The sequence below is a fragment of the Rhodococcus sp. IEGM 1366 genome (assembly GCF_033142425.1).
In the GTDB taxonomy this organism is placed as follows: domain Bacteria; phylum Actinomycetota; class Actinomycetes; order Mycobacteriales; family Mycobacteriaceae; genus Rhodococcus_F; species Rhodococcus_F globerula.
On sequence record NZ_JAWLRZ010000008.1, the window covers coordinates 57,509 to 115,179 of the forward strand.

The 57,671-nt window shown below is 57.4% G+C and carries 49 protein-coding genes, 1 tRNA gene and 2 pseudogenes (2 of these 52 running past the window's edge); 30 read left to right on the forward strand and 22 right to left on the reverse strand.

Annotated features, from left to right (window positions below):
• A protein-coding gene (locus R4P64_RS23905; RefSeq protein WP_317822937.1) for a glycosyl hydrolase family 28-related protein crosses the window boundary here: on the forward strand, window positions 1-663 show its 3' portion. 954 nt of this gene lie to the left of the window's left edge; the window shows 663 of its 1,617 coding nt (coding positions 955-1,617); the start codon falls outside the window, past its left edge; it ends in the stop codon at window positions 661-663.
• 26 nt (window positions 664-689) lie between these two features.
• On the opposite strand, the gene R4P64_RS23910 is transcribed toward R4P64_RS23905, so the two are convergent.
• Window positions 690-2,165, reverse strand: coding sequence for an AAA family ATPase (locus R4P64_RS23910; protein WP_317822938.1), 1,476 nt, complete (start codon window positions 2,163-2,165; stop codon window positions 690-692).
• Complete coding sequence (locus R4P64_RS23915; protein WP_143547514.1) at window positions 2,158-3,297, reverse strand: hypothetical protein; 1,140 nt, start codon at window positions 3,295-3,297, stop codon at window positions 2,158-2,160. The genes R4P64_RS23910 and R4P64_RS23915 overlap by 8 nt, the downstream gene beginning before the upstream one ends.
• A 584-nt stretch (window positions 3,298-3,881) precedes the next feature.
• On the opposite strand from R4P64_RS23915, the gene R4P64_RS23920 reads away from it, so the two are divergent.
• Window positions 3,882-5,051: a hypothetical protein gene (locus tag R4P64_RS23920; protein ID WP_317822940.1), complete on the forward strand. Its 1,170-nt coding sequence runs from the start codon at window positions 3,882-3,884 to the stop codon at window positions 5,049-5,051.
• Between the two features lie 15 nt (window positions 5,052-5,066).
• Here the strand turns inward: R4P64_RS23920 and R4P64_RS23925 are convergent, their stop codons facing one another.
• The 3 genes from R4P64_RS23925 to R4P64_RS23935 all read right to left on the reverse strand — a co-directional run bounded on the left by R4P64_RS23925 (window position 5,067) and on the right by R4P64_RS23935 (window position 7,892).
• Window positions 5,067-6,563: a sugar transferase gene (locus R4P64_RS23925; RefSeq protein WP_317822942.1), complete on the reverse strand. Its 1,497-nt coding sequence runs from the start codon at window positions 6,561-6,563 to the stop codon at window positions 5,067-5,069.
• Between the two features lie 155 nt (window positions 6,564-6,718).
• Complete coding sequence (locus tag R4P64_RS23930; protein ID WP_072782266.1) at window positions 6,719-7,411, reverse strand: GAF domain-containing protein; 693 nt, start codon at window positions 7,409-7,411, stop codon at window positions 6,719-6,721.
• A 407-nt stretch (window positions 7,412-7,818) separates the two neighbouring features.
• Window positions 7,819-7,892 (reverse strand) — tRNA-Gly (locus tag R4P64_RS23935).
• A gap of 210 nt (window positions 7,893-8,102) precedes the next feature.
• Here R4P64_RS23935 and dcd point away from each other — a divergent pair.
• From dcd to R4P64_RS23955, 4 genes are read left to right on the forward strand one after another with little or no spacing between them, the layout of a single operon-like run.
• Window positions 8,103-8,672: a dCTP deaminase gene (gene dcd, locus R4P64_RS23940; protein WP_033235759.1), complete on the forward strand. Its 570-nt coding sequence runs from the start codon at window positions 8,103-8,105 to the stop codon at window positions 8,670-8,672.
• Window positions 8,673-8,687: 15 nt separating this feature from the next.
• On the forward strand, window positions 8,688-8,972 hold the full coding sequence (locus R4P64_RS23945) for a hypothetical protein (protein WP_095886885.1): 285 nt from the start codon (window positions 8,688-8,690) through the stop codon (window positions 8,970-8,972).
• 58 nt (window positions 8,973-9,030) lie between these two features.
• Window positions 9,031-9,213, forward strand: coding sequence for a hypothetical protein (locus R4P64_RS23950; RefSeq protein WP_033235757.1), 183 nt, complete (start codon window positions 9,031-9,033; stop codon window positions 9,211-9,213).
• Between the two features lie 6 nt (window positions 9,214-9,219).
• Complete coding sequence (locus tag R4P64_RS23955; protein ID WP_317822947.1) at window positions 9,220-10,743, forward strand: hypothetical protein; 1,524 nt, start codon at window positions 9,220-9,222, stop codon at window positions 10,741-10,743.
• 3 nt (window positions 10,744-10,746) lie between these two features.
• Here the strand turns inward: R4P64_RS23955 and R4P64_RS23960 are convergent, their stop codons facing one another.
• Together R4P64_RS23960 and R4P64_RS23965 are read right to left on the reverse strand one after the other, a co-directional pair.
• Complete coding sequence (locus tag R4P64_RS23960; RefSeq protein WP_092802675.1) at window positions 10,747-11,499, reverse strand: IclR family transcriptional regulator; 753 nt, start codon at window positions 11,497-11,499, stop codon at window positions 10,747-10,749.
• A complete protein-coding gene (locus R4P64_RS23965) occupies window positions 11,499-13,004 on the reverse strand; it encodes an APC family permease (protein ID WP_317822949.1) in 1,506 nt (501 codons plus the stop codon). The genes R4P64_RS23960 and R4P64_RS23965 overlap by 1 nt, the downstream gene beginning before the upstream one ends.
• 237 nt (window positions 13,005-13,241) lie before the next feature.
• On the opposite strand from R4P64_RS23965, the gene R4P64_RS23970 reads away from it, so the two are divergent.
• The 4 genes from R4P64_RS23970 to R4P64_RS23985 are packed head-to-tail and all read left to right on the forward strand — an operon-like array spanning window position 13,242 to window position 16,622.
• On the forward strand, window positions 13,242-14,822 hold the full coding sequence (locus tag R4P64_RS23970; RefSeq protein WP_033235753.1) for a flavin monoamine oxidase family protein: 1,581 nt from the start codon (window positions 13,242-13,244) through the stop codon (window positions 14,820-14,822).
• Between the two features lie 35 nt (window positions 14,823-14,857).
• Complete coding sequence (locus R4P64_RS23975) at window positions 14,858-15,529, forward strand: Rid family hydrolase (RefSeq protein ID WP_045064246.1); 672 nt, start codon at window positions 14,858-14,860, stop codon at window positions 15,527-15,529.
• On the forward strand, window positions 15,529-15,723 hold the full coding sequence (gene tatA, locus R4P64_RS23980; protein ID WP_033235751.1) for a Sec-independent protein translocase subunit TatA: 195 nt from the start codon (window positions 15,529-15,531) through the stop codon (window positions 15,721-15,723). Before R4P64_RS23975 ends, tatA begins: the two co-directional genes overlap by 1 nt.
• Window positions 15,724-15,743: 20 nt before the next feature.
• Window positions 15,744-16,622, forward strand: coding sequence for a DMT family transporter (locus R4P64_RS23985; protein ID WP_172936459.1), 879 nt, complete (start codon window positions 15,744-15,746; stop codon window positions 16,620-16,622).
• A gap of 11 nt (window positions 16,623-16,633) precedes the next feature.
• Here the strand turns inward: R4P64_RS23985 and R4P64_RS23990 are convergent, their stop codons facing one another.
• The 4 genes from R4P64_RS23990 to R4P64_RS24005 are packed head-to-tail and all read right to left on the reverse strand — an operon-like array spanning window position 16,634 to window position 19,633.
• Window positions 16,634-17,251 carry a class I SAM-dependent methyltransferase gene (locus R4P64_RS23990; RefSeq protein WP_317822954.1) on the reverse strand — a complete coding sequence of 206 codons (618 nt, stop codon included), beginning with the start codon at window positions 17,249-17,251 and terminating at the stop codon, window positions 16,634-16,636.
• Complete coding sequence (locus R4P64_RS23995; protein WP_317822956.1) at window positions 17,248-18,006, reverse strand: PIG-L deacetylase family protein; 759 nt, start codon at window positions 18,004-18,006, stop codon at window positions 17,248-17,250. Before R4P64_RS23995 ends, R4P64_RS23990 begins: the two co-directional genes overlap by 4 nt.
• Window positions 18,000-18,938 (reverse strand): acyl-CoA dehydrogenase family protein, encoded by a 939-nt coding sequence (locus tag R4P64_RS24000; protein WP_317822957.1) that lies wholly within the window; start codon window positions 18,936-18,938, stop codon window positions 18,000-18,002. Before R4P64_RS24000 ends, R4P64_RS23995 begins: the two co-directional genes overlap by 7 nt.
• Window positions 18,935-19,633, reverse strand: coding sequence for a glycosyltransferase (locus tag R4P64_RS24005; protein WP_033235747.1), 699 nt, complete (start codon window positions 19,631-19,633; stop codon window positions 18,935-18,937). The genes R4P64_RS24000 and R4P64_RS24005 overlap by 4 nt, the downstream gene beginning before the upstream one ends.
• Before the next feature lie 284 nt (window positions 19,634-19,917).
• Here R4P64_RS24005 and R4P64_RS24010 point away from each other — a divergent pair.
• A pseudogene (locus R4P64_RS24010) lies at window positions 19,918-20,566 on the forward strand (HemK2/MTQ2 family protein methyltransferase).
• 90 nt (window positions 20,567-20,656) lie between these two features.
• Here the strand turns inward: R4P64_RS24010 and R4P64_RS24015 are convergent.
• The 4 genes from R4P64_RS24015 to R4P64_RS24030 all read right to left on the reverse strand — a co-directional run bounded on the left by R4P64_RS24015 (window position 20,657) and on the right by R4P64_RS24030 (window position 23,012).
• On the reverse strand, window positions 20,657-20,860 hold the full coding sequence (locus R4P64_RS24015) for a cold-shock protein (protein WP_003943666.1): 204 nt from the start codon (window positions 20,858-20,860) through the stop codon (window positions 20,657-20,659).
• Window positions 20,861-21,149: 289 nt separating this feature from the next.
• Window positions 21,150-21,626, reverse strand: coding sequence for an ATP-binding protein (locus R4P64_RS24020; protein ID WP_051730638.1), 477 nt, complete (start codon window positions 21,624-21,626; stop codon window positions 21,150-21,152).
• 159 nt (window positions 21,627-21,785) lie between these two features.
• A complete protein-coding gene (locus R4P64_RS24025; protein WP_317822961.1) occupies window positions 21,786-22,562 on the reverse strand; it encodes a GAF and ANTAR domain-containing protein in 777 nt (258 codons plus the stop codon).
• Window positions 22,563-22,709: 147 nt separating this feature from the next.
• Window positions 22,710-23,012 carry a hypothetical protein gene (locus R4P64_RS24030; protein WP_317822963.1) on the reverse strand — a complete coding sequence of 101 codons (303 nt, stop codon included), beginning with the start codon at window positions 23,010-23,012 and terminating at the stop codon, window positions 22,710-22,712.
• Between the two features lie 221 nt (window positions 23,013-23,233).
• Here R4P64_RS24030 and R4P64_RS24035 point away from each other — a divergent pair, with 221 nt between their 5' ends.
• The 5 genes and pseudogenes from R4P64_RS24035 to R4P64_RS34030 all read left to right on the forward strand — a co-directional run bounded on the left by R4P64_RS24035 (window position 23,234) and on the right by R4P64_RS34030 (window position 24,386).
• A complete protein-coding gene (locus tag R4P64_RS24035) occupies window positions 23,234-23,395 on the forward strand; it encodes a hypothetical protein (RefSeq protein WP_317822966.1) in 162 nt (53 codons plus the stop codon).
• Between the two features lie 29 nt (window positions 23,396-23,424).
• Window positions 23,425-23,583: pseudogene (locus tag R4P64_RS34025) on the forward strand (hypothetical protein); the annotation flags it as partial.
• 27 nt (window positions 23,584-23,610) lie between these two features.
• Window positions 23,611-23,880 carry a hypothetical protein gene (locus R4P64_RS24040; RefSeq protein ID WP_317822968.1) on the forward strand — a complete coding sequence of 90 codons (270 nt, stop codon included), beginning with the start codon at window positions 23,611-23,613 and terminating at the stop codon, window positions 23,878-23,880.
• A 58-nt stretch (window positions 23,881-23,938) separates the two neighbouring features.
• Window positions 23,939-24,118, forward strand: a complete 180-nt coding sequence (locus R4P64_RS24045) for a hypothetical protein (RefSeq protein WP_317822970.1) — start codon at window positions 23,939-23,941, stop codon at window positions 24,116-24,118.
• A complete protein-coding gene (locus tag R4P64_RS34030; protein ID WP_411742701.1) occupies window positions 24,069-24,386 on the forward strand; it encodes a hypothetical protein in 318 nt (105 codons plus the stop codon). The genes R4P64_RS24045 and R4P64_RS34030 overlap by 50 nt, the downstream gene beginning before the upstream one ends.
• Before the next feature lie 948 nt (window positions 24,387-25,334).
• Here the strand turns inward: R4P64_RS34030 and R4P64_RS24050 are convergent.
• Window positions 25,335-25,685, reverse strand: coding sequence for a helix-turn-helix transcriptional regulator (locus tag R4P64_RS24050; protein WP_317822972.1), 351 nt, complete (start codon window positions 25,683-25,685; stop codon window positions 25,335-25,337).
• Window positions 25,686-26,244: 559 nt separating this feature from the next.
• The gene (locus R4P64_RS24055; RefSeq protein WP_317822974.1) at window positions 26,245-27,393 is read right to left on the reverse strand and encodes an acyltransferase family protein; all 1,149 of its coding nucleotides are present in this window, start codon (window positions 27,391-27,393) and stop codon (window positions 26,245-26,247) included.
• Window positions 27,394-30,077: 2,684 nt separating this feature from the next.
• Here R4P64_RS24055 and R4P64_RS24060 point away from each other — a divergent pair.
• From R4P64_RS24060 to R4P64_RS24075, 4 genes are all read left to right on the forward strand, one after another.
• On the forward strand, window positions 30,078-32,042 hold the full coding sequence (locus R4P64_RS24060; protein WP_317822976.1) for a hypothetical protein: 1,965 nt from the start codon (window positions 30,078-30,080) through the stop codon (window positions 32,040-32,042).
• Window positions 32,039-33,775: a phospholipid carrier-dependent glycosyltransferase gene (locus R4P64_RS24065; RefSeq protein ID WP_317822978.1), complete on the forward strand. Its 1,737-nt coding sequence runs from the start codon at window positions 32,039-32,041 to the stop codon at window positions 33,773-33,775. Before R4P64_RS24060 ends, R4P64_RS24065 begins: the two co-directional genes overlap by 4 nt.
• Window positions 33,776-33,858: 83 nt before the next feature.
• The gene (locus tag R4P64_RS24070; protein ID WP_287163708.1) at window positions 33,859-34,992 is read left to right on the forward strand and encodes a cellulase family glycosylhydrolase; all 1,134 of its coding nucleotides are present in this window, start codon (window positions 33,859-33,861) and stop codon (window positions 34,990-34,992) included.
• Between the two features lie 268 nt (window positions 34,993-35,260).
• Entirely contained in the window at window positions 35,261-36,178 is a 918-nt protein-coding gene (locus R4P64_RS24075) for a UTP--glucose-1-phosphate uridylyltransferase (protein WP_317823241.1), read from the forward strand.
• Window positions 36,179-36,243: 65 nt separating this feature from the next.
• Here the strand turns inward: R4P64_RS24075 and R4P64_RS24080 are convergent, their stop codons facing one another.
• Window positions 36,244-37,698, reverse strand: coding sequence for a glycosyltransferase (locus R4P64_RS24080; RefSeq protein ID WP_317822981.1), 1,455 nt, complete (start codon window positions 37,696-37,698; stop codon window positions 36,244-36,246).
• A complete protein-coding gene (locus tag R4P64_RS24085; RefSeq protein ID WP_317822982.1) occupies window positions 37,692-39,173 on the reverse strand; it encodes a hypothetical protein in 1,482 nt (493 codons plus the stop codon). Before R4P64_RS24085 ends, R4P64_RS24080 begins: the two co-directional genes overlap by 7 nt.
• A 1,187-nt stretch (window positions 39,174-40,360) precedes the next feature.
• On the opposite strand from R4P64_RS24085, the gene R4P64_RS24090 reads away from it, so the two are divergent.
• From R4P64_RS24090 to R4P64_RS24120, 7 genes are all read left to right on the forward strand, one after another.
• The gene (locus R4P64_RS24090) at window positions 40,361-41,851 is read left to right on the forward strand and encodes a sugar transferase (protein WP_317823242.1); all 1,491 of its coding nucleotides are present in this window, start codon (window positions 40,361-40,363) and stop codon (window positions 41,849-41,851) included.
• A 141-nt stretch (window positions 41,852-41,992) separates the two neighbouring features.
• Complete coding sequence (locus R4P64_RS24095; RefSeq protein ID WP_317822983.1) at window positions 41,993-43,312, forward strand: UDP-glucose/GDP-mannose dehydrogenase family protein; 1,320 nt, start codon at window positions 41,993-41,995, stop codon at window positions 43,310-43,312.
• 445 nt (window positions 43,313-43,757) lie between these two features.
• On the forward strand, window positions 43,758-44,831 hold the full coding sequence (locus R4P64_RS24100) for a glycosyltransferase family 4 protein (RefSeq protein ID WP_317822985.1): 1,074 nt from the start codon (window positions 43,758-43,760) through the stop codon (window positions 44,829-44,831).
• Between the two features lie 312 nt (window positions 44,832-45,143).
• Window positions 45,144-46,154: an O-antigen ligase family protein gene (locus R4P64_RS24105; RefSeq protein WP_317822987.1), complete on the forward strand. Its 1,011-nt coding sequence runs from the start codon at window positions 45,144-45,146 to the stop codon at window positions 46,152-46,154.
• 1 nt (window position 46,155) lies between these two features.
• Window positions 46,156-47,319: a glycosyltransferase gene (locus R4P64_RS24110; RefSeq protein ID WP_317822989.1), complete on the forward strand. Its 1,164-nt coding sequence runs from the start codon at window positions 46,156-46,158 to the stop codon at window positions 47,317-47,319.
• A gap of 21 nt (window positions 47,320-47,340) precedes the next feature.
• Window positions 47,341-48,612, forward strand: a complete 1,272-nt coding sequence (locus tag R4P64_RS34035) for a hypothetical protein (protein WP_411742702.1) — start codon at window positions 47,341-47,343, stop codon at window positions 48,610-48,612.
• 92 nt (window positions 48,613-48,704) lie between these two features.
• Window positions 48,705-49,847 carry a hypothetical protein gene (locus tag R4P64_RS24120; RefSeq protein ID WP_317822993.1) on the forward strand — a complete coding sequence of 381 codons (1,143 nt, stop codon included), beginning with the start codon at window positions 48,705-48,707 and terminating at the stop codon, window positions 49,845-49,847.
• Between the two features lie 389 nt (window positions 49,848-50,236).
• Here R4P64_RS24120 and R4P64_RS24125 read toward each other — a convergent pair whose 3' ends face one another.
• Window positions 50,237-51,355 carry a DUF1972 domain-containing protein gene (locus R4P64_RS24125; protein ID WP_317822995.1) on the reverse strand — a complete coding sequence of 373 codons (1,119 nt, stop codon included), beginning with the start codon at window positions 51,353-51,355 and terminating at the stop codon, window positions 50,237-50,239.
• Between the two features lie 260 nt (window positions 51,356-51,615).
• Complete coding sequence (rfbB, locus tag R4P64_RS24130; RefSeq protein ID WP_317822997.1) at window positions 51,616-52,620, reverse strand: dTDP-glucose 4,6-dehydratase; 1,005 nt, start codon at window positions 52,618-52,620, stop codon at window positions 51,616-51,618.
• A 117-nt stretch (window positions 52,621-52,737) separates the two neighbouring features.
• On the opposite strand from rfbB, the gene rfbA reads away from it, so the two are divergent.
• Both rfbA and R4P64_RS24140 read left to right on the forward strand, forming a co-directional pair.
• Window positions 52,738-53,610: a glucose-1-phosphate thymidylyltransferase RfbA gene (rfbA, locus tag R4P64_RS24135; RefSeq protein WP_317822999.1), complete on the forward strand. Its 873-nt coding sequence runs from the start codon at window positions 52,738-52,740 to the stop codon at window positions 53,608-53,610.
• Window position 53,611: 1 nt separating this feature from the next.
• Window positions 53,612-54,214 carry a dTDP-4-dehydrorhamnose 3,5-epimerase family protein gene (locus tag R4P64_RS24140; RefSeq protein ID WP_317823001.1) on the forward strand — a complete coding sequence of 201 codons (603 nt, stop codon included), beginning with the start codon at window positions 53,612-53,614 and terminating at the stop codon, window positions 54,212-54,214.
• A gap of 79 nt (window positions 54,215-54,293) precedes the next feature.
• Here the strand turns inward: R4P64_RS24140 and R4P64_RS24145 are convergent, their stop codons facing one another.
• Window positions 54,294-56,144, reverse strand: a complete 1,851-nt coding sequence (locus R4P64_RS24145; RefSeq protein WP_317823003.1) for a DUF4012 domain-containing protein — start codon at window positions 56,142-56,144, stop codon at window positions 54,294-54,296.
• A 173-nt stretch (window positions 56,145-56,317) separates the two neighbouring features.
• Between R4P64_RS24145 and R4P64_RS24150 the strand changes: the two genes are divergently transcribed.
• Window positions 56,318-57,671, forward strand: the 5' end (the start) of a protein-coding gene (locus tag R4P64_RS24150; RefSeq protein WP_317823005.1) for a non-ribosomal peptide synthetase. 14,636 nt of this gene lie beyond the right edge of the window; only the first 1,354 of its 15,990 coding nucleotides appear in the window; it begins with the start codon at window positions 56,318-56,320; the stop codon falls past the right edge of the window.

Genomic DNA, 57,671 nt, shown 5'->3' on the forward strand with positions numbered 1-57,671 from the left:
GTCATGGTCGACTCGGCATCGCCGGACTCGGGCGCCGGGTGGCACTATGTGGCATCGCGCGGTGTGCAGCTGGATGGGCTCACCGTTGAGGACTCTCACACAGGGCTGCACGTACTGGCAAGACCGAACGGGTCGACTGGCGACGCTTTCAGCCGGTTCGACCTAGAGGTAGCGGGCGTTGCCGTTAACAACTGTCTTTACTGGTCGATTCTCGTGGAATCTATTGCAACCCCGCCTGTTACCGGTATTTCGCTGATCGATTGCACGGTGATCGACACCGAAATAGGTCCAGGTACCGGAGCTGTCGGGCTGCAGAGGACCCAAGATGTTTCACTGGGAACCGTGTCCATCACGACGGCGAAGTCTGCGGTGGCGTTCTCAGCCGACAACTCGGCACAGTTCACGATAGATCAGCTCAACGTGACTGTGACGGGTCCGCCGCTCGGTTCCGAAGCCGGCGGACCATTCGCCGTGTTCCAGGGCTCATCCGGGACAGTGGTTGCTGCGGATTTGGTTTGGGAGCAAGCCCCCTCGTCGTGGCTACCTGTTTTGATCTTCAGTGACAGTTGTGTCGGTGGCACGCCTACGAACCCGGAAGTGAGCGTTGGTACCGTGACAACCACTCCGCCGAAGGGAGAGCCGGTCTTCGTCGCCTGCCGATGACGAATTCGATGCCGCTCGGTTTTCTGTCAGACGTTTGTTTTGATCGGGCGGGACTCGCGCGCGAGCAGCGTTGCCGCTGACAATCGTGCGCCGCGTTTGCGTGCGCTGCGTGCCAGTGGCCTCGGGGAGTCATTGAGTACAACGCCCCAGACTCGTAATTCGGCCAACGACAAACGTTCGATGACAGCACCCAGTTCGGCGTACCTCGTATGGTCAGATCGCGCCACGAGCAGGACCCCGTCGGCCCAGCGTCCCAGCACAAGGGCGTCGGATCGGTCAGCCATCGGTGCGGTATCGACGATGACGTAGTTTGCGCGAGCAGCAAGATCTGCGAGTCCGTTGCGCATCCGAGTGCTCCCGAGTAGTTCGGACTTGCCGGGCGCAGTGCGTCCCGCCGGGATGAACGAAAGCTTCGGATGCCAACTCGCAGAGATGTATCGGTCGATGTCGTCACCATTGAGTAGGTAATCGATCAACCCGGCTGGTGATGCGTTCTTTTCATGATCAGAACCATGGCGTCCGGAGCGCACGTTCGCTTCGTCTCTTCCTGCGGCATCGACGAATACGACCTCATTGCCGCTCTCAGCGAGAGCGATTGCGAGGTTCAGCGCGACCGCTGTCTTGCCGTCGCCGGTGACTGCACTCGAAACGATGATGGTTCGGCATTCGCCCCGACCGGGTTCGTGGTCGGCGATCACGGTGCGGAGACGGCGGAATGCCTCTGCGGCAGGGCTCTCTCTCGAGAAGTCGACAACACCGGTTTCCAGCGCTTTGTCCGCAGGAATGGCGGCCAGCACCGGCCCGGACAGAAACTTGCCGAGTGCGGCGACATCCTGAACTTTCCGGCTCATTTGACTGCGCAGATATGCGTAGAGCAACCCCACCAAAAGCCCGGCGATCACACCGAGTGCGGTATTGCGCACATACTGCGGTCCGCCCTCAGCGTCGTCGGGCACCGCCGGGCTGATCACCGACAATCGCACTGGGTCCGGAACCACGGTTTCCGACTGATCCGGTGCCGGTTGTGCAGGTGTGCTCCCGTCCAAAACAGCAACGGCACCGGGAAGTGCTTGCGCTAGAGCATTAGCGAGCTCCGCCGAGGTATCGGCGTCCTCCGCGCGCACGGTCACCGTCAGGATCGCGCTTCCGACATTGGCACTGGCCGTGGTCATTTCGCGCACGTCAGAGTTCGACATCTCCAATCCGGTGTTTGCCAGAGCGGTTTCGATGAGGAAGTCGGAGCTCAGCAACTTCGTGTACGCCTCAGTACGCTGACGACTTGTACCGTCGGTGTCGCCGAAGTGAGGCGTCTGGTAGATCACCGCGGAAGATTCGTAGCTCGGCGACTGCACACTGGTCAAGATCGCTCCCAGGAAGCCCCCGAACAGTGCGCACACAAGCAGGATGATCCATCGATTGCGAACTGCGCCAACCGCTGAGCGGAGCCATTCGTTGCCAGCATTGCCCGGCCGGTATGTAGTCCCTGCAAACTTGTCAGTCACTTGACTTCACATTTCCTCTCGAAACCATGTCTTCCAGTTTGGTGGGAGACTGCCCTCGTGCCGCCACGAACACGCAGACGAGCGTCAGGAGGACCAGGAAAACGGTAATTCCTTGCGTAAGCAGCTGAATCCGCCATACCTCGGCAAAACAGTATGCGATAACTCCTGCCGATCCGGCGATCACTGGACCGTATGTCAGGAACCGACCGAAAACGTAACCGGCCAGCGGGAACAGCAGGAGCGTGTATAGCCACCCCCACGCTCCGAAATCCGTATAGATGTCAGCGAATTCAGAGTTAGTTGTGAAATTCGGTGCAAACGAGACCGAAAAATCGTAGGAGTCTGCGCCGAGCGATTCCTTTGCTCTGACCTCATGTGCCGGAACCAGAAAGCTGGGCAGCGCCGCCGACACGGAGGCGACGACACTCCCTGGCTTGTCGAAAGTGCCGCGCATGATCGCATCCGACACGCCCATGGATACCTGAGCCGGCACAGCGAGATAGGCGCCGGACTGATAGAGATTCATCGCGATCGGGTTCGAGACTCCCGCATCGCGGTAGTAGTTGCCGTTCCGGACATAGTTGAGCGCCGTGAGCATCAGGAACATGATCGCTACAGCGGTGATGATGTGCCAAGGCCGCAGAGATTTACGGTCCGCGCCCACGGATTTGCGGGGCACCGCTGTCTGTAAGACGACGTACACCACGACCGCCATCAGTAGCGAGAGGCGGGACGCGACCATCGAGTTTGCCACCAGGAGAAGAACGGCCCACAGTACGAATCCAGGATGGAGCACCTTTTTTCGCCAGAGGTAAACGCTGATGGGTGCCGCCAGGATGGTCGCGTATCGAAGCGTCGCGATTCCGGCCGAGTCGGGTAGTGCCTCCGTGAAGGCGTTCCCGGTCTGGGTGGTCAAGGCGTCGACAATGGATGTCGCCGCAGTAATTCGGTAGTACGCATACGCCACGCCGATCGTGGACACTGCGAGGATGAGGAAAAAGTAGCGCCGTTCGAAGTTCGTGCTGGTTGTTCGCTCGACGAACTCCCGTGTCGGCGTTGTGCCCAGTCCCAATCTCCAACCGATCGTTGCGAGCACCACAACCATGCCGTACCAAACCGCAAGCAACGTCACGCCGGCAATGGTGAAAGGGGCGGGTTGGAGGAATCCGCGCAAATTCAGCAGTGAGCCGGCCGGACACTTGCCGGCCGAACACCAACCGATCAGGGACGCCCATGCAGTGAAAGATCCCAGGACGGGTAACAGGATTAGGACGGCCGGTGCGAGCCACCATGTCGCTGTACTGCTTTGGGGCGAGTTATCGCCAGCCGCTTTCGGCGAGAAATCAAAATGCATGTTTGTCTTGGTGCATCATTGCGGAATCATTCTGCGGCAGCGCAGGAATGAAACTTCGATCAGGGGGAAAGGATCTCGAACCATACATCGCTGAGCTCCCTCCATCTTTAAAGTGGCTCGATCTCAGCGAGCACGGCAGCCAATCCGTGGCATACACTACTACAGGTGGAGTGTGCATTACGGGACAGAAGCGCGGATGCGCACTGGCCACTCGGAATTAACTTGATCAAATTGAGTGCCAACGTGATTAACGTTAGGTTGCCGCGTTACGGAGCAGTTATCGCCATCAATTTCGAAGAATCGATGATGTGGACCGCGTCTTCCGAGGCCAGAGAGTGACGCGCATTCGATCAGTGCTAGACGTGAAGCGCGTTGAGCCACTGGTGCAAATCGTCGCGGGCCTGGCACTCAACGCCTTCCCGGCAATTTTCATCGCAGTATTCGCACGCATTGCACCCATCGAACAACAAGGCCGCCTTGCCGTTTCGCTGGCGATCGGAACTTACGTGGCGCAGCTGCTGTCAGCATTCGTCGTCGAGTCGCGCCTTGCCACCCCGGAAGCGGATCACAAGGTATCGATGCCCTGGTGGATAGCGTTGATGAGCTTGGCATCCGGGACCCTCCTCATTGTGAGTCCGGCGGTTCCGCCAACGGCCATCACACTGATCGGAGTTCTGGGACTGTCGTCGGGCTTGCTGATGGCCCGGACGATCGGCGTGGTGCGGGGTAGATGGAAGCTGGAATCGGTTGCCGCTTCGATCCTTATGGCCGGTTGCCTGAGCGCATTGGTCCTTGCCGTGTACGACAACTCCAACTGTGTCAGGGTTCTTGCAGCGGGCGCTCTCGTGGCCATCCTCATCAGATGTTGGCCTCTGCCTGCTCGCCGAGATCTGGGCTTTCCTCCTGACCTGACCAAGGCTGCGTGGGTCACCGGCGAAACTGCGACAGTCGGTATGGTCCAGCCGGCATTGGCATCTTTCATCCTGACCGTCCTCGGACCGTCAGCTGCTGTTGGATTCCGGGTTGTATCAACCATTTCGGGGATCCTCGAACCGATTCTCGCCTACGGCCGAGTACGTCAACTCGCCCACGGACACAAAGGCGAGGTAGCCAACGTTGCGATGATCATTGTGGTCGGAACAGTGGCGATCTTCGCTAGTGCCTATCTGGGTGTGTGGAGCCTGATTTTCGGCCCTGCTTGGAACAGTTCACTGTATGTCGCTCTGGCAGTTGCCTGTGCGTGGAAGTTGTGCATGTTGGTGACAACCATCCCCTTTGCGGCTCTGCGCCGGGCGGGGCGCACAAAAATGGTGTTCTGGCTCAGGGCGGCGAACACTGCTCTTTACGTGGTGCTCGGACTGACTTTCTTGTTCAGTTTCCATTCCAGCACTGCAGTATTTCTTTCGTTTGTCATCACCGAGGTGCTCATGTTCGTGCCCTATCACGTGGCAGCCGCGAGGTTAGCGCCGGAATACAACTCGGTCTTCCTCAGCGGGAAGCGAGCGAACGGACTCGCGTCCGAGAAGGCATGAAGACTGCCTCGCCCGTCATTCGGCCTTTTTGAAAACTGCCAGCACGGTCAGCATCAAAATCTTGATGTCGAGCCACAGAGACCAGTTCTCGATGTAGTAGTTGTCCCATTCGGCGCGGTCGGCGATGGAGGTCTGTCCGCGTAAGCCGTTGACCTGAGCCCAACCCGTGACGCCCGCCTTGACCCGGTGTCGCTCGCCGTAGCGGCGGATCTGCGCCTCGAAAAGGGTTACGAACTCTGGACGTTCGGGACGCGGTCCGACCAGACTCATGTCACCCCGGAGAACATTGAGCAGCTGGGGGAGTTCGTCCATCGACGTCGACCGCATAAGTTTTCCGATCCGGGTCCGTCGATCGGTTCCCTCGACGCCGCCCGGTGCGCTACCGGTTTTCGGAACAAACGTCACATGGTTGGGATCGGGTAGCCGCATCGAACGAAACTTGAGGCAGCCGAAGATCTGGCCGTTGCGCCCCACCCGCTCTTGAGCAAAGAATATCGGTCCCGGCGAACTCCAGCGCACCAAGAGCATGAGAGTGAGGAAGAGGGGGGACAGCACGAGAAGGATGCAGCCGGCGACGATTCTGTCGCTGATGTGTTTGACCCGGAACTGCCAGCCTCGGGGATTGGTGTGAGGCACTGACAACAAGGGCATGCCGCCGATGTGGTCGATGAGGCTCTTCGAGCCGATCACCTCATACATGCGTGGCACCACCCATACCCGAAGTCCGTGGCGGTGGGCGATGCGGACTGCTCCGGTCAGCAGCTCACCGTGAACTCTCGTGAATGCGATGACCAGGCGTTCGGCCTGGGTTTCGGCAATGACGGACTCTAGGCGATCAACAGCGCCCAGGTACGGCACCTGGTCGGCCTCCGTCCCCTGGTCACTGCGTATGGGGGACTCGTCCGACAGCACTCCGACTGGGTTCATGCCGTGTTCAGGAGCCGCGATCATCCGAGCGATCACGTGCTGGGTGAGCTGTCCGGATCCGATGACCAACGTGGGGGACACGAGATGGGAGTTCTGTTGCAGGCGTCGTTGGACCACCACGCGAACCAGACGGCCGAATGGAATCAGGATGCTCGCGCACACCCACAGTTTGGTCACGGCAGCACCGGGGCGATCGGTGATTCCGAACAGGACCAGCGCGCACAGCAGCAGCATTGCTGCGATCGAGCCAGAGGACAGGATCCCGTAGAACTCGTCGAGGAATCGGCGGTTGAGCGAGCGGCGATACAACGACCGCGCGCCCATGACGATTACGACCAGGGGAACAAAGAGTGCGAAGCACCACATGGGTGGATGAACCAAAACTGATGTGAGCGCCCACCACCATGCGAGTGCCACCGCGATCGTCGCCGACAACACATCGATGGAAACACTGACGATGGTGCTCAGCGGATCGGTCCGAATGAGCTGCCCGAATGTTTTACGAGAATTCGAAGAAGTAGGTGGGGGGCCTCCGGGGGCGGTCGAAGTCTCGACCTCCAACAATTGCGGCAATTCCCACTCCATCCACGACAATCCCGAATTAATCAGACAATTCGTACATTCACCATTAATCGCATTCTATAGGGGGCCTAACGATATTTGCCGTAGCAACTCGCGCTTGGTTTGAATGCGACTCGGCGTCACAGTCAGCAATCGAAAGATACTCGGCAGCGGTATTTTTATTTGTCGAAGATTACGTTTTGGACGACGTCGGCAAGGTCGGTCATGATCTGGACCTCACCACTCGACCAATGATGCGGTTGGCTGTCCCACGCGCACAGCGTCCCTACGGGATGACCTGCGTCGTCGATGATCGGGATGCCGATGTAAGCGCCCACTACGCCGCTTTGGGCGGCCGAATGATCCCTGAGTACCGGGTGGTCGGCGATGTCGTCGATTATGAGTGGGGAACCGCTCACGACTGTGTAGACGCAGAGTGAGTCGGGGAGGGGATGGGTACGTTGTTCCCCGGTGTCGCCTGAGCGGGAGGCGATCGCGGCGTTGACTTGCTCGACGTCGGTGATCATGTTCAGTGCAGCGTTCGGGATCCCGACCGCGTCGATGGTCAATCCGACGATCTGATCGACTTCGGGATGTGGTCCGGGCGCGAGTAGTCCGGTGTCGTAGACAGCGCGCAACCGAGCACTGTCGTTGAGCGCCGACCACACGTGCGATTGCTCGCCGCTGACAGCGGCACGCAGCCCTTCGAAGACGGCGACAAGCGCGGGATCCGTATACACCTCGTTGATCGCAGCGAACGGGTCGCGAATGGGGCGTTCGGCAGAATCCGCGATCGTCTGCTCGCGTTGACCCGCGCCGTCGTCGCTTGCATTATCGGAACTTGTTGCGTCTGTCGGACTCGGTGGTGTCATATCTCTTTCCTGGTGAATCGGTAGCAACATGTATTACCGCGATTGGTCCGCTCGGCGCCGCATCTCCCATATCCATACCTCATGCTGCTGTATTTATGAATATTGGTGATGCGGACTGAAGCAGACGGACTGTCTCTCGGTACCAGAATGGGAATTTTGACATTGCATTCTAGGGTCGAAAGTCCTGCCTTACGGCTAACCGTAATGTTTCGCAGACGTGGAGGGAAGATATAGCCTGATTGAGATTCGAAAGCTCTCGATTTCTCACCTGGTGTAAGAGCAAATCGAGTCCGACCCGACTGCGCGGCATTCTGGGCTCGAAACATCGTGGTGTGCAGGCGAATCTGATGCCGGCTCGTGCGGGGCGGCGACGGTTCGAAGAGGAACGATTGGCCCCTGTGCATAGATGGAGCCGATGACGGGAATCGAACCCGCGTATTCAGCTTGGGAAGCTGATGTTCTACCATTGAACTACATCGGCGTCGCAGCCGGTCGGAGGGGTTTTCGCCCCCGATCAACGTGCTTTCCGAAGGTTATCAGACGCCATTTCCGATGTGTGGGAGCCCCGCCCGGTAACGAGTGCTCACGCTCGATTTCTCGCGACACAAGAACCCGAGCTGTTCGTCACAGCATTGTGTGATCTGCCTGGTGATTGGTCTGTGCTGAAGTGGCGACCCGGTAACCTCTACCTGTGCTGCTCTCCGATCGTGACATCCGTGCCGAAATTGCCGTTGGACGCCTGGGAATCGACCCGTTCGACGATTCGATGGTCCAACCGTCGAGCGTCGATGTGCGCCTGGACGGTTTGTTTCGGGTTTTCAACAACACGCGATACACGCATATCGATCCGGCGCAGCGCCAGGACGAGCTGACGAGCCTGGTGGAGCCCGCGGAGGGTGAGCCTTTTGTGCTGCACCCCGGTGAGTTTGTCCTCGGTTCGACGCTCGAAGTGTGCTCGCTGCCCAACGACCTTGCCGGCCGCTTGGAAGGTAAGTCGAGCTTGGGTCGTCTGGGTCTGCTGACGCACTCGACTGCTGGTTTCATCGATCCGGGATTCAGTGGCCACATCACGTTGGAACTGTCGAATGTCGCGAATCTTCCGATCACGCTGTGGCCGGGAATGAAGATCGGTCAGCTCTGCCTGCTCAAGCTGTCGAGTGCTGCAGAGTTCCCGTACGGAAGTTCCGAGGCTGGTTCCAAGTATCAGGGTCAGCGCGGTCCGACGCCGTCGAAGGCGTACCTGAACTTCAACCGGGGCTGACGGAAGACCGCACGTATGACCGCGTTGTTCTACGGCATGGTTTTCATGAACCTGCTGTTTGTGACGAGCACGGTGTGTTTGGTCAAGCCTTCGCGGATCAGTGCGATTGCCACGGCGTTTGCCGCGCTGATGTGGCTGCTGCTCAACGGCCCGCTCGAAGGGCAAGTGTTGTGGTCGCTGACTCCGGAGAACGGCCTCACCGTGTCGGATCTGTTCTCATTCGTGGCGTTCGGTATTGCGGCACGGGGATGGTTTGTGGCGGGTAATCGCAGGCGTGGGAATCGTTTCGGACGGCGATAGCAGGCAGATAGACGTCAGCTATGGGGAATCTCCCCCAAACCGGGCATAATTGCAGGTTATGTGGTGGATTGTCGTCGGCGGACTCATCCTCTGGGTGGCCTGCGCCGTACCTATCGCCATTATCTGGGGTAAAGCCATCGCCCGACGCGACCGCGCTGATTTCGAAATCCGCGATCAGGACTGGTCTGCCGAGCTGGCCAGGTCGATCGAAACGGAAACCGATCCCGAGACCGAGAAGTGATCGGCCATGGAACTGCCGTCCGACACTCCGGCCGATGTGGTCGAGGCTGCGGCAGCAGGTCCTCGTGTTCCGAAATTTGATTCCACACTCGGCATTCCGGTAGTTCCGGCCGCCGGGCCGGTGGGCCACCGCTTGGTGGTGATCGGAGATTCTCTCTCACAAGGATTTCAGAGTGGGGCTGTCTTCAATACCGACCTGTCATATCCGTCGATGATCGCGTGGCAACTCGGCTGGTTCGATAGCTTCCGATTCCCGCGTTACGGCGGCCCAGGTGGGCTACCGCTGAACATCGAATTGTTGCTGCGCACACTGGAAGAGCGCTTTGGAACTTCGACGGACGTGTGGGAGATTCCGCTGGCATTGTTCGCGGCACGCGGATTCATGGATCAGGTCGAGGACTACTGGGAGCGTGGCCCGGGTAGCGTCGCGCCGACGTTCTCGGCAATCAATCACAACCTGTCGGTGTACGGGTGGGATGTGCGCGACGCTCTGACGAAAACCGCTGCGAGTTGTGAAGCGGCACTGCATCAACCACACGACGATCTGCTCAGCCAGATTGTCGAGAACAACGGCGAGCGGACGGCATTGCGAGTGCTGCCGCGTGGGTCCGATGCAGAGAAGAAGATGACGGTGTTCGACGCGGCGGCCGAACTGGGCAAGGAGTGCATCGAAACCTTGGTCGTGTTTCTCGGAGCGAACAATGCGCTGCGGACCGTGACCGACCTGCGAGTGCAGTGGAGTGGCAACAAGTTTCGGGACCCGGATGGCAAACGGGATTACACAGTGTGGCAGCCCGATCACTTTGCCCAGGAGTACGCCGAGGTGCTTGCCGCTATCCGAAAGATCAATGCCCAGCACGTCATCCTGTGCACAGTGCCGCACGTGACAATCGCCCCGATCGCGCGCGGGCTGGGTGGCAAAGTCGAGACCGGGTCACGATATTTTCCGTACTACGCCCGGCCGTGGGTGCGTGACGCAGACTTCGATCCACGACGCGATCAGCACATCACGGGAGCGCAGGCGTGGAGTGTTGATACTGCGATCGACCTGTACAACACGGGGATCGAGCGGGCGGTAGCGAGCGCACGCCGGGTGGGTAAGGACTGGCACCTCTTCGACGTCGCGGGGCTACTCGAGCGCGTCGCATCCAGACGGTATGTCGACGACGTCAACGCAAGACCGTCGTGGTGGACGCCCTACCCGCTGCCCAAGGCATTGACTGATCTTGCGCCGGTGCCGGATTCACGATTCCTGGCCGCGGACGGTCTGGGTGGCCGAGCGTCGGGTGGGTTGTTCTCTCTGGACGGCGTTCATCCGACCACGGTGGCCTATGGGGTTCTGGCCCAAGAGTTGATGAACATCATGGCCGTCGCCGGTGTGCAGTTCGATTCCGCGGCAGTCGATTTTGATCGCCTCGTCAGGCGGGACACGCTGGTGCGCACTCCTCCTCAGAATCTGGATCAGACGCTCGGACTCATCGGGTGGGCCGACGAACACCTCGGTTTCGTGAAACGAATCTTCGGGCTGTGATGATCAGCTAGCTCGGCACAATGAGGGAGAGACCATCCGGCCGGCATAGTCGCGGAGCAAAGCTTCCAGCCCGGTGTCCTCGGTGGACAATCTGCCGGTCGGGCCGATAGCGGCCAGCGAGCCCACAACACCGTTCTGGCCGTCGCTGATCGGCACGGCGAGCGCTGAGCGGCCGATGCGAATCTCGTCGACCTCCCGCGCCGGCTCACCGCGTCTGATGCGGGAGAGTTCGAGTTCGAGGTGGTCGGCGTCGGTGATGGTGTGCGCGGTGATCTTCTTGAGCGGCGAGGCTGCCAGTTCGGGCCGCGAAGATAACAACAGTTTTCCGATGGCAGACGCATGCAGCGCGCTCACGAGAGTGCGCTCACCGCTGAGTTCGTGATCGGGATCGCGGTCGATCAGCCGGACCTTTCCCTTGTCGTACGACGCGAGATATACGCCGTAGCGCACTTGTTCGCGCAGTTCTTCGAGCAGTACGGAGTTGTCCACTGGGGTGGGTTCGGCAGCAGCTCCAGCCAATTCGCGGGTGCGTCGACCGAGTGCAAATCCGGAGAGATCCGCGATCCGGACCAGGTAGCCGTCGGCGACAAGGATGTTGAGCAACCGGTAGGCGGTCGCTGGAGGAATGCCGGCCAGCGCCGCAATGTCTTTGGCGGTGGCGCCGGAACCGAGTTGCGCTGCGGATTCGAGCAGCGCCAATGCGCGCTGGACTGCTCTCGGTTCATGTCCACCGAGATCTCGCGGTCGACCGACCATCACCGCGGACCGACAGCGGATTCGCCTACCAGCACGATATTGCCGGCGGCGTCGGTGCCGAAAACTCCCGCGCCGGGAAGTACGTCCTCGGTTTCGGGCTGGTCGAAGGCGCCGATGTGCAGGAGGCTTTGAGGGCTGCGACGACGGAGATAGAACTGCCACAGTGTGCCCGAACTGAGTATCACCAGCACTGCGATCGGTGCGATGTACGTGTGATCAACGATGTTCGCGTACACCAGGTATCCGAGGACAACTGCGCCCGCACCACTGCCACAGGACGCTGCGGCAAGCACGCGGGGTGTGTCTTCGCCGATGCGCGTGAGGAATACGACGGAACTGATCGCGACCAGCGCGTAGGCGACAATGACGGCTGCCCGCACCGTGAGGCGGAGATCTTCGAAGAACACACCTCGTCCGATTATGGCGAAGGTGCCGCCGCCGAACAGTACGGCGGCAACAACCACACTCAACGCGACGCTGGGGGTGCGGAAGGCGCTGTGTACGTGCGCAAAAGCGCGGGGGAGGAGTCGCTCCACACCAAATGAGTAGAGCAGGCGCGACGCGGCGTTCGACGACGCCATCGACGACGCCAGCCACGAGCAGCCCATTCCGATGTTGAGCGCGATCACCACGGCTGGGCTGACACCGGTCGAGGTTCCGTGCAGATAGGCGTTGACGAGGGTGTCGCTGCGTCCGGTCCAGGCGGCCCAGCCGGCAAAGATGAAGAGGCCACCGCAGATCATCGGAGTGAAAAGAACTGTGCGCGTCACGGTTACCAGTGGGCGACGGGCTTCGGGGCCGAAGAATGCGGCGCTCTCGAATCCGGCGAGCGCAAAGAGTGCGGCGAGTGCGGTGATCAGTAGCCCGTGGCCGGACGTGGACGGAATGATCTGTGCGTGCTGATCTCCGCCGATCAGCATGAGCGCGACTATGAAGAGCAGGGAACAGCTTTCGGCCACGAGGATTGCGAGTGCTGCAAATCTGACGCTCCGGAGCAGGCACGCAAGGATGAGTGCGGCGAGCACGGTGTACAGGGCGATCAGCTGAAATGTGCCGTGTACGCGTATGCCGGCAAAACCGAGCAGCGTAATGACCGCCAGCCCACCGTGATAGAGAGTCATCACCGCGCTGCCGACGTATTTGACGAGTATGGCTATACCGGTGGTGATGGCGGCCCGGGTACCGAGTCCGCGAAAGGCAAAACTGTGAAGTCCGCCCGATGCTGCCATCCGTCTGGTGAATTGGGAGATGCAGAACGCGATCAAGGTGACCAGCACGGTCGCGATGATGATCGTGATCATCCCGCTCAGAAGGTGTCCGTGTGTCAGCATGGTGACCGGCAGCACAACCATCGAGACAGCCGGTGCTGTGGTTGCCACCGATTGCGCCAGTACTTCGGCACCCGAGAGTTGTCGACGCCCGAGTGCGCGCAGCGGTGAGCGCGCGGGTGGTTGCTTCTCGCGCGTGGTGAACGATCGCGCGATGGCCTCGGTGAGTGCGGACATGCGCGGGACGCTAATGCACTTCTGTAACGGAGAAGTTTCCTACGTGAGTCCCCTGATCGCACCCGGCTGAGAGAGCACCTGTCGGTGCGGCGGTTGATTCTCACTCGATTCCCACGGACTGTTTCCTGCGCGACAAGTTCTCGACCCATCGCCCCGCCATTGTTGTTTCCACACCAACAACCCGGGTCGCCGGGCGCACACTTGGGAGCTTGAATGTCGTACACACGTAGATCTTTCATGCGCAGTCTGGGACTCACCGGCGGCGCGGGCCTGGCGCTGGGAGCCATGGGGTCCATCGGTTTGGCGCCGGCAGCATCGGCGTCGCCGCGACGTTTTCAGGCACCGGCAGCGGGGGACCTGATCGGACAGGTCAAGGGCAGTCATTCTGTTGTCATTCTGGGCGGTGGCCCGGCCGGTCTGTGCTCGGCGTACGAGCTGCAGAAGGCCGGATACAAGGTCACCGTCCTCGAAGCCCGCACCCGTCCGGGTGGACGAGTGTGGTCGATTCGTAACGGGACGGAGGAGACGGATCTCAACGGCGAGACCCAGACCTGCACGTTCTCCGAGGGCCACTTCTACAACCTGGGTGCCACTCGAATCCCGCAGAATCACAACACCATCGACTACTGCCGCGAGTTGGGCGTCGAGTTGCAGATGTTCGGCAACCAGAATGCCAACACGCTCGTGAACTACACCGGCAGCAAGCCCCTTGCCAATCAGTCGATCACGTACCGCGCAGCCAAGGCTGATACCTACGGTTACATGTCCGAGTTGCTGCAGAAGGCCACCAACCAGGGCGCTCTCGACGAGGTTCTCACGAAGGAAGACAAGGAAGCGCTGTCGTCGTTCCTCAAGGACTTCGGCGATCTGGGCAGTGACGGACGATACGTGGGATCGTCGCGCCGCGGGCACTCCGTCGAACCGGGTGCCGGTTTGAACTTCGGCACCGAGATCGAGCCCTTCGGGATGAGCGATGTCATCCAGGGCGGCATCGGACGCGCATTCTCCTTCGAGTTCGGCTACGACCAGGCCATGACCATGATGACCCCCGTCGGCGGGATGGACCGGATCTACTACAAGTTCCAGGACAAGATCGGCATGGAGAACATCGAGTTCGGTGCCGAGGTCAGCGGAATGAAGAACGTTCCCGAGGGAGTCACCGTCGACTACGTCGTGGACGGCAAGGCCAAGTCGATCACCGCCGACTACGCCATCTGCACCATTCCGCCGCACCTGATCAAGCGCCTGAACAACAACCTGCCCTCCGACATCCTCCTCGCTCTGGAGGGAGCAAAGCCGTCGTCGTCCGGCAAGCTCGGCATCGAGTACTCGCGTCGTTGGTGGGAGACCGAAGACCGCATCTACGGCGGCGCATCCAACACAGACCGCGATATCTCGCAGATCATGTTCCCCTACGACCATTACAACTCCGACCGCGGAATTGTTGTCGCGTACTACAGTTCGGGTAAGCGTCAGCAGGCTTTCGAATCCCTGACGCACAAGCAGCGTCTCGCCAAGGCCATCGCCGAAGGCTCGGAGATCCACGGCGAGAAGTACACCCGCGATATCTCGTCCTCCTTCTCGGGCAGCTGGCGTCGTACCAAGTACTCGGAGTCGGCCTGGGCATCATGGGCCGGAGCGGGAGATTCGCACGGCGGCATGGCAACTCCCGAATACACGAAACTGCTCGAGCCCGTCGACCGCATCTACTTCGCCGGTGATCACCTCTCCAACGCAATTGCCTGGCAGCACGGCGCTTTCACGTCGGCGCAGGACGTTGTCACCCACCTGCACCAGCGCGTCGCGCAGGGCGCCTAGCACCAACTACCCATCACCACTTCCGAGGAGTCACCATGAAATCTCGTACCACCAAAGTTGTTGCCGCAGCGTTTGCCGCGTCCGTGCTGCTCGGCACCGCGACCGCGTGCTCGTCCGAAACGGCCGAGGCGGAAACCGCCACCAGTTCCTTCATCTCGAGGTCGGTTCTCGAAGCCGGACAGGCCAATCCGATGATCGCGCAGGGTGTCGCCATCGGCGCTGATACAGCGGTTTACAAGACCAGTGGCATCGGACCGTCGGCCGGAAACAAAGCCGCACCCGAAGGATCTCCCGAGTCGTACATCGACTCACAGTTCTCCGGCGGCGTGCTGCCTGCCGGGGTGACAGTCACCGAAGCGCAGGGCATCAATGTGCTCAAGAAGATTCGTGACAATCTCGAAGCTCAGGGACTGACACTCGAGGACGTAGTCACGATGCGCGTCTTCCTCGACAACGCTCCCGGCTCGGACAAGGCCGATTACACCGGCTGGAACCGCGCTTACCGTCAGTTCTTTGCCAACACGAACCTCGACTCCGGTGAGACGGAGTTGGTTCCGATGGGAACTGCGGCACCCATCGCTCCGATCGAACGAAACAGCGCTCGCCCCACTCGCTTCGCGCTCGAAGTTGCCGGACTGCCGGTTGCCGGCTGGCTGGTCGAGGTAGAGGTCGACGCGGTGTACCCCGAGGGTAAGGAACCCGCCTGATGGGCGCGCTCAGCCCGACCCACTGGGCCATCGTCGCGGTAGTGCTGCTGGTGTTGTTCGGCTCCAAGAAGCTACCGGACGCGGCCCGCGGGCTGGGGCGGTCGATGCGGATTCTCAAGTCCGAGGTCGGTGAACTACAGGCCGATACCGATCTTGCACTCGATTCCGAGTTGGCGCCGAGCAAGAAGTACTGATCCTGTGCGAGGCTGACGAGGTGTCCCACACTTTCCTCGCAGTGTTGTTTGCCATCGGTGCAGCGGTCTGCATCGCGATCGGCACAGTAGTTCGCCAGCGCACCGCAGCAGTGGTCCCGGATGATTCCATCGGTGCACTCGGTCCGATCACGACGCTCGTGCACAGCCCGATCTGGTGGCTGGGCACGATCGTCGGGATGGTGGGTTACGCACTTCAAGCTGCCGCGCTCGGCTTGGGATCGCTGCTGCTGGTGCAGCCGCTTCTGGTGTTGTCCCTGCTGTTCGCGCTCCCACTCGGCGCAAGATTCAGTGGGCGCACGATCAGCGCGCGGGAGTGGTTGTGGGCGGCGGCGCTCACCACGTCGGTGGCGGTGCTGATCATCGTCGGTGATCCGCGGCCGGGGCAACCGCGAGCGGAAACGCACCATTGGGTCATGATCACGCTGATCGGGCTGCCGTTCGTCGCGCTGTGTCTTTTCGGAGCACATCGGCGCACGGGATCGGCGAGGGCATTGCTCCTCGGAATTGCAGGCGGCTCACTGTTCGGAGTTGCTGCAGTGCTCACCAAAGGTGTTGTGCACCTTGTGACGCTCGGACCTTCAGCCGTTCTTACGTCCTTCGAGTTCTATGCACTTGTCGCGGTTGCAGCGGTCGCGACTTCGGTGCAGCAGTCAGCTTTTCAAGCGGGGGATCTACAAGCGTCGCTGCCGGCGACAACAATCATGGAGCCGGTGATCGCGTCGCTGCTCGGGTTTGTGGTTCTCGGCGAATACCTCGACGCGGATCGTAAAGTGGCCGCGGTTCTTGCACTCGCCGTCGTTGCGATGATCGCGGCCACTGTTGCCTTGGCCCGCAATGCGGCCGGCAGCGAGGTTTCGGTGCCGCAGAAGGTCCGCTGAGATTTCCGGCGTCAGACGAGGCCCTCTGCCCTGGCCACAGACTGCGGAGGCCGTGAGTCCTTGACGAGTACGTCGATCACGACGTCTTCGTCCTGATACGTCGCCAGCTGCGCGAGGCCGGGAGTCTGCCGCACCAGCGAGTGAACGCCGTCGCCGGCCTGCGGATACTCGGGCACGATGTGACGCCAATGGGCGCACACCAGCGTGCCACCGGGTTCGAGGTGTTCGACGGTACGACCCATCGCCTCGGTGAGCTTCTCGACGCTGAGGTAGTAGCCGATCTCGCTGAGCACGATGAGGTCGAAGGTGGTGTCCGGCCAAGTGTCGTCGCCCAGGGCCCATTCCCTGAACTCGACGTTGTGCCCCGCGAGTCGTCGACGGGCAGTTTCGAGCGCTGACGGCACGATGTCGGTGGCGATCACCGCGTCGCAACGATCCGCCAACATTTTGGTGAGGACCCCGATGGAACATCCGGGTTCGAAGGCGGAGCGGTATCGGGGCTTGGGCAGCATTGCGGTGGTGAGTGCGTATTTTCTTTTTTCGTACCAGCGTGTTTCGAAGTCCCACGGATCCGACTGGGCTGCGTACATCTTGTCGAAGTAGTCGGGTGGAAGTTGCGGATCACTCATACGAATACGGTCTCATAGGTGCGCAGCAGCCGGGCGAGGGCGTGTGGCGGGAGTATCGGTTGGTCGGCGGGATGAGCGGAGAGCGGCAAAATCTGGGTGGTGAACTGTTGCACCGCAGAGGTTTTTGCTTGACGCACATCGGCAGGCAGGGTGATGGTGTGCAGGCGATCCCACGGAACGCTCGGGTGTTCCGGAGTTGCCCAATGCCACGTCCAGACTGGGTATTCGATCAGGCGAGCACCGGTGTCGGCGCACGCCTGCGCTGCTGCAGTTCCCGTTGCCTCGTGGTCGGGATGGCCGTCGCCGCGCCATGTCGAGGCACACCAGGTTCCGTCTGGTGCTTCGGTGAGAATCTCGTGGAGTCGCTCGGCTAGCTCGTTGCTGTGCGTGCGGATGTCTCCGTCAGGCAACATCAACCGGACCGGGACGGGGGTACCGAGTTCCTCTGCCGCTCGGACAGACTCGACCCGTCGACGCTGTTCGAGCTCGGTTCTCGTGAGGGTGGGAGAACCTGGGTGTGAAGCGCCGCCGTCGGTGACGGAGACGATCTGAACGTCGATGCCCGAACGCGTCGCCATCAGCGCTGTTCCGCCGAGGCCCAGAATCTCGTCATCCGGATGAGGGGCCACGATGACCAGACGCGTACATGACGAGAGATCGAGCTCTGGGAACGGTCGCTGCCACTGCTGCCACACGGATTCCGGTGTGCCGCCGTCGTCGACGGGCTTCTGCGCGAACAGTTTCGAGTTCACCACGTCGATGATCCTTGTGCTGTCAGGCGGCCGAGCTGAGCGAGATCCTTCTCGGCATGACTTTGCCGAAGGTAGACGGTGAGATCGGCAACGCGGGCAGCATGGTCGCCGTCCAGGCACAAGGGTGCGGCTCCCAGAGCTCGCCCGACTCGATCGAGGGTTTCGGTAGCTGCCCGTTCCACGATCGATCGGGCTGCCAGTGCTCGCTGTTGTGCCTTTCCGTTCTTGTCGAGAGGATCGTCGTCGATTTCGGCTGCGGCCGCATCGAGGGTGTAGCGAGCAGCGGTCAACGCGGCATCAACAGCCCCGAAATGGGCCAGGATGTAAGGGTCTTCGGAATGCGCTGCCTTGTTTCTCAACGCGTCGGCGACACCGCAGGCGGCGCCGTACCAACATGCCGCCACACCGATAGCCCCGTGCCAGAAACCCGGCCGGGTCAGATAATCTCCGATGTTGCCGACGGGAATTGCCGGGACGCCGTCGAAGTCCACTGCACTGGAATCACTTTCGGCCATGCCGACCGCTTTCCACGAATCGGGGACCGGATGCACGCCGGGCAAACCGAGTTCGACGGCAAACAGCGAGGGTGTGCCGTCGATCAGTGCGGTGACCAGAGCATGCGTGCAGATATTTGCCCCCGAGCACCACAACTTACGTCCGGTGAGCGTCCAGATGCCCACGTGCTCCGAGGCATTCACCACCGGCTGCGGTGGTTCAGCTGCCCACACGCCCCACAGTTGCCCAGGTTCGGGTTCCGGCCCGTCCAGTTCCGCCAGTATCGCAACCGCGTCGGTGTGCGCCTCCGCCATTCGGCCGAGCACGACATTTTCGCGGGCGAGTTCGGCGAGGGCATTCCATCGCGCTGCCGTTGCGCCGCTGCCCGGCAATGGCAGGTAGAGGTCGGTTTCTTTCAGAAGCGTTTGTAGTCGTGTCATCGCGCCACATCCACTGTCTCGGTGCCGAGTTCTCGTATATGCCCGGCAAAACCGCCTGGCGTCCGTCCATCCGTGCGAGCCGAGGTTGTGACTGCAATGTCCTGCGCCCACGCGATCCTGGCACCGTCCTCGCTGAGACGACGAACCAGATCGACGTCCTCACCTTCCTCGAGATGGGAGAATCCTCCTACGCTCCAATACTTGTCGGCTCGGATACCGAGATTTGCGCCGTGGATGTGCCCGTGGCGACCTATCGGATGCGCGTGATACCGCTGTTCGTACAGCTGCTGGACGGACGACGGCTGATCATCCCAGTCGGCGATGCGCACTGTTCCGGCAACAACGTCCGCGCTCTGCGCGTACTCGAGTTGCCGCGCAAGCCATGTCGGGCCGACAACCGAATCCGCGTCAGTGGTGGCAAACCACGTCGACGCGGACGCAGTGCGACTGTCGGTGCCGAACGTCGAGAATCCGGTGGCACGAGATTTTCCGACATTGTGGTGCTGTGCTCGAATGACGTCGATGCCGCTCGGGATCACTTCACTCGATCGGTCGGAGCAGCTGTCCAGGACCGTGACAATCCGAACGGGAACATCGATCCGACGCGTGGCCTCGAGCAGTGCGTCGATGCAGTGCGGGAGGTCGACCGCTTCGTTGTGGGCGGGGACTACTACAAGAACCTGGTCGATGGTCATAGCGACGATCCTTTCCTCACCCATGCGACACGCCGTGTTTCTTCCGGCGCGGACTTTCAAGGAAACCATATGGCCGCAATTATCCGCGCCCTTCCCGCGATCCGCCCGCGAGGCGAAAGATGGTTGTGTGAAACATGTCTCGATCGAGTTTGGAGCAGTGAGGAAGTGGGTAAACCATCTCGCCTGGCGCGTCCTTCGGTGGTGTGAAAATGTGCCTCGTCGGGTAGCCGACTTCAGCGACGAATTGAAGACTTCACGCTGACCATCCCACTGAGGAGTCGATCATGATCGTGCGGTTACCAGGCGTGTATCCACCGCAGCACGACACATCCCTGCTGAGCGAGGCGCTGCTGTTCGAGCCGTTGACAGCAGGCAGCAGAGTGCTGGATCTGTGCTGCGGAACCGGCGCTCTGTCCGTTGCCGCGAGGCGCGCCGGTGCGGGGCACGTCGTAGCGGTTGATATCTCCCGGCGAGCGCAGGTCAACACATGGCTCAATGCTGTGGTCAATCGAAAACGCGTCGACGCGCGCCGCGGTGACCTGACGGATGCGGTGGGCAGCGAGTTGTTCGATCTGATCGTCTCGAATCCGCCGTATGTCCCTGCACTGGACGACGCGCTGCCGACGGCGGGCATCGCGCGTGCCTGGGACGCGGGAAAAAGACGGACGCAGCGTCCTCGACAGGATCGCGGCGAGTGCGCCCGATCATGTGGCTCCGGGCGGAACGCTGCTGTTGCTCCAGTCCGCGCTCTGTGGAGTCGACAAAACCGCGGCGATACTGGAGGAATTCGGGATGCTTGTCGAAGTGTCGGCGCGTGCGTCGGTTCCGTTCGGCCCGGTGATGACTAGGCGCCGGATGATGCTGGAATCGCGCGGGTTGATTACGGCCGATCAGGATACCGAGCAACTGGTGATCATTCGCGCAACAAAATGAGGACCGGGATTACACATGAGAAAAGGCTGGATGCCTGCAGCTTGTGCGGGCTTCCAGCCTTTTCAGTCTGACGTCAGACGGGGATCGAACTCAGATGGCGCGAACGTTCTGAGCCTGGGGGCCCTTCTGGCCCTGTCCGATCTCGAACTCGACCTTCTGGCCCTCGTCGAGGGACTTGTAGCCGCTGCCCTGGATCTCCGAGTAGTGAACGAACACATCCGGTCCGCCACCTTCCTGCTCGATGAATCCGAAGCCCTTTTCACCGTTGAACCACTTGACACTGCCCTGAGCCATAACCAAATTCTCCTGGATCCATCGAGCCGAGCCCTCCCATCGAGAGTTCGGTCTCACCCTTGATCCTGCCATGCTCTTCTTTTTCTGTCTTCGATAACTTCCACAAAACCTTGACGAGTATCGACAATCAGGACATCGACTCACGAGTGCGATTCACCTAATAGTGGCTCTGACCTGCTGTGGAGTTGTGTCTGAGGGGCTTGCGCGTCATAGGCGATGTTGCGAACTTTTTTACGCTCGGCGTGTTATCGAAGGCGGGATGCCGGGTGGAGAATCCGTCCGATACGTGTTACTCGGGGCGCTGAAGAAGGTTCTTTTGCAGGGTTACCGTCACGGTGGCGGCGTTAGTTGCATCACGCCGGGGAGCGTCGTCGGTCCCTATATAGGCAATTGCGCCTTGGCGCACAACGTCGAGTTCGGCGTGGTCGGTGAGCGACTCGAGTACAAACCAGCTGAACGAGCTTTTGCCGGCGGGCTGTTCTGCGGTCGAGATTGCCGACACTGCGATACGGAGTGCGTTCTCCGGGGCTGTGAAAGTGCAGGTGATGTCGGTACCTGGTGCGGCCAGCGCGATCAGCATGCTGGCTGCTTCGTCGATGGCCAATTCGAGGTCGGCTACGCCGTCGACGTCGAAACCGTGGTTGTAGGCGATGTTGCAGGTCATTCCACGTAGGGTGCTGAGTTGGTCGGCTGCGGCGCGCACTCGAATACAGGCGAGTGTGGGGATTGTCGATCCCGCGTGCAGATCAGTCGGCAAGGTTGTCACTGGCTATGCTCCTGGGTCGTGTCGTAGGGTCTGAAATCGGGTAAGCGAGGTTATAGTTACTTCGCTCCACAGACAGAGGCATACCCAGGTGTAATTCGTTATAAACCAATGGTTCGGCAAAGTGACGCAAGTCGTACCCTTGGTTTGTTTTGTCCAAATTCACCCTGTGGCTTTGGCACGCTCGACAATCTCCTCGGCAATGACATGCAGCTTCTGCTGCTTTCGTTGCGACTCCTTGACGAGGACGTCGAACGCCCTTTCGGAACCGAACCCGTGTATTGCCATCAGGATTCCTTTGGCCTGTTCGATGGTTGCCCGGGACTTCATCGCAGTGTTGAGACCCGCGATTTCGTGTTTCGCGAACTCGATTTCCTTCGACACGCGCAGTAACCCCTCGATCGAGGTTGTGTAGACACGCAGGATCAACGCGTCCACTTCGCTGAATCCGTGGGCGCCACGGCTGTAGATGTTGAGTGCTCCAGCGTGCCGGTCGTAGATCCAGATGGGGGCGGACAGGAAACTCTGTACTCCCGCTCCGCGCAGATTTGCTGTGAAGGTCGGCCATCGCACTTCGGAATCCGCGACAGTAGCGCGCACGACTGATCGCGTCCGCGCGGCCTCGAGACACGGGCCTTCCCCGGATACGTACTGTTCGAAGTCGACATCCAGGACGGCTTTGTCGGTGCTCGCTGCGGTCCGGGGGACCCCGGATTCGGAGAGAAGAGTCACCCCGGCCATGTCGGCTCCGGAAATTGTCTCCACAGTGCGTACGCATACGCGTTCCAAGAGAGCATCGGTTGCGCTGCCTGGACCTACGCGTGCGGCGACATCGGACAATGCGGTGACGAGCGCGTCGAGTTTCTCGATGAGCTCGCCGGGATCGATGTCCTCGCCCAGTGCTCTGTCGAGGACGTTGTCTTCAGAGCGCTCCTTCATGCCTACCCCGCTCAACTGGTTACTCAGGCCGGCCCGTCATCAATGGACGCGTGTATCTGACGGACTACATCAGTATATTGTCCGAATTTGTGGCGGATCGGGTTTCCAATTCACGAAATGCAACCGAAGCGTCACAATCGTTTTGGTTCATAACGACGCCACCGCACGTTCGACGTCGACTCGCGCCCCGATTGCGTCGCGCAGAGCACCAGTCGCGCTGCCGCGCTTGTCATCGTGAGCGGCGAGGGCGTGTCTTGGACAGTCGGCTAGCACTGTCAACTGATCACGGTCACGAACCGAGCTTTCGAAGCTCTTCTGGAGTAGAGACTGAGCGGACCGACAGGTGATTGTTCGGCAAAAAAGTGGTACCGCGAGAAAATCGGTGAGCTGCGCTGCCCGAGCGCTGTACCCGAGCACCAGCCAACGCTCTTCGACGTCTGCGACTGACATGCGGACGTAGTTTCCCGATCTCGAGGCGCTGAGGCATGGTCCGTAGCCGAAGCCGTACCGAGTGCGCCCGAACGAATCGGAATAATCGGGAGAAGGCCTAGCGCCGCGAAATATCCATCGATATCGGGTCCCGTTCTCGCGGCGACGGACTAGATTCGCCGGAATCCGCCGGTAATAATTCCGCGTTCACTCGGGGAGCGCGAGCCGCGGTCGAACTCCCCGTGACAGCGGATTTATGTGCGAAGTGCATTTCGGTTACCGAGGTCGACGGCGCTGCGGTGACGGTGCTGAGCAGCTCGTCCTCCCGGGAGCTGATCTACGCGACGGATGCCCTCGCGCAACACCTCGACGAACTCCAATTCGCCAGTGGCGACGGTCCGTAGGTCGACGCTTTTCTTCCGGGAGTCCGGTTCTGTGTAAAAACACAGGGGATCCGGCGGACACTGATTCCTGGCTCCGATTTGCCAGCGACGCAGAACGTCCCGGCGTCGGTGGCGTTTACGCCTTTCCGTTGCGTGGCGGGCGAAGAGTCTTTGGCGTACTTCGGCTTTACCGACGCAGGCCAAGCTCGCTCACGCGGTTTCAGCTCGACGCGGCCGTGGCATTGTCCGACACCATCGCGTCGTCGTTGCTCGATGAGTTGTCCCTCGAGGAAATCTCACACACCGGAGGAGTGGCCAGTGCATTTCTCCACCCCGAGGTCAATCAAGCGGTGGGCATGATTGCCGTGCAGCTGAACGTCTCTGTGGCCGTTGCCTTGTCGCGACTGAGGGTCACGGCGTATTCGTCGGACAAACTGATTTGGTGGTGGCAGGTGACGTGGTGCATCGCCGACTCCGACTCTCGGACGGTGGGCGAAAGCGATTGAGTAATTCGCTTGGAGTGCCGAAAGGATGTTAAGGAAAGTCGAGCGAGGAAGGGCGCAGATGAACACTCCGCTGCCGCAGGTGATGTCGCGGAGAATCACGCATTTGCTGACCACCGATTTCGACTCGCGCACCCTGCTCGAGTCCATCACTGGAACGAACCAGACGATCGTTCACCGCCGCGTGGTGTGTGCCCGCTCTGCGGGCCACGGATTCAACCGGCGTCGAGATCGTGTGTGAAGCCGTCGAGGAGGGATTTGAGCCGCACCGTGCTCTGGTGCACCGTAATCTCGTCGTGCTGAGGGTAGCGACGGGGTCGGTGGCGATGATCGACGACTTCGAGACAGCCAGCCCTAGATGGCATGCGTGTGCGCAAGCCGCGGCGCGCTCCGGACTCGGCGCCTGCCGCGTATTTCCGCTGAGGCTCGCGGAGCGGCCTCTTGGTGCACTTGCGGTGTTCACGACCGATCCGTGGAATTCTCGCTCCCGGGATAACGCGTTTGGCTAGTCGCTGGCTGATCTGGCTGCAATTCCACTGTCGATGTCCGGCGTCGACGGTCGGTTCGAAGCGACAACTCTTGATGCACAACATGTTATCGCCTCCCGCACCACAATCGAACAGGCCGCTGGAATGATTGCCGAACTCGATCAGATCGACATCGACTCTGTCATGAAGGTTTTGGCTGCCTGGCCACAGGCGGGGGGTGACAGTTGCGCGGTACACCGATCACGTAGTCGAGGATCCGGACTTTCGTTGATCGCAGAATTTGGTGATCGATTTCATTGCAGCATCTCGACAACGGCACATGCCGGAACTTGTTGTCGCACTGGAAAGAATCGATGTGTTTGTTCGCATTCGTGAAATTGGTTTGACGGTTACACTGCTGGCCGCACTGGACCTATCCGGTGTGACTGACCATGTTGCATCACTTGTGGCAAATCCTTGCCCAGCGGAATCAAAGCAGTGGCGCTTCGTTAGATGTGTAGCTCGCGTAACACCACGATCGGTTGGCCCTCGAGGTGATCGAGCGGGAAACCGTGTTGTTGGACCGGGGGCGTCGTAGACAGGTTCGAGGCAGAGTTGTCGACCGCGTTCGACCTTGCCCGTTCACTCGAGTGTGGTTAGCGACGGAGGAGGACTCTTTCCAATACTGGTGGATGTTCTCGATCCAGTGCCGTGCGACCGAGGAAGCGAATACACCTACCCGGCTCCCGTCCCAAAGTTCGTTCTTCGGCGATGGGAGCTGGACGGGATCGCGAAGTAGCGCTCGGTGGAGATGGTCCGGGAGTGGTGCTGTGTGCATCGGGGCTGGTGAAGATCGGGGTGTGTGATCACCAGGTGGAAATCTCAGGTGTTAAGGCTGTGTGGCCGCGGGCGGGGATACGGTCACTATGACGGTGACAGGTGGTGGGCCGGCGCAAGTGTTTGCAGGGTCGACACTCGGATAGAGGTATCTCACCAGCTATTACTTGCAGTGTCGGCGGTGCGGCTCAGGATCTTTATTGTGGAGTCTTCGCGTCGGGAAAGCTCCGCCAACAGTTCCTGCGTGCTTAGCGCCGACGTCGGTAGTCCGTCGGGTGAGGCCTCTTCGACGGTCAGGTACTCCGCAGCGATCAGGATCTCCCGGATGGGGGCATCGAAGACACGACTAGCCAAGCGCATCGTCTCCTGTGTGGGCGGACGCTTCGATCCAAGCCACCGTTTCAACTCGGACGGTCGGATCTGTAGCGCACGCGCAGCATCGGAGATATCTTGGTCGGGGCGAAGTTCTAGTTGACGCTCGACCCATCGAGAGAAACCGCTCATATCGGACATATTGCCTGAGTGTGGTTCCACGCGCCAGAGAGCAGTGCGAATTCTTGGTGTGACCTAGTCGGCTGCGCGACAGCTCGGCAACATTTTCCGTGCCATACCTGCATTCGGCTAGTTACAAAATGCGATAGAAAACGTGGGTCGGAGATACTCGCTCCGGGTGCCTCTGCCTGGTACCAATGGCACAGCATAGGGACGGTGGCGGCTGGATGACAGCGGTAGAGCCGTCACCCAGCCGCGAACTAGCCCAATTTTGGCTAAGAGTCCGATCGAGTAATTCCTCGCGAAAGGCCTGAATGCCAGAGCCCAACTTCGAAGATTATGGGTTCCCGAGTAACGGTGCGAAGTTGTCACGTGATGCGCGGGCATTCTGAGCAATTCTGGGTGGAAACGTCGGACGATAGGACTGTCGGCTTACCGCTTCTGGTGATGGACTTTCGCCCGTTGCATTACTCCGACAACTGACGCCGGCAAGTCACACCCCGCAGCATGTCTGCACTAGCGGACATCAGATCTTGGTGTCCGGGGACGATTGTCGAGTGGCGGGACAGACCTACCCGCGGCCGTGACGGCCATGGGTAGTCGATTTAACCAGCAACGGTGGGGCTTGTAGCAGCCATCGTGCAGGTGAAGCGAGGATGCCTTGGCCGAGCAGACGCGCTGAGACGATGATGCCCGCGGCAAGTACAGGCGGCAGCAGCGTGGCCCAAAGTAGAGCATTGGCCCTGAGTACTTCATCCAACCCTGAGATCTTGACCGCTGCACTGAGCACCGAGATGGCAAAGATGTGAAAGATGTATACCGGTAGCGTCTGACGGCCGATCCACTGCAGTGATCGACCGAGACTTGACGCGACATTTGCAGTGCCGAATACCTGGAGTGCCGCCCACAGTGCGATAGGTGCGATGAGCACCTTCACTTCCTCTTCGACCCCGAGTAACAGTGCCCCAACGGTACAAACCGTATACATCAACACCCCCGCCCTCGCCTTGGCCGTCGATGCGCTACCCATACGCGACAGGCAGACATCCCGGAGGTAAGCGCCGCAGAAGTACCACACCAGATTCGATGCCACCGAGCCCAACTTGAGTGCGTCGAGCGGCTCTTCGAGGAGCGGTCGTGTGGCGTCTTCGATCCAAGGGGACAATGCTGACAGAATTGCAAGTGGAATCGCAAAATAGATCCCTCGGGCACCGAATACTCGCCGTACTGCCCATGTGAAGAGAAAAAACGCAGGCAACGCCCAGAGATACCAAAACGAGGCCGGCAGAAGTGCGCTGATCACGAGATCCCGGACCGTCGGTGGATGATCGCTCTGAAACGGGAGGAATAGCCTGCATAGGAAGAGGGTCGTCCACAATACGTAAAGGTAGTAAATGCCGAGGGTCTTCGTGCGAGTCTGCCCGAGTGTCCGCTGGAGTGCGGACGTGACTAGAAGCCCTGAGATGAAGAAGAAAAGTGGCATTCGCACCGGGGCGAAAAACTCGCCTAGCGAGTACCAAATCGACAGCTGGCCTGTTGTATTGATCTCGTTCTGATACCAGAGAGAGACGTGCCAAAGCACGACAAGCGCCATGCATAAACCTTTGGCCGCGTCGATCCAGCCGAGTCGGTTGCGCGGGGGCTGACCAGGTGGCAGTTGTCGTGCAGTTGTCGTCACGACGAGATCATTGCACAGGTTAAGGAGATCCCTTGTAGGCATTCAAATCGGGCATGTGGGCTTTGGTGTGCGATCAGTGTTGCTCACTTTCCTGTTGATTGACAACTGGGCAGTGGGTGACTTTGAGAGCGGTGTTTCGGTTCCTGTTGTCCGCCTCGATCAGGCTATTCAGGAGATCGCCAAATGGTGAGACCTTTGGTATCGGGAGTCCAGATATCGGTCGCGATGATACCTAACGCATTGCACACCGTGGCCATCCGGCAACCAGATTTCGCATGGTTGATCCGCGCATTGAGGTCCAACTTCGCGACAAACTGCTCAGCTAATTTGAGCAATTCAGGGCGGGTTAGATAGGGACGAAAGGCCTTCGTCTTACAGTCCAAGCCATTGGCGCATGAGACGATCCGCCAATGTCGAAACACCAAAGGCCCAAAGTTGAGCGAGGGGTAAGACGTGCAGATCCTGCGGGCCTCCTGAAGGACTGGCTAGTCATAAGGCTGTGCGCTTCAACTGTGTTTGCTGTCAATCGTCGCCTGATCTATGACAAGAGCCGCTAAACTTGAGCAATTCCGGACGGGCCTTGTCGTCCTCCAAATTCAGCCTTTCGCCGTGGGGTAAGTGACGGAAGCCCCTTTAGGGTATTTGGGAAAGTCATGCGGCAAACCGACATGCATGTCAAGATCCGCGCTATGACCGCCGAGGCAGACACCGCCCTCCCCGCTACTAGAACCAGTGCCAACGGCGAGGAACAGTGCCCACTATGCGGTCACCGTAGAGAAGGAGTTGCGCCATCTCATCTGCTGAACGCATTTCGAAAGAGGATCGGTCTTGAGACCCTTCAACCTTCTTGCAACAGCGGAACCGCCTACGGCATGGGAGACCACAACCCGTGCGGATGCCGGCAAGATTGCCATGCCGAGCTGATCACCACGGAGTTCCGCACCCTCGATGACAGCTAGTCCCGAGAGACGATGAGGCCGTTAGATTAGCCCTGTCATCGTCTACATCGGTGCCGGTCCAACCCTTCTGGCGTGCTCATTCGTCGGGTGCGTCAGGCCGCGCTTCTGGGTACCCGCCCGCCAGTGCTGGGCACGCCCCATCTCGTTCCAGAACAGGTGCCGGGTGCGTGGTATACGACGCCACGCTTGGCCAGTGCTGCTGAGAATTTGCACTCACGTTGTAATCGAAATCTGATCACACACCGCAGGTGTACCCAGTCGGACTAATCCCCGGAGAATGGCATTCTCGAAGGTCCCTTTCTTACGGTGGGAGGACTTGCACGACTGTTTGCTGCCTGATGGCGGGAGCCTCTGACGGGCGGACGGAGCAACGCCTGATCCACTAGCCTGCCGATGCTGGCGAATTGGTTTGATGCCAATATCGGCATGACCGACGTATTTGCGAGGATCGCTAGGTCAGGCCGTTCGTGTGCAACCTCGGCGCTTGCGTCGGCCCACGAGCCGCGCAGGCTCGTTCCTGGAGTTGGTTGATCGATCTGAGGGGAAATTTTGCCTAAGTGCATCGGGACCAAATACCGTTGCTTTTGCCCAGCCCATGCCACAATTGCGAGCATGTGGTGGATTACCGAAATTGTTGTCGGATGGATCACAGCCGGCGCGTTCCTAGCAGTTTGGCTAGGCCGTGCCATCAACCACGCCGAACTGGAGGACCACGCCGCGCCTAGCGGCGAGCGAGTCTAATCAGCGCAGTTAGGCGAAATAGCTGCACAGACGATGTGCCGCGCGTACTGGTCGAGCGTGCCGAAGGGTGAGTTCGTCCCGCCGCGTGGTTAGGCAAGTGGCCGAAGGTGGATTGCGTCACTGGAATCGCGAATTTGATTACTACTATTGCTGTCGGTGCAGCATGAAATCTCGTGAATCCACGCCGCCTGCAAGGTAACTGAGGTTGGATGTAAACGCAATGCGGCGGATTCGAGCGCTTCAATAGCAACGCAGCGGTTATCGGTTACCTGGAAACTGATTGAGTCACAGGCTTTTCGTGCGTCCGTCGCGAGTCGCAACTTGGACACTTGTACGAATTTCGTCTTCGAGATCATCGAATGCGCGAACTTGGCAAGGCATAGGGCGGAATTGGTAACTGACTCCGCAGCGGGTGAAGTCTTGAGGGTAAGAGTGCATTTCGTCTCCGGGATATGACTACTTCGTCAACCGTGGATCGTGAATCAGACGAATATTGCAGTACGCGATTACTTTTCGTGGTTCCCGTGTTCGTGTCGGTGGGTTCGCGCGACTAAGCCAAGCATTTGTGAGACTGGTCTGAATGCGCCCTTCGCCCGAATCCGAACTGACGTCCATACGAGGTATCGGCAGAACTGCTTGATGGTAACCCCGACCGAAAACTCGCAGTAGCTAAGATGTGCTCGGGCCCAGGTGTCAGTGGTGTTTGGTACCAGCGGGACCGGGCCGAGGAGTTGCGGCAAGATAGCAATAGCGCAATTCTTGTGCGGCACCAGTGAACTCACTGTGAATATACATATGTCCAGATTGGTGTGACGTTCAGCGCATCCTCTCGGGGCCTAACTCCTATCTATGGTCCGGACGCGAAATCTCATTGCTCGCGATAATTAGCCACCGTACTAATTGGCGGTTATGGTCTGTTTGTTGAAATCAACCCGATCACGTGATCGTTGGGGTGGAACGGCTGTAACTCCTCTGCCTTGAGCATCGTTCATGTTTCGTGAGTTCGATCCCGAGGAGAGATTGTTGATGGTCCCCAGTTTGGTCGCGCTGCGTCGCAAAGTGATGACGACGCTGGCGGTTGTGTTCTGCATGGTCTTCGCGTTCAACACAATTGCCGGGGCGCAAGTGGTCGATCAGGCTACCGAGACTAATGCGGCAGGCAATGTCGGCGCGATCTCTCTCAAGGAACTCGGCCGGGGAACTGATGTGGTGTTGTCGGCAAATGATGAGCCGCTGACTGTTTCACTACCGGTACCTGACGGACTCACTGCAACTGCTCTCATCGGGACAGTCACGGCACCTATCGATTTCAGTCGAGGGTGGATCGAAGTGAGTGCTGACGGACGCCCGGTCTCGCGGGTAGAGTTTGATGCTGGACAAGTTGGTCAGGGACTACCGATTTCAATACCGCTTGCCGGTCTGACTGTTGTCGACCGGAGTATCGCGGTTTCGATGATCGGGCACCTCGTCCCCGTTGATGATCGTTGCTACGACAGAAGCAACTACCAACCGCTCGCGCTGCGAAACACTTCGATCGTGTACGACGGCACCGAGGCGCAGCCATCGACGGTTTCGAATTTCTTCCCTCCAATTTTGCGTAAGGCAACGATCTACCTTGCGGACAGTACGTCGCCCTCGCAGCAGAGTGCTGCGCTGCTGCTCAGCACATCGATAGTGAATCGATATGGCAGTCAACCTGACGCTGTGGTTCTCGCCGAGTTGCCGGCCGGGCAGTTGCTCCCAGACTCCGTTCCAGGTCTGTTCGAGCGGAACATTCTGGTTGGTGCCGAGGGGGAAGGCGGAATCGATCTCGTCGCCGGACCCAGTGGATATCCCGTCTTGCGTTTGGTCGGTGACGACAGATCGCTTGTCCCGCAGGTTAATCTGCTCGCGGCAAACTTCAATGGTTTCTGGGCCGCAAGCCAAGCGCTGACGGCATCGGCGAAGGTAGTCGCGGAAATCTCTCGCGACGTTGTTCCTGTCGGCGACTTACGGCTCGGATCGTTGACGTCGTCAGGACTCGAGCACGTCCAGGTCGAGGTGCCGTTTACTCAGTCCCAATTGGGCCGAGCACTGAAGAATGTGACCGTGCGCATGATCGGTACCTATGTTCCGATGCCGAGTACACGAAGCGCTCAGTTGTCTTTCAGCGTGGGGGATCAGCGTCTCGACAGCCGAGCAGTAGACAACAGTGGTCGCTTCGACATCGAATTCACGATCCCCGACGAGTTAGTGACGCGGGAGATGAAGGTGACGGCAGAGCTGGATGTGTCCGGCGATTTTCAATGTGGGAGCAGCAACGGATCGACGCTGACGATTGATCCGGAAAGCACGATCAGCTCAAACGTCGCTGAACCGGCAAATCCCGGGGGCTTCCAGTCATTGCCGCAGTCGATGCTGCCGATCGTAGAAGTGGGGACCACGCGCGGAGATTTTGCCGATACTGTTCGGGCTCAACGTGTTCTGGTTCAGATGCAGCGGCTGAGCTACTTGCCGTTGCAGCCGCGAGTTCAGTCGTTTGTCGATGCGGCTTCCAGTCCGTTGCCGGCGGTGCTGGTCGCTGCAGACGGAAAGCTCCCGGATGGCGTGGATCTCGACCTGCCGATGGAAACCGCCGATCAAGGCTTGCTGCGGTTGCGCGGTCTTCAGTTCAATGCGCCATACGGCAGCATGCAGGTTGCGGTGGTTCCCAACCACGAAATCGTTGTTGTTACCTCTAACGGTGACGCAGTAGATGTCGACAACATGCTGAACTGGCTGGAAGGTGATCCGGCACGGTTTGGAAGGCTCGCTGGTGATGTCCTTGTTGCTCCTCGCGATGTCGATCCTTTCGACATCAGCGTCAATCTTGCACCGGTAAGTGGGGCAAAAACCAGCGACGACGATAGCGGCATCAGCTCCACCACAATCGGTTTGATCGCAGCAGGCACCGCAGCACTGATAGTCATTTCTGTGGGTGGCGTGCTGTTCTTCAGGCGCCGTTCACAATGATTGTCGCCGCACCGGCGGAGTCACGAACGTTGGACTCTGCCGGCCCCATTGAGGAAGAACGTCAACGACTGCCCTGGGGGGTCTATACCGCGGTGGCCGTGGTGTACATCGCCCTTGGGGTGTGGCTGAACGCGGAGATCAAATTCATCTTCACTGATGCAATGAGCAGGGTTGCTGCAGTATCTGCAATGTTGTGGAGTCGCGATCCACACTTTGCAGCAATCGGATTCGTCTTCACACCATTAACCGCAGTTGCACAGATTCCGATGGGTCTGTTGGGGAACTGGTTTCCGGAGTTGTTGCGCTGGAACATCACTGCATCTGTGACGTCGGCGCTTTTCATGGCCGGAGCGGTCATGCAGATTCGAGGTATCGCACGTGATCGTGGGTGCGCTCGATGGGTGACGATCATGATCACTGTGTTGTTTGCTCTCAATCCCATGATTCTCATGTACGCGGCCAACGGCATGAGTGAGGCGCTGTATCTCTTCTTCGTCATCTGGGCTGTTCGCCGCCTCATCAGATGGATGCGCAACGACGATGCACATGAGCTGATCGCAGCCGGTTTGGCGCTCGCACTGGCCTATCTGACCCGGTACGACGCCCTTGCACCCATGTTCGTTGCGGTGGTGCTCGTGTTCGTGGTCAGTTGGATTAGATTTCCGAAGGCTGACACTGACGACAAGTTTCATCGGTCGTGGGCGGCGGCGATTGACGCGACCGTTGTGTTGCTTCCGGGGCTTATCGCATTTCTTGCCTGGTCTGCCTCCAGCTGGTTGATCACAGGGCAAGCGTTTCAACAGTTTTCGTCGGTGTACGGCAACAGCGCGATTATCGAGCAAGCCGGTGGAGCTGCCGATGCACCAATGAGCCGGATGATGTTCTCGCTGACGGAGATAGCGGTACTCGGGCCGGCGTTCCCGGTACTGGCCACTGCGGCGATTGTCTTGGCTTGGCGGCGGCGGGATCCCGAAGTAATCGTTCCGATCGTGCTGTTCGGCTCAGTGCTCGGTGCACAGACCTTGCTCTACATGATGGGTTCGACGTTTCCGTTTCTGCGCTTCTATCTTGCTGTCGTCCCGCTGTGTTTTGTGTTGGCAGTGTTGATCTCACCACGCGAGCGGCCAGTTGTGTCGCGTAGGCCTGGGCGTGCCGCCAGTCCCGAGTTGGTCCGGGATCAGCCGAAATACTCCGGTCCGTCGATCATGCTCGTTGTTTCGCTGGTGCTACTGCTCGGGTCAACTGCGGTCACCTTTGTCGCAATGGGAAGTCCGCGACTGGCGTCCTTGGAACACTCGCTTGCGAGTGTGGTCATTCCAGGCCGCCAGGATGCCGCCGAACAGGCGATTCTGCGGACCTTCGGAGCAGAACGCAGGATAGCCGACTATCTCGATGACCTCGATCTGCCTGATGGATCGGTGCTGACCGATACGGTCTTGGCCTTCGGTGTCATCACTGCGTCTGACAATCCGAAACAGTTTGTGATTACCTCCGACACCGATTTTGTAAAGATATTGAACAACCCGTCGGAGTCCGGAGTTGAGTACATCTTGACCGTTCCCAACGAGGAGCGCGGAGTGGCTGACGCCATTAATCGACGGTATCCGACTATGTACGAAACAGGCTCCGGTGGAATTGGTGCGTTGGTCATCGAAGTCGAGAACGACGGGGGCACGGTACCGCCAAACTGGCGGCTGTATCGGCTGACGGGCAATAAGCAAGAGGGAGGCTAAAACTCCGGATTTATGCGACACTTTAGACGCGGGGGGATGCTGCGTTCGAGCGATGGGTAAACATGTCTCCGAGAGTGAAAAAAATGAAACCTCCAACGTCTGTCTGGCGTCGAGTGGCCGCAGTTCTTGTCAGTGCCGCTACTGTTCTCACCGTGAGTGGCGTGGCTACACGTACGGTGGATGCGGCCCCGCAACCGGGAGCCCGCGTCACCGCCACCGTAGATGGATTGAAGCTCGACGGACAGGATTGGTTTCCAACAGGTTTCAATGCCTATCAGCTCGCCACCGATTGGGGGGTGAACTGGGGTTGCGGTGCGATGGTCGATCTCGACGACTATTTTGGATCGTTGCCGGCAAAGTCTCTGACGCGTTTCAATCTGTTTCAGGCCTTGGCGATCAACAAATTCACGGGTGAGCTGGATTTTGGACCTATGGACGCGGTGTTTGCTGCAGCCGAGGACCACAACCAGATGATTCTGCCCGTCCTCTCGCCGCAGGACGGAGCCTGCGAGAACGAAACTTTCAAGGAACGTAGCTGGTACGTCGATGGTTGGAAAGACTTCGACGCCAATGCCGCGAAGTCGCTGATCAGCTTTCAAGACTGGATGCATATAGCAGTTGCCAGGTGGAAAGACTCTCCGTCGCTGGCGGCTTGGGAATTGGTGGGAGAACCTGAACCGAGCCTATGCACCGACACGGCGTGCAATTGGTGGACCAGGACGTGCCCGTCCGACACAGCGCAGATTCTGCGCTCGTTCTACGACGCAGCCGGTGCAGAAGTGCGGGCGCTCGATCCCAAGACCTTGATCACGGCTGGGTTACTCGGCGGCGGCCAATGTGGCACCGGCGGTGACGATTACCAGTACGTCAGCGAGTCGCCCTACGTCGACGTTGTTCAGTACCACGATTACGGCGCTGATGGTGTTGCTCTTCCCGGTGACCAGTGGAATGGACTGGCGCGTCGCATTACCCAGGCCACTGCGGCCGGAAAACCGCTGTTGGTGGCCGAAATCGGTGAATTGGCCGGTAGCTGTGAGCCTCTCGCAACTCGGGCGACACACATCGGCGACAAGATTGCGGGTCAGAAGACAGCCGGCACCGCCGGGGCGTTGCTGTGGGCCTTTGTGCCGGATCCTCGTCCGACGGAATGCACCATGGATATCGGTTACGACGACCCGCTATATGGAGTTGTCGCGGCTGAAGCCGAATGGGGCTGAGAAGCTCCGAATTCTAATAGTGCCCCTGGGACTAAGGTCCCAGGGGCACTAGTTCTTTCGGCGGCTTTTTGGGGAATTGTGTAGCTTCCTTCCTGGCCCGGAGCCGGTGTAATGTATTGCAAAACTGACGTATGTTTCGCAGTAGTTTGCAACGTGCAGCTCAGAATCCGATAGGCACTCATCGAAGAGATCCGCGCGGCATCAGTGGTGTGTAGATGAAACATCAGTGGCGTGTAGATGAATGAGTCTGCATCAGGAAAGGTAAATGATGACTACAGTGCGATCATCCTCGATCAAGACTGCGGTGGTGCCGGCAGCTGGGCTTGGCACTCGTTTCTTGCCGGCCACCAAAACGGTTCCCAAAGAGCTTCTGCCGGTGGTAGATACACCGGGGATTGAATTGGTCGCCAGTGAGGCTGCTGCTGCGGGAGTGGAACGTTTGGTTATCGTCACGGCGCCCGGAAAAGCGGGTGTCATGGCGCATTTCCTGGAAGATGTTGTGCTCGAAAACAGATTGCAGGATGCGGGAAAACATCATCTCCTGGAGCGGGTCCGAAAGGCGCCGGGGTTGATCTCGGTGGAACCTGTTGTTCAGGAGTCTCCTCTCGGTTTGGGGCACGCCGTCGGCCTGGCGGAATCGGTTCTCGGCGCCGACGAGGACGCTATCGCGGTTCTGCTTCCGGACGATCTAGTGCATCCCGGTGGGGTTCTCGAGGCCATGTCGAGGGTCAGGGATGAGCGCGGAGGATCTGTTCTCTGCGCATTCGACGTGCCGAGACATGAAGTCAGTGCATACGGAATTTTTGACGTGGAGCCAGACTCCGACAACCCTGACGTTCTCAGGGTCGTTGGCATGGTGGAGAAGCCGGATACGCACAGTGCGCCCTCAACTTTAGCTGCTGTTGGCCGGTATCTGTTGGATCGCAAGATCTTTGACGCCCTGCGCTCCATCAAACCGGGTAAGGGCGGGGAGTTGCAGTTGACCGACGCGATTGCCTTGCTGATCAGTGAGGGCCATCCCGTCCACGTTGTGGTGCACCGGGGATCGCGTCATGATCTCGGAAACCCGGGTGGATTCCTACGAGCCTCGCTTGACCATGCACTGGGACGCGAAGAATACGGACCGGAATTGCGAATCTGGCTGGAAGAGCGTCTCCGGCAACCAGACCCGCAACTCACCTACTGAGAAAAATAACTCCACCCGGGACATCGTCCCGGGTGGAGTTATTTGTGGGTGTGCGGTCTACATGATCAGTTGCTCAGACCGTGAAACGTTTTCTCCCAGTACGACGGGTTCATAATCAACTGGTATGTGCCTTTGATCGCGGCAATGCTCATCAGCACCCAATACAGTGGCGCAGTCAGGCACGCAATCAGCAGAGCGGCATTGCGAGTCTCGCGACACGCAACAAGATTCATGTACATCACGGCGGCGTTTCCGAACACGAGCGACGCGAGGGCCGGGAAGTACACGTAGCTGGGGAAAATCTGCTGGATTATCGCGGGTTGACCGAGTATCCAGCCCAAGCTCAGAAGCCAGAAGATCGTGTTCAGTGCGGCAACCACGGGTGTTCCCGCCATCAGGATGGTGAATCGCAAGAACCCGACGGTCCCAATCCCACGCCACAGCTTCACCGGCTGGCGCATGTGAACCAGCCAAGTCTGCAAGTAGCCCTTGTACCAGCGGGATCGCTGACGGATCCAGTTGATGGTGTCGCTGTTCGCCTCTTCGAGTGTTGTCGAGTTGAGGACGGCAGTGCGGTAGCCGCTTTCAGCGATCCGTACGCCGAGGTCAGCGTCCTCCGTGACGTTGAACGGATCCCAGGCACCGATATCATCAAGTACGCTGCGTCGCAGGTGATTTGAGGTTCCACCCAGAGGAATGGGGGAGTTGCTCCGCATGAGGCCGGGCAAGATGAAGTTGAACCACAGGGCGTAGTCAGCGGTGAACCATGCCGTCAGCAGATTTTGTGTGCCGTTGTGAAAGGCAAGTTTTGCCTGGACACATGCGGTTATCTCCGGCAACTGAGCGAAAGTTGCTACTACTCGGCGCAATTGAAGTGGATCAGGCGAGTCCTCGGCGTCGTAAATCGTGATGATCTCACCCGTAGAAAAGTGAAGTCCGTAATTGCAGGCCTTCGGCTTGGTGCGTGGATCCGCCGCTGGGACTTTCAAGATGCTGACTACTTTGTCGACGCCGGCCAATTCAGCGGCTTCGATGGTGACCATGTCGTCTTCCTCGAGAAGGAGGAGAACTTGGAGTTTTTCCTTCGGATAGTCGATGGCCCGCATAGCTGCGATCAGATCACCGACTACCTCTGGTTCGTTGTAGGCGGGCACCAGGATCGTATACAGCGGCAGTTCGTCATCGGTAAGGGCAAGTGCGACGTCGTCACTGATGGTCATGATGGCCGATGCATCCAGGCCTCGCATGAAGAGAATGAGCCGATCAATCATCGTCCAGACATATCCGAGGGTGCACAGCAGAGTGAGCGTGATCAGAGTGGGAGTGAGGAAGAAGATCAGGCACAAGACTGTCGCCGCGAGGAGCGCGAACAGGACATTGCGCTGCCAGGGGTAAAACGCCACCGAGGCAGAGGAAATCGGTTTGCGCTCACGCAGACCATTCACTGCGTCATGGAGGGCAGCAGCTTTGAATGCGTCGGAGGCTTTGTCTCCGTGCACCAGGAGATCGGTGTTCACCATTTTTGAGCCTCCACGATGTGTCGTCCCAATGCCTCGAGCATCCCGAGGTCTTTGTACTGTGATTCGTTGTCCTCGGTTGAGCTTTTCCCTCGCAAGAGCAGAGCGAGACTATTGCCGCCGTTCGAGGCCATCGACGGACTCGGCTCCGGGAAATAGGCGTCCGGCTCGTGGTTGTCGACGGTGATGAGACTGACGCGTTGTGCGGCACCGTCGCCACGGGTCCAGATGAAGTTGAGATTGCTCCAGGTGAGAAGGAGAGCATCGTCGACGATCGTGTACATCTCGGCCACGACACCGCGCGTCAGTTCGACTTTCACAGTGGGGCTGACACGCGCGTTCTGCAACTCGTACGTGGCACTGCTCGGGTAAACAGAGAGGGTAGCTGCACGACGGACCTGCAGAACATCCATTTGTACAGTGCGCTGGCGCATGAGAGCGTCCCACGCGGGATTTGGCGTATCGGCGCGAATTGTCTGTCGCGTTAGCGTCGATGTAGACCCGAAGTACCTCTGCGGCCAATCGAACTCTTCAGTGGAGATTTGTCTCCACCCCGCCGGCACCACCAACCGAGGATCCGCAGTAGCCGGCGGGCCTTGGGAAATCGGAATGTCGTCGGCATTGGGGAGCGGCGTGAGGGCGATCAGTATTGCAACGCCGAACACGAAGAGGATGGTCCAGTCGCTGGTTTTGGTTGACGGCTTTCGGAGCGGACGATCAAAAGGTCTTAGCGACGTACCGCGGCGTTGATACAGATAGAAGAGAGCGCCGACCAGCAGCGCAGTTCCGACTGCGGGAAATAGTTGAACCAGAAATAACGGCACCGTCGGAAACTGGTTCGACAGGTAGTACACCAACGCAGTGCCGAGGGCGATGGAGATCAAGAAGGCAACCAAACCTCGTCGCCAGTTTCGACTGACGGCAATGGTGGTGGCCGTGGATGCGACAACAACCATGATGACGCTGTAGTCGAACCGAGTGCCACCCAATTCGATTGCCAACGTTCGGTAGAAAAGCGGGCTCAAAACCATGGGGGTCAGCCAGATCAACCAGTACCGATTGACGGGGCGAAGTCCGAACATGAGAACTGCTGCGCCCCAGACAAAGACCCAAGCCGCCAGCGCATCGATGTGCATCAGCTCGTAGTTGTCCCCGAATCGCGGCATCAGCAGCGCCTGCATACCAAGCGCGACGAGTAAGCCGATGCCGCCAACGATCTTGTCCGTTTCCCGGTCATGGATCGGGAGTTCGGGACCCCGCCTGAGGTCTGTGCCGACAGCCGCAACAACACACAGCAGTGGCAGTACAAATACGAACCCAATCGCGGTGCCGTCGACTGTGCTGCGCCACAGGTTGTTCCACGTTGGCCAGAACGCAAATATTGTGGCTGCTGCGATCATCAACCAACGGACCGTGAGCCGCGGAACAATTCCCGACTCAGCGCGGATAGTGCTGATCTTCAAGGTGCGTAGTCCCATTCGAGCGTGACTGGTCAACGAACCGGATTGCGGACCTCGTTGGGGAGTCTTCGGGTGTTTGTCCGAATTTTGACCTTACGCGATTTTGTGCCATGCACGAATCGGACGGCATGGGCGTTTCACTGGTCGACGATTATCCCATCAAGTTCGTGGCCTCCACGCTCGAGAGCGGGATGTGTATCTCGGACGTATATCTCACCCTTATCAATTGCATGCACCATTAGGGACGTAAGTCCCTAATGGTGGTTACTTTCGGTCGGCTTTGTTGACGGGATGAGATGGAGTCTCGAATTGATATTGCTAGGCGATTTGCGAGCGGACGGATCTTGAAGTACCCCACACCTCACGTACCAGATAAAAGCTGATTCGTCCGATAATTCCGATTGGTGAGACGTGGGCGTGACGGCCGGTAACGGGCCGACGCACCGACTTGAATTCGTTGTCATTTCACATCGTGAGATTTGGCACACGTGTGAGCAAAATAATATAGACCGCAAGTGGACAAGCGTCCAGCAGGGATCCTCGGTGTTGCCCGGTTTGGACTTCGCGGTACCGGTTCATTCGCTTCTGGATAGCCGTAGTTATCGCCCGCGAATGGTCAAAAACTGAAACGGGACAAAGGTCGCAAACTTCTCGGGTGATTTGGTCTGTATCCCGTTCGTGCAGTCGCGATTACAGTTTGTTCGACGGATAAGGCTTTGATCTGCATATATCTCCGCTGTTTGTGTGGCTGGCAACTGGTCGGCGCACTGTTGCCGCACTGGCGAAGAGGGTGGAATTTGGTATTTGCTTGCAAGTTGCTGTCCGCAGGGGAAATACCCCTGTGCGGCAAATGATCGACTCGGCAGACAGAAAACGTTGCTTGGCAATCTGCCGTTTTGGGTGAAGTGGGTGATTGAGGTGGGTCACCGCTGTCGACCTGCGCCGTTGGTAAATTTGATCCAGCTGCAGGGTGGTGGTGAAATAGATCCCGCATGGTACGTAACGGACAGCCGCAAAATGCGATCAACCAGTGTGAAACCGATGTGCGGGGCGCTTGCTTGAGTCGGTCTGGTGGTCAGGCAATCCCGGATTGTTTCGAGCACTTTTCAGTAAGAGTAGTTGATTCGGAAATTTCCTGACCAGGAAGGAGAGCTGACACGGTGACAGCACTCAACGAAAGCGAAGGGTCTCGCACGAGCCCTGGTGTGGTGGCGCCGGACGTTCAAGCGGTGGTGGCTGACGCTCAGGTGGAGGTGTCATCGCGACATCGATGGCAAGCGGCTTACGTCCGACGATTGGCCGTCAGTGACGCGGCAATAATTGTCGCGGCGGTCTTTCTTGCTCAGTGGTTCCGTTTCGGCGCGGACTCAGGAGGTGTGAGTACCAGCGGCGTTGGAAACTACAGCTACACCGCCGTCTCACTCGTATTGATCCTCGCGTGGATTGCAACGCTCAGCATCTTCCGGACTAGGTCGATCCGAGTGATCGGGAGCGGACCGGAAGAGTATCGGCGGATCTTTGTCAGCACGGTGAGGCTCTTCGGTTTGATCGCGATAGGCAGCCTGCTTCTTCAGATCGACATCGCACGTCTCTATCTGGCATTTGCTTTTCCAGTCGGCATGATCGTATTGATGGCCAACCGTTGGTTCTGGCGCCGAATCATCGCCCGTCGACGTGCACGGGGTGAATTTAGAACCTCAGTCCTCGTTGTGGGAAATCGTCACGCAGTTGTAAACCTCGCAGAGAACTTCGAACGCGGATCAGCTGACGGATTCAGAGTGGTGGGTGTTTGCACTCCAGGTCACAACAGTGACATGAATGATGTGATCATGGTCGGAGGCAGGCGCATCCCGGTTTTGGGTGACGAACACGATGTCACCCGCGCCCTTGATGTGGTGGGTGCAGATACCGTCGCCGTCACGGCGACCGAGCATCTGGGCTTGGACGGAATGCGCAAACTCGCATGGGATCTCGAGGGTAAGCGTGTAGATCTTGTTGTCTCGCCAGGCATTCTGGACGTTTCGGGCCCTAGGCTCTCGATGCGCCCGGTTGCAGGCCTTCCGTTGATCCACGTCGAACGCCCGCGCTATCACAGCGCGCAGAAGTTTGCGAAGACCTCGTTCGACATCGTCTTTGCCACAGTGATTTTGATCCTCATCAGCCCTGTGCTGCTCGCTGCAGCGGTGGCCGTGAAGATAACCAGCCCGGGCCCGGTCTTGTACAAGTCGGAGCGAATGGGCTTGGACGGCAAACCGTTCCCGATGCTGAAGTTCCGCTCGATGGTCCAAAATGCAGACAAGCAGGTCGACGCTCTAATGAAGACTAACGAGGGTGCTGGCGTTCTGTTCAAGATGCGTGACGACCCTAGGGTCACGTCGGTGGGGCGCTTCATGCGGAAATTCTCGATCGACGAGCTGCCGCAGTTTCTGAATGTTTTGCGACGCGAAATGAGTGTTGTTGGACCGCGACCTCCGCTGAGGCGAGAGGTTGATGCCTACGACGGGGCGGTGAGTCGAAGGCTCTTGGTCAAACCCGGAATTACCGGTCTGTGGCAGGTGAGTGGACGCTCTGATCTCTCGTGGGAAGACACTGTGCGACTTGATCTTTCCTACGTCGACAATTGGTCGATGATGGGTGATGTCCTGATTGTTGCGAAGACTCTCAAGGCTGTAGTCGCTAGCGATGGAGCGTATTGATCTGACTTCCAACCTGGCGGCGCAGGTCGCACTACCTTAGTCGGGAAGCGACCATTCTTTAAAATTTCAGCACGGCAGAAACCAACGTTAGAAATCTATCGCCCACACTTTGTCGGCTGAACGTAAAGGAATTGCGGGAGCATGCGAATCACTGTCTTCGGTACGGGGTATCTGGGGGCCACACACGCGGCATGCATGGCAGAGTTGGGCCATGAAGTGCTCGGCGTCGACGTCGATGAGTCTAAGTTGCAGAAACTTGAGGCCGGCGAAGTCCCGTTCTGGGAACCGGGACTCGAAGATGTTCTCCAGCGCAATATCGCTGCTGGCAGGCTGCGCTTCACTTCGTCCTACGCTGAGGCTGCCGAATTTGCCGAGGTTCACTTTCTTGGTGTCGGGACGCCCCAGAAGAAGGGCGAGTTTGCCGCCGACATGAAATACGTAGACGCTGTGATCGAAACTCTCGCGCCTCTGCTGACAAAGCCCGCCGTTATCTTCGGCAAGTCAACAGTGCCTGTAGGAACTGCGGCACGCCTTGGTGCAACTGCGCGCGCGTTGGCGCCTGCAGGTGACGGAGTTGAGGTGGCGTGGAATCCAGAGTTCCTTCGCGAGGGATATGCCGTAAAGGACACGTTGCATCCGGACCGATTGGTGCTGGGCGTGGATCGCGCGAGACCTGGGCGGGCAGAAGGACTAGCACGTGAGGTCTATGCGGAGTTGCTCGAGGAGAGGATCCCCTTTATCGTGACCGATCTGGCTACTGCAGAACTCGTTAAGGCTTCGGCGAATGCATTTCTGGCAACGAAGATTTCGTTCATCAATGCGATCGCCGAGGTTTGCGAAGCGGCAGGCGCCGATGTGACGGTGCTAGCCGATGCGATCGGTCACGACGACCGAATAGGCCGCAAGTTTCTCAATGCTGGTATCGGATTCGGTGGTGGCTGTCTGCCCAAGGACATTCGGGCGTTCATGGCTCGGGCTGGAGAACTCGGAGCTGATCAGGCTCTCACTTTTCTTCGCGAGGTGGACAACATCAACATGCGTCGCCGTACGCGGATGGTGGAACTCGCGAGGGAAGCATGTGGATCTCTGTTGGGCGCGCGAGTCGCAGTACTCGGTGCAGCATTCAAACCTGACTCTGATGACGTACGCGATTCACCAGCGTTGAACGTTGCCGGACAGATTCAACTTCAGGGTGCTGCAGTGAACGTCTATGACCCCAAAGCTATGGACAATTCTCGTACTCTGTTTCCCACGCTTACATACAGCACATCGGCATTAGACGCGTGCGAGGGTGCGGACGTTGTGCTCGTGCTTACCGAGTGGAAGGAATTCAAGGATATTCAGCCTCGTGCACTCGATTCTGTCGTGCGTCAGAAGAAGTTGATTGACGGTAGGAACTGTTTGGATCCCGAGCAGTGGCGTTCAGCGGGATGGATGTATCGAGGTTTGGGGCGGCAATGATTGGGGCCCGAGGAGCGTGGTGCAGCAAATCAGCGGTCGTGTATTCAGATGCCTACCATTTGGAGAACAAGGTGCACAGTTTGCGATGTCTCGGTCATCAACTTCAAATTGGTCGATCTCACAAGCGAGCTGTACGAAGACTCAAATACTATGCCGAGCACAGCTGGCACGCTGTCCAAGGTGCGGAGGGTCCGCAGATCACAACGATCGGAAAGTGCATGGACAGAATTGGTATTGACAGGCCCGCACATGTCTCTCAATCAAGTGCGTTTGAGATGAATGTATTTGGTTCAGACCTGCTACTGCGCAACGGGTCCCAAGTCCAGAATAGTCATGTCGATCTTATCAACCGAGTGCGTTCACTCGACAGCAATCGGGCGAGCTGATGGGCCGGCGCAACATTTTGTACAGTCACCCTGGAGCGGAACTCTATGGCAGTGACCGGATGGCACTGCAAACAGTAACGGCATTGCAAGAGGCTGGAAATCAGGTCACTGTCGTCCTTCCCAATGAAGGACCGTTGTCTGAACGTATGAGAGAGATTGCCACCCGGGTTATTGTCTTGCCCGTCGCCGTAACGCGCAAGGAATATCTTAGTCCGGTCGGACTCGTCAAACTAGCCTTATGGTCGGTTTCGTCCATGGTCTCAGCGATTAAGCTAATTAGGAAAGTTCAGCCCGAGATAGTTTTTGTCAACACACTAACGCAGCCAGTGTGGATCCTCGCGGCCAAGGCACTACGTCTGAGAACTATTTGCCATGTCAGGGAGATTGAAAGCGGGAGTTCCAAGGTGGTTCAAGCCGCTCTTGTTCTTCCTTTAATTTTCGTCGATACCGTAATCTGTAACAGCGAATCAACCCGAAAATTCGTATTGACGAGCAGTCCGTTTCGAATTCGTCACTCTCAAGTAATTTATAATGGCAAAAATTGGGAACCGTATTTCCGCAGCGAACCGATTCGGCAATCGAGTGATCATATTCGGATACTCGTGATTGGAAGAATAAGCCCGCGGAAGGGACAAGATGTCGTATTGCGGGCAGCGAGCAAAGTTGCCTCTGGAGGGGTGAGCCTCAGTATAACGTTCGCTGGAGATATCTTTCCTGGATACGAGTGGTTCAAAGAGGAATTACTTTCGCTGCAGACTGAATTATCGGGTGATATTGATTATAAATATGTCGGATTTGTCAATGACATCGCTGAAGTGCTGGAAAATTGCGATTTGGTGATTGTTCCATCCCGGCAGGAGCCATTCGGCACCGTTGCTGCGGAGGCAATGGCGGCAATGCGCACCACGATCGTCAGTAACGTCGAAGGTTTAGTGGAGATCGTTACGAACGAAGAGACTGGTTTTGTGTTTCAATCAGAGGATTCAGACGCATTGTGCACGATAATCAATAAGTTGATCCGAGATGACGAACTTTCACGTTCTGTAGCTCATCGTGGATTCCGGCACGTAAGAGACACCTTCTCCGAAGAAATGTACAATTCCCGTATATTGAACGTAATAGAAGAGATTTAGGCACGTGATATATCTAAAAGGCGGGAACTTATGACATGGGTGTATGGGGGGATGGTCATCGGTTACATCCTGCTACTTGCGGCACCGGTGCTAATCGGTCGCGTCCGCGGATGGCGGGGGATAGCGGTCGCTGGGTCTGTAGGAGCGCTCAGCCTCGCAACAAGTCCTTCTGTTCCTAATGGCATCAGGCTGTATACTTTGTTGTTTGTCGCATCCATACTGGCCGTCACACTGCTGTTTAGTCTCCATGGTGATCACCGATCAGGTTTCATACTTACTCTGACGACTTTGATGTATGGATCATTGTGCATAGTGACAGCTATCCATGGCTTGCGACTAACTGTCCTCGCCCCCCTTTCCTTTAGTATCGTGCTGGCGGTTCTGGTGGTACAGAAGTTCACACCTTCCGATGCCAAAGATTTTAGACTCGGCATCGTAATACTAGCCCTGGCTCAGTCGTTTATGGCCGGTATAGAGTTTGTTTTCTCTGGCGAGCCTGCGCTGTGGGGATATGGAAGGTATGCCAATGGATCTGAAGTTATGCTGAGCAATCCGTTTCTTGGAGACGAGGTAGTGCGTACACAGGGCACGCTTGGCCACCCAATTGTTTTGGCGACGCTTCTCGTAGTGGCTTTGCTGATTGTTGCACTCGGTAACGACATCAGGCCAATGGTAATCCGGGTTGGAATCGCCTCTATTCTAGCGATATCGATTGTCCTGACCGGGACAAGAAGTGCAATTCTTGCACTAGTGATATCGATTGTTATCGTAAAGGTATTTCGTCGGAATGCGCAGAATCGGTGGCGTAACATAGTCGTTGTCGGCAGTATTTCGTGCGCAGTATTGTTCTTTGATTTTGGGCTTAGGGCATTGTGGAACAATTTGGAAAGGTCGGGATCCTATACGAATAGATTAGGGTCCTTGCAAGCGGTGCCAGACATATTTGGACTGCCCATATCTCGAATTTTTCTTGGGGGAGGATTCGGATCAGAGTCGCAGCTCTACCGACAAGGTTTGCTGCAGCAGAATGGTTTCGGAATTGTAGATAATCAAATTGTCACGACCATGGTTACAGGTGGCCTATTTGGCTTAATGATGTTATTTTCTGTGCTTGTATTCGCGTACCGCAAGGCGGATCAACTGCATATGGCAATACTCACATCGCTGGTCATTATGATGTTCTCATTTGACTTTTTGAAGTGGCCGACCACTTCTCTGATTTTTTTCGTTTTTTGTGCAATGGCGGTGATTGAACGGAGTCCTCACACTCTCCTAGCCTCTGTTGATCCAAAAGAACGCAATGAAAACACAAAGGTGCGGTAGCGTGACATTCAAAATTATCCGTTCGATCAAGAAGCATATCAGCTCTCGCACGCGAGGTGAACTTGAAGATTTCAATCGAAGTATAGTATTTTTGAATGTAACTAATCTAGACTACCCGCGCAATAAGGCGCTTCGAGCAGTGTTCGAACGTGCAGGGTGGGACGTATCAGTTGTTGCACGCCGAGATGGGATTTCTTACCCGATTCGCTGTGTGCATATTCTTCTTGATGGGCTGCGGTCTACAAAACGAAAATCAGTTGTGGTTATGTCTGAATTCGGGAACTCATACTCGTGGGTTTCTAAGTTGGTTTGCATATGTACGCGCTCCGTGCACGTGGTGGACGGTTTTATTGGGATGTATGAGACGCATGTGGAGGATCGTGCAACATACTCCAAGTTTTCGCTGCCATCGATTTTTTACAAATTATCGGATTATGTGTCGATAAGTTTCTCCGATTTGTATTTAATTGATACTGAGGTGAGAAGTGCTGCGATACAAAGCAAGTACCCGAAAGCGCGCGTACTGTCCATTCCGGTGGGTTCACCCAGCTGGGATATTTCTGCTGAGTGGCGTAAAGATCCGGGGTTGATTCGCATTTTATATTACGGAAACTATACTCGCCTCCACTCGGTTGAATCGCTACTGGTGCAGTTACCTCAAGTGCGTTTGAAAGCGAAGATATCGCTTACACTAATTGGCGATCTCGACTTAGCTCCACATATTAAGCCGCTCATTTCGGATCTTCAACTCGATGATTGTGTTGAGTTTATTGGTAAAGTTCGTCAAGATGATTTGCCATTGTACATCGAAAGAAGCGATGTAGTAGTTGGAATATTCGGCGTGTCGAACAAGGCTCAAAGCGTGATCGCGAACAAGGTTTGGCAAGGTTTATGCTGTGGGCGGTATGTAATCACGCAGGAGTCGATCGCCTTGGATGAGATCAGGAAGATAGCTGGTCCGTTGTTGCGCACTATTTGTCGACCAGGAAGCGACGAAATTGGAGATATCTTGGTTGAGATAGCGGGTGGACCTCCACCGGGACAATCCGTAGTAGACAATATCTCCAAGAGTTTGAGTACTTACGCGCTCGAAGGTCAATCGAACCTGGTGGCGGAAGTATCAGCATTGTGTGTATTGCCTCGGAAGACGTTGCGGGCACATTAATAACTAGAGAATGGACGATTTATGAAGAAATACGGACTCGCACCTTTGTTGCTTGCGACGAAGATAAAGTCGAGGCAAGACCAACGGGTTCGTGTTGCGGAGGCTTCTCAATTGGTATCAAGCGAAACATACGCGAACCTTCATAAGTTTAGTCTTTCACTAACAAAGCTACGCGCGTGTAATTGCCATCCGCATCTAAATATTGTTCTTCCAGAATTGAGTGCGCAATCATTCTTTGCTGGGATACGAACCGCGATCGATTTTGGGATCGGACTTGCAGCACGCCTCGGTGTGAAACCCAGGATCGTAGTTCTGAGGGACAGTCCAATCGGTCCACAGCGGCGACAACTTCTCGGAATGCTGGTCGGTGAGTATGGCGAATCGTTGTCCGGGATTGACATTGTTCACCCGCGTATACTTTCTGAGTCGGGAGTAAGCCCGGGTGACTTTTGGCTCGCGACGCACTGGACAACAGCGCACCCGCTCGATGTTGCATGCCGTGTAGGTGAGATAGACCGTAGCAGAGTGGCGTATCTTGTCCAAGACTACGAAGCGGGATTCAATGCTTGGTCTACGGACTACGCGCTCGCTCGTTCATCACTATATGCGGGATTCACGATGGTAGTAAATTCGCGGCCGCTGTACGACTATATTCTGAAAATGGATGAGATATCGATCAATCCATCTCTGGTATTTGCGCCAAGACTTGATGTGAATAGGTTGGAACGCGCAGTATCGGTACGGTCGAAGGGAAATACTCAGAGTGGCCCTCTAGTCATGTTCTACGGACGACCAAGCAAACCACGTAATCTGTTTTCGATAGGGTGTGCATCACTGATGGCCGCCAACAAGATTCTTCTCGCTCAAGGTGTAGCGGCAAATTTTGTGTCCGCGGGCGAGTCTCATCAGTCGGTTCGCGCTTTGAATTTTGAACTAGAGTCACGCGGAAAACTTAGCTGGGATTCATACTTTGCGTTGCTGGCGCAGACTGATGTTGTGCTATCGCTGCAACATAGCCCGCACCCGTCTCATCCCCCGCTCGATGCGGTTTGCAGTGGAGCGTGGGCGGTGACGAATGAAATGGATGGAACACGGGCTGGTTTGCATCCGAGACTACTTACATCGCTAGCCGACCCCGATGCACTGGCTAGTAGTGTCGTGGATGCCGTTCTCTGTGCGATGAGTAGTCCTGCGGTTGAGTACGACGCAGGCTTTCTTGATGTTCTCGGACGGCCCTTTGACTCAGTTCTCGATGATTTCGCGGGACATTTTGATGCCAGTGCTGGTGCTTGATGGGTTCAAGGTTAAAGTCGGTTGGTCGACTATCGCCATATCTACTAATTCCCATGCTTTCGGCGGTAACCCCGTTAATGGTGATTCCAGTCGTGAGCGCGAAGTACGGGTCTGGCGGGTGGGCCACGGTCGCCATTGCTCAGTCAGTTGGAGCGACGGGGGCGTTGATCGCTGAACTTGGGTGGGGTGTAACTGGACCGCAGAGAGTTCCGAGACTAAGTGCTGTTGACAAGTCGATACTATATCGACAGTCCGTTTCTTCACGTGCGACCGTAGTTGCATTTGCAGTATTACCGGTTTCGGTCATTACATGGCTACTTTGCGATTTTAGCCGGATTTCCGCGATTGTTATATCGTTAGGCTCATTGTGTCTTGCATTTAGTCCTGCATGGTTCTTCATTGGGGACGGAAAACCTGGCCAGCTACTAGCATATGAAAGTCTGCCTAGACTTGTTTTTGTAGGAATTGCCGCGTTGCTGATTCACTACGATTTTCCGATCGGATGGTACGGTGGTGCGCTAATAGTGGGATCCGTTACCGCACTGTCCCTATCTGCGATTTGTTCACATCTGGGGTTCTTTCATTGGAAACAAAACTGGAGGACTATTCGGTCGCAGAAAGAAGTTGTTCTTGGCAGGGCGATCAGCGGATCTTTTACTTCTTTTGCCCCGGCGCTCGTGGGACTTGTTAATCCTCTGGCGGTTCCAGTTTTCGCTGCTGTTGATCGTCTTATGCGCATGGCACTGGCAATACTCGCTGGAATTCCGAACAGACTACAGAGTTGGTTGGGGGCGGCGACGGGCCGTGATCGGCACTTACGATCGCTTATGAGTATTCGATATAATTGCTATCTCGGACTCGTATCTGGTCTAATCTTTGGGCTTCTCGCGCCAACTTTTGTTACCGTTCTGTTTGCGGGACAGGTTAGCTTCGGCTATGAACTTTCCGCGTTGTCAGGTTTTCTTCTATTCTTGATCTGTACTTCTCGAGGTTTTGGGCTTGCGATGGTTGCGGCAGGGCGCGCTAAGCATATTACAATTTCTGTGCTGTGCGCTGCAGGCGTAGGCGTTCCGCTGTTGTGCGTGCTTGGACTATATTTTGGTGCAGTTGGCGCATTAGCGGGGCAAATTTTGGCGGAAACAGTCGGAATTGTCATACAATCGAGAATACTTTCGATGAAGTGGAAATCAAACCGTCAATGGTCTACATACGCCGCTTCGGTATTGCAGTCTTGAGGTAAACGTTCCAGATTTTATGTAGTCACCAAGTTTATCGTTGAGCACTTTTCGGTAGTGTAATTGATCGAATTTTGCAATTTGACAAGGAGATTCGAACCGGGCCCGAGATTGAGCTTCATCCATGACGATAACGGGTTAAGAAGGTAGATATACCTTCTCTTTGATATAGGTGGTAGTCGAGGGGTTGTGCGCTTCTCGTAATACGCTATCGGCGGTGGTCGACATCGCCTATAGCGGTAGTCGACCACCGATGCCCGGTGCGGGGAAGACGCTGATCCGACGCTCAGATAATATTCAGAGGCATGTAAGGGTCATAGTTCGCTGCAGCAACACATTCAAACCGGAACTGGATTTCAATATCGATTGCTCACGGGATTATCGAGTAATTACTTTCTTGTACTGTGCCCTCGATCGGCTGCATCCTCTAGAATACTTGCATAGTCTTGGCACACCAGATCCCAGGTATAGTGCTGTTGGGCACGAGTTAATGCGAGATTGCCAAGGCGGCGCTGCTCAAGGGGGGAGCTGAGCAGGTTTTGGAGTCCCGACGAAATTGAATTGACAGTTGGCTTGACAAAATAGGCCGCTTCGGCAAGTACTTCTCGATTATAAACCGTGTCGCGTGCGACAGTCGGAGCTCCGCAGGCCATTGCTTGGACGAGCGCAGGGTTTGTTCCTCCTACGCTGTGTCCATGGAAATAGGCGCCGGCATTTTGCCATAGCGAAAAGAGTTTCTGATCGTCGCTTACGTGGCCTAGCCACTTTATGCGTGGGTTCTGGTCGCTGAGTGATTGTGCCCGCTCGTCAAGCTGACCACCATACCCACTACTTCCGACGATGACTACGTCCCAGTTTTTTGCCAATATTTGAGCTGCATCTAAAAATTCCGCGACGGTATTCTCTGGGACAAATCTTGCAACAATTAGTGCGTATTTTCCTGCTGTCAGTCCAGGTTCCGCGGTGAGGCCTTGGGGTGCTGAACCTCCGTAAGGTATGAAGGTGCTTTCGCGATTGAAGTTCAGTTTCCAGTAGTCGGCAATATTAGTTGAATCTGCAATCAGGTGATCGGCATATCTTGCGGATAGCTTAGCGCCGGTTCTGAATGTTGCCTTTGCAGCTCGCCCCCATTTTTCTCGATCCCATTCGATGCCGTCTACGTTTAGTACAGTTGGTATGTTCGCAGTTTTGAGTATCGGCAGCCAGTACCCGTTCGCGACGTTCATTATTAGTGCGACGTCGGGCTTTTTTTTACGTGCATCCAAACTTGAAGTTAAACCGTAAGTCAGGGTGCTTAACGATCTCTTTTCTAAACCGGCCGTGAAGATTGATTCGACGCGGTTGTCAAGGTCGGGATCGTCGTTCCGGGTTGTTCCATGTCTACCGTATACCGATACATCCCAGCCATTATCAGCCAGATAGGGGGCCAGTCGGCGGACAAGTGTTTCAAATCCGCCGTAGTAGGAGGGATAACCTCGTGTCCCGATGATCGAGACTGTTCTTTTCATGGAGTTTCTTTCGTTTGTTTGAATTTCGATTACGGGTTGGTGCCCTGGTGCAGTTCCCCATTGTTGAGGTAAATCTGATGAGCAGGTCCAGGGTATGTACCGAAGGTTATCAATCCGTTGTGGGTGTTTAGGCGCAGTCCAACAGCGTCGTCACGTTGACGATTTAAGGAACGAAGTTGGGAGCAGTTTTCTCGTCGACTCGCGTGGCCTGGATTTTGCACTCTAGAGCACCTAGAGGATCTGATAGGAAGGCCTGGTGATTATTTCCTCGCTGACTCCGCAAGGGCGTAACGGCGTTCTGTTGCGACTTTTTGCGGGCGCCACCATTGTTCGTTGTCGCGGTACCAATTGACTGTCGCCATTAATCCGCTCCGGAAGTCCACGTACTGCGGCGTCCAGCCCAATTCGGTCCTGAGCTTCGTAGAGTCGATGGCATATCGCAGATCATGGCCAGGACGATCCGGAACAAAATCAAACGCATCCGAAGACTGCCCAGTCTTTTCGAGGATTGCTTCGAGAACCTCCCGGTTGTTCTTTTCGCCGTCCGCACCAATCAGATAGGTCTCGCCCAAGGCGCCCTTCTCAATGATGGTCCAAACAGCGTGGTTGTGGTCATCGACATGAATCCAGTCCCTAACGTTCTGACCTGCGCCATACAGCTTGGGGCGCTGGCCACTGAGTATGTTGGTGATCTGACGTGGGATGAATTTCTCCACATGTTGATACGGACCGTAGTTGTTGGAGCAGTTTGAGATCGTTGCGCGAACTCCGAATGATCTAGCCCAGGCCCTCACCAGGAGATCGCTGGACGCCTTAGTCGAGGAATAGGGACTTGATGGATTGTACGGAGTCGATTCGGTGAAACGGGCAGGATCATCTAGTTCGAGGTCGCCGTAAACCTCGTCGGTGGAGATGTGGTGATAGCGGACGTCATGCTCACGAACCGCCTGCAGTAGCGTTGTTGTGCCGATGACGTTGGTATGGACGAACGGCCACGGGTTGCTCAAGCTGTTGTCGTTATGTGATTCGGCAGCGAAGTGGACAACAAGATCGGAATCGCTGACGAGTTTGTCAACGAGGGGCGCGTCGGCGACGTCGCCGTGGACGAATTCGATCTTGTCCGCGACGGAATCCAATGATGCACGATTGCCCGCGTAAGTGAGCGCGTCAAGCACTGTTACTTCAACATCGGGACGTTCGTCCACGGTTGAAAGGACGAAATTCGCGCCGATAAACCCGGCGCCCCCGGTTACTAGCAGTTTCATAACTCGTGACTCTACCGGAAAGTCCGTATTCTGCCGAGTTGCAAACTGCTTGGTCAATTTGGATCTGCGATTAGTCGACGCGCGAGGTTCCGCTGTTATATGAGAGTATTAGCCATTATGCGAGGAATAATATTAGCGGGCGGAACTGGTTCCCGGCTACATCCGATCACGATGGGCATCAGCAAGCAGCTCGTGCCTGTCTATGACAAGCCAATGATCTACTATCCGCTGTCGACACTGATCCTCGCGAACATCCGCGACGTCCTGATTATCACGACACCTCAGGACGCGGATCAGTTCCAGCGGCTGCTGGGCGATGGATCGCAGTTCGGCATCAACCTCACCTACCGTGTTCAGCAGGAGCCAAACGGACTCGCGCAGGCCTTCGTGCTGGGTGCCGATCACATCGGCAACGAAGGCGCAGCACTTGTCCTGGGCGACAACATCTTCTACGGTCCGGGCCTTGGCTCGCAGTTGAACCGGTTTGGCGACATCGCCGGCGGTGCTGTCTTTGCCTACCAGGTATCGGATCCCTCCGCGTACGGCGTCATCGAGTTCGACGCTGCGGGCAAAGCGATCTCGCTCGAGGAGAAGCCGAAGGTGCCAAAGTCGAACTTCGCGGTCCCCGGGATGTACTTCTACGACAATGATGTCATCGCGATTGCCCGAGACCTGCAACCGTCGGAGCGCGGTGAGTACGAGATCACCGACGTCAACCGTCATTACCTCGAGGCGGGTCGGCTTCAAGTCGAGGTCTTGCCCCGTGGTACCGCCTGGCTCGACACCGGCACCTTTGATTCGCTGCTCGACGCCTCTAACTACGTGCGCACTATCGAGCAACGCCAGGGTCTGAAAATTGGTGCGCCCGAAGAGGTTTCCTGGCGCCGCGGTTTCATCAGTGATGATGAGCTCCGTGAACGAGCAGAGAAGTTAATCAAGTCCGGGTATGGCAAGTACCTTCTCGATCTCCTCGATGGGAACAGTGAATAGCATGAGTTTTCGTGAACTGAAGATCGCCGGCGCGTGGGAGTACACCCCCCGTCAGTTCGGAGATGACCGCGGCGTCTTCTTCGAATGGTTCAAGTCCTCCGCCTTTCAGGAGGCGACCGGCCGCCCGTTGGACTTGCAGCAGGCGAACTGCTCGGTCTCCGCTGCTGGGGTTCTACGAGGGATTCATTTCACTGACACACCGCCCGGGCAAGCAAAATACGTTACCTGCACGAAGGGCGCGTTTCTCGACGTCATCGTCGACTTACGTGTTGGGTCCCCGACATTCGGTCAGTGGGACAGCGTGCTGATCGATGACATCGACCGCCGTGCGGTGTATTTGAGCGAAGGGCTGGGGCACGCAATTCTGTCGCTCGAAGACAACTCGACCGTGATGTATCTCTGCTCGATCGAGTACACGCCCTCACTCGATCGGGATCTCAATCCGCTCGATGCTGAGTTGGCAATCGATTGGCCTACTCATGCCCGCGACGGGAGCATACTGACCTACCAGCTCTCGGATAAGGACAAAGCCGCTCCGTCGCTCGCCGACGCACTCGCTGCCGAGTACCTGCCGAAGTTCGATGAGGAAGTCGCGCGAGTCTAGATTTCATTGGACACGTAGTGATCGGCTGATTGACGGGCCGCCGCCTCTTGTAGGTTGCGCGGCCCGTCAATCTATTGATTTAGCAAGTAGGTACGTCAATCGTGACGGTCGGGTCATCCACCAACGGCTGCACTGGCACTCGTGCTTCACCTGCGGCAGTGGGTTCGGTGAGGTTGAAGACAATATCCACCGTTTGGCCCTTCGGAATCTCGGCTAAAGTCATGAAAACGGGGTGACCAAGTTCCTGTCCTGTTGCGGAGAAGGCGATCTTTCCCCCCACCGCAACGCTTTCCAGCTTCGCTCCCTGAGTTGCGAGCAGCGAAACAGCTGCCATATTAGTGCCCTGCGGAAGGTTCTTCGGGTTCGCTACGATGCCGTCGACATAGTTCGGAAGGTCGCCTGCCGGAGTGTTATTGGTCAGACTGACGGTGACCTTCGACGTTCGGGTATCGCCCTCGCAGCTATCTGCGGTGTAGTTGATCGAGCGCGTCAGGTAGTAGTCGAGCTTGTTGCCTGCCTGGTTGTTGATCACCACACCCGCAAAAGGTGCTTCATCTGTGGGTACGGTGTGCCCCAAAGGTGTTGTGGCGAGAAGTTCCTGCTCAATAGGATTTGAACTCCACACTGCGATGCGGCCCTCGGAAACACCGCGGCCCAACGCGTCGAGAAGTGCACTGGCAGAGCTGATGTTGCCGGTCATCTTGTCCACCACAAGTGCGGCAATAGTCTGCAAGTACTCCTTGCGTGCGTTGTTGTCATCCGCGAAACGTATATATGCCGTCGACTCGGTGAGTTCCACAACGTTGTCCGCTGTAACCTTCTCGCCGTCGGGCATTGTGACTGAACCCACAACTTTGAGTATGTAGCTCAACGCAATTGGATCGATCGCAATCGCTCCGTCGACTACCTCGCCGTTTGATTCCTGCTTCCACAGCGATTGCCAAATTTGTGCAGCGTAGGGGAAGTGTGAACTGAGGTTGCTGTTGCGGAAATCGGTGGTGGGACGGCTCATTCCGTAGAGAGTTGCAAAGTCAGGACCTAGGTCTATTGGACTGTTGTCCATGCTCAGCTCGGAATTGCTGCCCAAGGTATCGACGCGCGCAGCGCCATCGTCGACGCGGACAACACCGTAGCCGCCCAGCAGTCCGCCTGTGCCGCGGGCCTCGGCGTTTGTCTGGAATCCGATGAAGTAATTGCGTGGTCCGTCGGCTCCGAGCATCGTCGGTGCGAGCCGTGCCGCGAGCGCAGTGTTGTCCAGAAGGTTAGTCAGCTCAGTAGTTTGATCCACTAACGAGGTGCGCGCATCGTTAACTGCGCCCATAAAGCCAGCTTCCGGAACCGCCGCCGCTCGGGTCGACAGGTCCGCCGCGGAGGCTGCTGTCTGTTCGAGAACGGGTGCCGCTTGCCGCAGGGGCTCGAGTGCAATCTGGCCCCCCGACTGAATCAATTCACCAGGAGCAAGCGCGGTTCCAGCATCGACCGCAGGCAAGAGGACGTCGTTGGTCAATCCATGGACGACGTCTGTCATCTGTTTTGTTGTTTCGAAGGGGCTGCCGAGGACCGGTATTGCTGAAGCGATGCTCCAAGGGAAGGATCGCGTCTCTGAATATGCCAAACTCGCGTATTTGTCGGCATCGGCCGCAGACTGCTCGGCGGCCTCCGTGTCCCCCGCCAGGAGTGCCGTCTTGGTGGACTGCGCATGGTCGCGGGCCGATTCGAGATTGCCCTTTGTTGTGATGGCGGAGTAGCCCATCCAGGCTGTAAAAGCGACGACTACCAGCACAAATGCGCTCGATGCGGCAATGATGTTGCGTCGACGATTGGACGTCTTGACGCGGCTGCGGCGTCGAATCCGAGTAGTAGATGTGGATGTTGAATCTATTGCTTCGGATTCGTCATCGGACCTTGGTCCCGATGTGGTGCTGGACATTGCAAATTACTCCTGACTTTCGGGGTCGTCAGAGGTTACCGCGGTGTGCCAGAATTGACCCTGAGGTGGTGGGAGGGGGCGTCGCACCGTAAACTTCAGCCTGGCCGTTCTTGTTGTGCGCGTAATTAGATGGACCTGATCAGCCGGCGTTTCCAATACATAATTCGGGGCTGATGAAGGTGGAGGTATCGGGTTTGAACTCTTTCCCGCTGTCTCGTGCCCAACAGGCGCTGTGGCTGGCGCAACAAGTCAATCCTTCAACCCCTTTTGTTGTTGCCCAGTACGTGGAACTTCGCGGACTTATCGACGTGTCCGCTTTGATCGAAGCAACGGATCGTGGGTGCCGCGAGATCGAATCTGCGCTGGTACGGCTAGTCGAGACGGATGCGGCACCACAACAGGTTGTTGATCTTTCAATTCCCGATGCGCTTGGCTATGTCGACCTACGCGGCAGTAACAATCCGATCGAAGCGGCACATCAGTGGATGACGCTGAGCTATTCGCGACCGATAGATATGTCGGTCGATCGTCTAATTGCCGCCACTTTGTTGCACGTATCAGAAAATCATTACTTCTGGTATTCGCACGCCCACCACTTGGTACTCGACGGACATGGCGCAATGACGCTTATGAATCGAGTTGCGGAGCGTTACACACATTTGGTGGAAAACACTGAGGTGCCGCCCTTACGTGCGCTCGGATTGCATGAGCTGTACCAGTTGGATGCGTCGTATCGTTCGTCTTCCCGATTCGAAACAGACCGCCAATATTGGGCTCAGCTGGTTGACGGTATGCCAGAACCCGTGCGGTTGACCGAGCGCCGTGCCGCGCCGTCGATGCCGCAGCGCATGGTCACCCGCACCATGGACGCAGATCTCGCCACGCGTATCACCACAGTTGCGAAACTGTGGGAAACCAGCGAGGTTCCGATTATCGCCGGTGCCTACGCCGTGTACCTGGCCCGCATGGCCGGAGTCACCGAAGTTACTCTGAGTCTTCCCATTTCAGGACGAACCACGGCCGCGATGCGACGCTCTGGCGGAATGCTCGCCAACATCGTGCCGATGCGCGTGTCCGTTGATCCGGAATTGACAGCGGCCCAACTCGTGAGTCAGCTGTCCACGCAGTTGACCGGCGCCCTGCGCCATCAACGATTCCGTTACGAAGACATGGCCGGCCCCGGCAGCCGCGGTGGGACCCGTGATTCGGCTGGGCCCGCCGTGAACATCATGATGTTCCACAACACTATTCGCCTCGGCGATGTTGTCGGAGAATTTCACGTACTCACGTCCGGCCCTATCGACGATCTGTTCTTCAGCATCTACCCAGCGGTTGCGGGCGCTGATATTCGGTTGGGATTCGAGGCGAACCCAGGTGTTTACAGCGAGAAAGACCTCGAGCTTCACCACCAGCAGTTTGTGCAGGTTCTGACCGAGCTTGTCGATGCGCCGGCGGATCTTCCAGTGGGCAGGCTTGGTGTGCTGACCGCCGATGATTACGCGATGCTGGTGCCCAGCAGGGGATTAC

Bases quoted from the DNA above. Each gene is read 5' to 3' on its own strand.
- R4P64_RS23925 (WP_317822942.1), bottom strand. From the start codon at position 6,563: ATGGAGTGGGAATTGCCGCAATTGTTGGAGGTCGAGACTTCGACCGCC.
- R4P64_RS23930 (WP_072782266.1), bottom strand. From the start codon at position 7,411: ATGACACCACCGAGTCCGACAGACGCAACAAGTTCCGATAATGCAAGC.
- R4P64_RS23945 (WP_095886885.1), top strand. From the start codon at position 8,688: ATGACCGCGTTGTTCTACGGCATGGTTTTCATGAACCTGCTGTTTGTG.
- R4P64_RS23950 (WP_033235757.1), top strand. From the start codon at position 9,031: ATGTGGTGGATTGTCGTCGGCGGACTCATCCTCTGGGTGGCCTGCGCC.
- R4P64_RS23955 (WP_317822947.1), top strand. From the start codon at position 9,220: ATGGAACTGCCGTCCGACACTCCGGCCGATGTGGTCGAGGCTGCGGCA.
- R4P64_RS23960 (WP_092802675.1), bottom strand. From the start codon at position 11,499: ATGGTCGGTCGACCGCGAGATCTCGGTGGACATGAACCGAGAGCAGTC.
- R4P64_RS23965 (WP_317822949.1), bottom strand. From the start codon at position 13,004: ATGTCCGCACTCACCGAGGCCATCGCGCGATCGTTCACCACGCGCGAG.
- R4P64_RS23970 (WP_033235753.1), top strand. From the start codon at position 13,242: ATGCGCAGTCTGGGACTCACCGGCGGCGCGGGCCTGGCGCTGGGAGCC.
- R4P64_RS23975 (WP_045064246.1), top strand. From the start codon at position 14,858: ATGAAATCTCGTACCACCAAAGTTGTTGCCGCAGCGTTTGCCGCGTCC.
- tatA (WP_033235751.1), top strand. From the start codon at position 15,529: ATGGGCGCGCTCAGCCCGACCCACTGGGCCATCGTCGCGGTAGTGCTG.
- R4P64_RS23990 (WP_317822954.1), bottom strand. From the start codon at position 17,251: ATGAGTGATCCGCAACTTCCACCCGACTACTTCGACAAGATGTACGCA.
- R4P64_RS24000 (WP_317822957.1), bottom strand. From the start codon at position 18,938: ATGACACGACTACAAACGCTTCTGAAAGAAACCGACCTCTACCTGCCA.
- R4P64_RS24005 (WP_033235747.1), bottom strand. From the start codon at position 19,633: ATGACCATCGACCAGGTTCTTGTAGTAGTCCCCGCCCACAACGAAGCG.
- R4P64_RS24015 (WP_003943666.1), bottom strand. From the start codon at position 20,860: ATGGCTCAGGGCAGTGTCAAGTGGTTCAACGGTGAAAAGGGCTTCGGA.
- R4P64_RS24025 (WP_317822961.1), bottom strand. From the start codon at position 22,562: ATGAAGGAGCGCTCTGAAGACAACGTCCTCGACAGAGCACTGGGCGAG.
- R4P64_RS24030 (WP_317822963.1), bottom strand. From the start codon at position 23,012: ATGTCAGTCGCAGACGTCGAAGAGCGTTGGCTGGTGCTCGGGTACAGC.
- R4P64_RS24045 (WP_317822970.1), top strand. From the start codon at position 23,939: ATGAACACTCCGCTGCCGCAGGTGATGTCGCGGAGAATCACGCATTTG.
- R4P64_RS24050 (WP_317822972.1), bottom strand. From the start codon at position 25,685: ATGAGCGGTTTCTCTCGATGGGTCGAGCGTCAACTAGAACTTCGCCCC.
- R4P64_RS24055 (WP_317822974.1), bottom strand. From the start codon at position 27,393: ATGCCTACAAGGGATCTCCTTAACCTGTGCAATGATCTCGTCGTGACG.
- R4P64_RS24060 (WP_317822976.1), top strand. From the start codon at position 30,078: ATGGTCCCCAGTTTGGTCGCGCTGCGTCGCAAAGTGATGACGACGCTG.
- R4P64_RS24065 (WP_317822978.1), top strand. From the start codon at position 32,039: ATGATTGTCGCCGCACCGGCGGAGTCACGAACGTTGGACTCTGCCGGC.
- R4P64_RS24070 (WP_287163708.1), top strand. From the start codon at position 33,859: ATGAAACCTCCAACGTCTGTCTGGCGTCGAGTGGCCGCAGTTCTTGTC.
- R4P64_RS24075 (WP_317823241.1), top strand. From the start codon at position 35,261: ATGACTACAGTGCGATCATCCTCGATCAAGACTGCGGTGGTGCCGGCA.
- R4P64_RS24080 (WP_317822981.1), bottom strand. From the start codon at position 37,698: ATGGTGAACACCGATCTCCTGGTGCACGGAGACAAAGCCTCCGACGCA.
- R4P64_RS24085 (WP_317822982.1), bottom strand. From the start codon at position 39,173: ATGGGACTACGCACCTTGAAGATCAGCACTATCCGCGCTGAGTCGGGA.
- R4P64_RS24095 (WP_317822983.1), top strand. From the start codon at position 41,993: ATGCGAATCACTGTCTTCGGTACGGGGTATCTGGGGGCCACACACGCG.
- R4P64_RS24100 (WP_317822985.1), top strand. From the start codon at position 43,758: ATGGCACTGCAAACAGTAACGGCATTGCAAGAGGCTGGAAATCAGGTC.
- R4P64_RS34035 (WP_411742702.1), top strand. From the start codon at position 47,341: ATGAAGAAATACGGACTCGCACCTTTGTTGCTTGCGACGAAGATAAAG.
- R4P64_RS24125 (WP_317822995.1), bottom strand. From the start codon at position 51,355: ATGAAAAGAACAGTCTCGATCATCGGGACACGAGGTTATCCCTCCTAC.
- rfbB (WP_317822997.1), bottom strand. From the start codon at position 52,620: ATGAAACTGCTAGTAACCGGGGGCGCCGGGTTTATCGGCGCGAATTTC.
- rfbA (WP_317822999.1), top strand. From the start codon at position 52,738: ATGCGAGGAATAATATTAGCGGGCGGAACTGGTTCCCGGCTACATCCG.
- R4P64_RS24140 (WP_317823001.1), top strand. From the start codon at position 53,612: ATGAGTTTTCGTGAACTGAAGATCGCCGGCGCGTGGGAGTACACCCCC.
- R4P64_RS24145 (WP_317823003.1), bottom strand. From the start codon at position 56,144: ATGTCCAGCACCACATCGGGACCAAGGTCCGATGACGAATCCGAAGCA.